At 68.4% G+C, this 57,164-nt stretch carries 53 protein-coding genes (2 of these 53 running past the window's edge); 21 read left to right on the top strand and 32 right to left on the bottom strand.

Annotated features, from left to right (window positions below):
* Positions 1-41: the final stretch of an ABC transporter ATP-binding protein gene (locus DAT37_RS23840; protein ID WP_109527032.1), read on the top strand. It extends 688 nt beyond the left edge of the window; only the last 41 of its 729 coding nucleotides appear in the window; its start codon lies off the left edge, out of view; it ends in the stop codon at positions 39-41.
* Here the strand turns inward: DAT37_RS23840 and DAT37_RS23835 are convergent.
* Positions 38-673: a TetR/AcrR family transcriptional regulator gene (locus tag DAT37_RS23835; protein ID WP_109527031.1), complete on the bottom strand. Its 636-nt coding sequence runs from the start codon at positions 671-673 to the stop codon at positions 38-40. The two genes, DAT37_RS23840 and DAT37_RS23835, sit on opposite strands and share 4 nt — an antisense overlap.
* A 122-nt stretch (positions 674-795) precedes the next feature.
* Here DAT37_RS23835 and DAT37_RS23830 point away from each other — a divergent pair, with 122 nt between their 5' ends.
* A complete protein-coding gene (locus DAT37_RS23830; RefSeq protein WP_109527030.1) occupies positions 796-1,557 on the top strand; it encodes an SDR family NAD(P)-dependent oxidoreductase in 762 nt (253 codons plus the stop codon).
* Between the two features lie 131 nt (positions 1,558-1,688).
* Positions 1,689-2,027 (top strand): STAS domain-containing protein, encoded by a 339-nt coding sequence (locus tag DAT37_RS23825; RefSeq protein ID WP_109527370.1) that lies wholly within the window; start codon positions 1,689-1,691, stop codon positions 2,025-2,027.
* A 63-nt stretch (positions 2,028-2,090) separates the two neighbouring features.
* On the opposite strand, the gene DAT37_RS23820 is transcribed toward DAT37_RS23825, so the two are convergent.
* Positions 2,091-3,128: an LLM class F420-dependent oxidoreductase gene (locus DAT37_RS23820; protein WP_109527369.1), complete on the bottom strand. Its 1,038-nt coding sequence runs from the start codon at positions 3,126-3,128 to the stop codon at positions 2,091-2,093.
* Between the two features lie 138 nt (positions 3,129-3,266).
* Here DAT37_RS23820 and DAT37_RS23815 point away from each other — a divergent pair, with 138 nt between their 5' ends.
* Complete coding sequence (locus DAT37_RS23815; protein WP_109527029.1) at positions 3,267-3,926, top strand: cyclodeaminase/cyclohydrolase family protein; 660 nt, start codon at positions 3,267-3,269, stop codon at positions 3,924-3,926.
* Between the two features lie 43 nt (positions 3,927-3,969).
* Here the strand turns inward: DAT37_RS23815 and DAT37_RS23810 are convergent, their stop codons facing one another.
* Positions 3,970-4,392, bottom strand: coding sequence for an ester cyclase (locus DAT37_RS23810; protein ID WP_157978635.1), 423 nt, complete (start codon positions 4,390-4,392; stop codon positions 3,970-3,972).
* A gap of 192 nt (positions 4,393-4,584) precedes the next feature.
* Between DAT37_RS23810 and DAT37_RS23805 the strand changes: the two genes are divergently transcribed.
* Entirely contained in the window at positions 4,585-5,337 is a 753-nt protein-coding gene (locus DAT37_RS23805) for a L,D-transpeptidase (protein WP_109527027.1), read from the top strand.
* Between the two features lie 70 nt (positions 5,338-5,407).
* Here DAT37_RS23805 and DAT37_RS23800 read toward each other — a convergent pair whose 3' ends face one another.
* A complete protein-coding gene (locus tag DAT37_RS23800; RefSeq protein WP_408637430.1) occupies positions 5,408-7,165 on the bottom strand; it encodes an ABC transporter ATP-binding protein in 1,758 nt (585 codons plus the stop codon).
* 82 nt (positions 7,166-7,247) lie between these two features.
* Here DAT37_RS23800 and DAT37_RS23795 point away from each other — a divergent pair, with 82 nt between their 5' ends.
* Complete coding sequence (locus DAT37_RS23795) at positions 7,248-7,676, top strand: MarR family winged helix-turn-helix transcriptional regulator (protein WP_109527025.1); 429 nt, start codon at positions 7,248-7,250, stop codon at positions 7,674-7,676.
* Positions 7,677-7,932: 256 nt separating this feature from the next.
* Positions 7,933-8,667 (top strand): hypothetical protein, encoded by a 735-nt coding sequence (locus DAT37_RS23785; protein WP_157978634.1) that lies wholly within the window; start codon positions 7,933-7,935, stop codon positions 8,665-8,667.
* 20 nt (positions 8,668-8,687) lie between these two features.
* On the opposite strand, the gene DAT37_RS23780 is transcribed toward DAT37_RS23785, so the two are convergent.
* A complete protein-coding gene (locus DAT37_RS23780; protein ID WP_109527368.1) occupies positions 8,688-9,542 on the bottom strand; it encodes a bifunctional 5,10-methylenetetrahydrofolate dehydrogenase/5,10-methenyltetrahydrofolate cyclohydrolase in 855 nt (284 codons plus the stop codon).
* A gap of 209 nt (positions 9,543-9,751) precedes the next feature.
* Here DAT37_RS23780 and DAT37_RS23775 point away from each other — a divergent pair, with 209 nt between their 5' ends.
* Positions 9,752-10,630: a YdcF family protein gene (locus DAT37_RS23775; protein WP_109527022.1), complete on the top strand. Its 879-nt coding sequence runs from the start codon at positions 9,752-9,754 to the stop codon at positions 10,628-10,630.
* Between the two features lie 213 nt (positions 10,631-10,843).
* The gene (locus DAT37_RS23770) at positions 10,844-11,683 is read left to right on the top strand and encodes a putative protein N(5)-glutamine methyltransferase (protein WP_109527021.1); all 840 of its coding nucleotides are present in this window, start codon (positions 10,844-10,846) and stop codon (positions 11,681-11,683) included.
* A 100-nt stretch (positions 11,684-11,783) separates the two neighbouring features.
* On the opposite strand, the gene DAT37_RS23765 is transcribed toward DAT37_RS23770, so the two are convergent.
* Genes DAT37_RS23765 through DAT37_RS23750 form a run of 4 tightly spaced genes read right to left on the bottom strand, consistent with a single transcriptional unit; the run spans position 11,784 to position 14,869 of the window.
* Entirely contained in the window at positions 11,784-12,104 is a 321-nt protein-coding gene (locus tag DAT37_RS23765) for a hypothetical protein (protein WP_109527020.1), read from the bottom strand.
* A complete protein-coding gene (locus DAT37_RS23760; protein ID WP_157978633.1) occupies positions 12,101-12,388 on the bottom strand; it encodes a hypothetical protein in 288 nt (95 codons plus the stop codon). The genes DAT37_RS23765 and DAT37_RS23760 overlap by 4 nt, the downstream gene beginning before the upstream one ends.
* 45 nt (positions 12,389-12,433) lie before the next feature.
* The gene (locus DAT37_RS23755) at positions 12,434-13,264 is read right to left on the bottom strand and encodes an SDR family NAD(P)-dependent oxidoreductase (protein ID WP_109527018.1); all 831 of its coding nucleotides are present in this window, start codon (positions 13,262-13,264) and stop codon (positions 12,434-12,436) included.
* Between the two features lie 30 nt (positions 13,265-13,294).
* The gene (locus DAT37_RS23750) at positions 13,295-14,869 is read right to left on the bottom strand and encodes a succinic semialdehyde dehydrogenase (RefSeq protein ID WP_109527017.1); all 1,575 of its coding nucleotides are present in this window, start codon (positions 14,867-14,869) and stop codon (positions 13,295-13,297) included.
* Positions 14,870-15,055: 186 nt separating this feature from the next.
* On the opposite strand from DAT37_RS23750, the gene DAT37_RS23745 reads away from it, so the two are divergent.
* Complete coding sequence (locus tag DAT37_RS23745; RefSeq protein ID WP_109527016.1) at positions 15,056-15,760, top strand: TetR/AcrR family transcriptional regulator; 705 nt, start codon at positions 15,056-15,058, stop codon at positions 15,758-15,760.
* A 63-nt stretch (positions 15,761-15,823) separates the two neighbouring features.
* Here DAT37_RS23745 and DAT37_RS23740 read toward each other — a convergent pair whose 3' ends face one another.
* From DAT37_RS23740 to DAT37_RS23720, 5 genes are read right to left on the bottom strand one after another with little or no spacing between them, the layout of a single operon-like run.
* Positions 15,824-16,237, bottom strand: coding sequence for a DUF7832 domain-containing protein (locus tag DAT37_RS23740; protein WP_109527015.1), 414 nt, complete (start codon positions 16,235-16,237; stop codon positions 15,824-15,826).
* Positions 16,238-16,295: 58 nt separating this feature from the next.
* Entirely contained in the window at positions 16,296-17,261 is a 966-nt protein-coding gene (locus DAT37_RS23735) for a short-chain dehydrogenase/reductase (RefSeq protein WP_109527014.1), read from the bottom strand.
* Entirely contained in the window at positions 17,258-18,742 is a 1,485-nt protein-coding gene (locus tag DAT37_RS23730; RefSeq protein WP_109527013.1) for a flavin-containing monooxygenase, read from the bottom strand. Before DAT37_RS23730 ends, DAT37_RS23735 begins: the two co-directional genes overlap by 4 nt.
* Positions 18,743-18,788: 46 nt before the next feature.
* The gene (locus tag DAT37_RS23725; protein WP_109527367.1) at positions 18,789-19,799 is read right to left on the bottom strand and encodes a PDR/VanB family oxidoreductase; all 1,011 of its coding nucleotides are present in this window, start codon (positions 19,797-19,799) and stop codon (positions 18,789-18,791) included.
* Positions 19,800-19,846: 47 nt separating this feature from the next.
* Positions 19,847-20,722, bottom strand: coding sequence for a metal-dependent hydrolase (locus tag DAT37_RS23720; protein WP_109527012.1), 876 nt, complete (start codon positions 20,720-20,722; stop codon positions 19,847-19,849).
* A 74-nt stretch (positions 20,723-20,796) separates the two neighbouring features.
* On the opposite strand from DAT37_RS23720, the gene DAT37_RS23715 reads away from it, so the two are divergent.
* The 3 genes from DAT37_RS23715 to DAT37_RS23705 all read left to right on the top strand — a co-directional run bounded on the left by DAT37_RS23715 (position 20,797) and on the right by DAT37_RS23705 (position 22,697).
* On the top strand, positions 20,797-21,534 hold the full coding sequence (locus DAT37_RS23715; RefSeq protein ID WP_232839946.1) for a TetR/AcrR family transcriptional regulator: 738 nt from the start codon (positions 20,797-20,799) through the stop codon (positions 21,532-21,534).
* Between the two features lie 204 nt (positions 21,535-21,738).
* Complete coding sequence (locus DAT37_RS23710) at positions 21,739-22,128, top strand: hypothetical protein (RefSeq protein ID WP_157978632.1); 390 nt, start codon at positions 21,739-21,741, stop codon at positions 22,126-22,128.
* A complete protein-coding gene (locus DAT37_RS23705; RefSeq protein ID WP_232839945.1) occupies positions 22,125-22,697 on the top strand; it encodes a DUF3558 domain-containing protein in 573 nt (190 codons plus the stop codon). Before DAT37_RS23710 ends, DAT37_RS23705 begins: the two co-directional genes overlap by 4 nt.
* 34 nt (positions 22,698-22,731) lie before the next feature.
* Here the strand turns inward: DAT37_RS23705 and DAT37_RS23700 are convergent, their stop codons facing one another.
* Positions 22,732-22,962, bottom strand: coding sequence for a TetR/AcrR family transcriptional regulator C-terminal domain-containing protein (locus tag DAT37_RS23700; RefSeq protein WP_109527009.1), 231 nt, complete (start codon positions 22,960-22,962; stop codon positions 22,732-22,734).
* Here DAT37_RS23700 and DAT37_RS23695 point away from each other — a divergent pair.
* Positions 22,961-23,794 (top strand): FAD-dependent monooxygenase, encoded by an 834-nt coding sequence (locus DAT37_RS23695; RefSeq protein WP_109527008.1) that lies wholly within the window; start codon positions 22,961-22,963, stop codon positions 23,792-23,794. The two genes, DAT37_RS23700 and DAT37_RS23695, sit on opposite strands and share 2 nt — an antisense overlap.
* A gap of 139 nt (positions 23,795-23,933) precedes the next feature.
* On the opposite strand, the gene meaB is transcribed toward DAT37_RS23695, so the two are convergent.
* The 3 genes from meaB to DAT37_RS23680 are packed head-to-tail and all read right to left on the bottom strand — an operon-like array spanning position 23,934 to position 29,094.
* Positions 23,934-24,977, bottom strand: a complete 1,044-nt coding sequence (gene meaB, locus DAT37_RS23690; RefSeq protein ID WP_109527007.1) for a methylmalonyl Co-A mutase-associated GTPase MeaB — start codon at positions 24,975-24,977, stop codon at positions 23,934-23,936.
* Positions 24,974-27,238 (bottom strand): methylmalonyl-CoA mutase, encoded by a 2,265-nt coding sequence (gene scpA, locus DAT37_RS23685; RefSeq protein ID WP_109527006.1) that lies wholly within the window; start codon positions 27,236-27,238, stop codon positions 24,974-24,976. Before scpA ends, meaB begins: the two co-directional genes overlap by 4 nt.
* Positions 27,238-29,094 carry a methylmalonyl-CoA mutase family protein gene (locus DAT37_RS23680; protein ID WP_198654394.1) on the bottom strand — a complete coding sequence of 619 codons (1,857 nt, stop codon included), beginning with the start codon at positions 29,092-29,094 and terminating at the stop codon, positions 27,238-27,240. The genes scpA and DAT37_RS23680 overlap by 1 nt, the downstream gene beginning before the upstream one ends.
* Positions 29,095-29,271: 177 nt before the next feature.
* Between DAT37_RS23680 and DAT37_RS23675 the strand changes: the two genes are divergently transcribed.
* Both DAT37_RS23675 and DAT37_RS23670 read left to right on the top strand, forming a co-directional pair.
* Positions 29,272-29,976: a TVP38/TMEM64 family protein gene (locus DAT37_RS23675; protein WP_198654393.1), complete on the top strand. Its 705-nt coding sequence runs from the start codon at positions 29,272-29,274 to the stop codon at positions 29,974-29,976.
* 446 nt (positions 29,977-30,422) lie between these two features.
* A complete protein-coding gene (locus tag DAT37_RS23670) occupies positions 30,423-32,417 on the top strand; it encodes a TerD family protein (protein WP_408637437.1) in 1,995 nt (664 codons plus the stop codon).
* Between the two features lie 24 nt (positions 32,418-32,441).
* Here the strand turns inward: DAT37_RS23670 and DAT37_RS23665 are convergent, their stop codons facing one another.
* On the bottom strand, positions 32,442-32,963 hold the full coding sequence (locus DAT37_RS23665; RefSeq protein ID WP_109527003.1) for a hypothetical protein: 522 nt from the start codon (positions 32,961-32,963) through the stop codon (positions 32,442-32,444).
* Between the two features lie 658 nt (positions 32,964-33,621).
* On the opposite strand from DAT37_RS23665, the gene DAT37_RS23660 reads away from it, so the two are divergent.
* Positions 33,622-34,143 (top strand): hypothetical protein, encoded by a 522-nt coding sequence (locus DAT37_RS23660; RefSeq protein ID WP_109527002.1) that lies wholly within the window; start codon positions 33,622-33,624, stop codon positions 34,141-34,143.
* Between the two features lie 92 nt (positions 34,144-34,235).
* Positions 34,236-34,478: a hypothetical protein gene (locus tag DAT37_RS46460; protein WP_408637429.1), complete on the top strand. Its 243-nt coding sequence runs from the start codon at positions 34,236-34,238 to the stop codon at positions 34,476-34,478.
* A gap of 139 nt (positions 34,479-34,617) precedes the next feature.
* Here DAT37_RS46460 and DAT37_RS23650 read toward each other — a convergent pair whose 3' ends face one another.
* The 9 genes from DAT37_RS23650 to DAT37_RS23610 all read right to left on the bottom strand — a co-directional run bounded on the left by DAT37_RS23650 (position 34,618) and on the right by DAT37_RS23610 (position 50,668).
* Positions 34,618-35,721, bottom strand: a complete 1,104-nt coding sequence (locus DAT37_RS23650) for a 4Fe-4S binding protein (RefSeq protein WP_109527001.1) — start codon at positions 35,719-35,721, stop codon at positions 34,618-34,620.
* A 104-nt stretch (positions 35,722-35,825) separates the two neighbouring features.
* A complete protein-coding gene (locus DAT37_RS23645; protein WP_232839984.1) occupies positions 35,826-36,722 on the bottom strand; it encodes a S1C family serine protease in 897 nt (298 codons plus the stop codon).
* Positions 36,723-36,864: 142 nt separating this feature from the next.
* The gene (locus tag DAT37_RS23640; RefSeq protein ID WP_109526999.1) at positions 36,865-38,256 is read right to left on the bottom strand and encodes a condensation domain-containing protein; all 1,392 of its coding nucleotides are present in this window, start codon (positions 38,254-38,256) and stop codon (positions 36,865-36,867) included.
* Positions 38,257-38,265: 9 nt separating this feature from the next.
* Positions 38,266-39,705, bottom strand: a complete 1,440-nt coding sequence (locus DAT37_RS23635) for an MFS transporter (protein WP_232839944.1) — start codon at positions 39,703-39,705, stop codon at positions 38,266-38,268.
* Entirely contained in the window at positions 39,702-46,103 is a 6,402-nt protein-coding gene (locus DAT37_RS23630) for a type I polyketide synthase (protein ID WP_109526998.1), read from the bottom strand. The genes DAT37_RS23635 and DAT37_RS23630 overlap by 4 nt, the downstream gene beginning before the upstream one ends.
* Positions 46,104-46,464: 361 nt before the next feature.
* Entirely contained in the window at positions 46,465-47,397 is a 933-nt protein-coding gene (locus DAT37_RS23625) for a CorA family divalent cation transporter (protein WP_157978631.1), read from the bottom strand.
* A gap of 276 nt (positions 47,398-47,673) precedes the next feature.
* Entirely contained in the window at positions 47,674-48,489 is an 816-nt protein-coding gene (locus DAT37_RS23620) for a hypothetical protein (RefSeq protein ID WP_109526996.1), read from the bottom strand.
* A gap of 67 nt (positions 48,490-48,556) precedes the next feature.
* Positions 48,557-49,399, bottom strand: a complete 843-nt coding sequence (locus DAT37_RS23615) for a DUF3097 domain-containing protein (protein ID WP_109526995.1) — start codon at positions 49,397-49,399, stop codon at positions 48,557-48,559.
* Between the two features lie 57 nt (positions 49,400-49,456).
* On the bottom strand, positions 49,457-50,668 hold the full coding sequence (locus tag DAT37_RS23610; RefSeq protein ID WP_109526994.1) for a DUF7373 family lipoprotein: 1,212 nt from the start codon (positions 50,666-50,668) through the stop codon (positions 49,457-49,459).
* Between the two features lie 198 nt (positions 50,669-50,866).
* Between DAT37_RS23610 and DAT37_RS23605 the strand changes: the two genes are divergently transcribed.
* The 3 genes from DAT37_RS23605 to DAT37_RS23595 are packed head-to-tail and all read left to right on the top strand — an operon-like array spanning position 50,867 to position 53,401.
* Positions 50,867-51,298, top strand: coding sequence for an NfeD family protein (locus tag DAT37_RS23605; RefSeq protein ID WP_109527362.1), 432 nt, complete (start codon positions 50,867-50,869; stop codon positions 51,296-51,298).
* Positions 51,298-52,605 carry an SPFH domain-containing protein gene (locus DAT37_RS23600; protein WP_109526993.1) on the top strand — a complete coding sequence of 436 codons (1,308 nt, stop codon included), beginning with the start codon at positions 51,298-51,300 and terminating at the stop codon, positions 52,603-52,605. Before DAT37_RS23605 ends, DAT37_RS23600 begins: the two co-directional genes overlap by 1 nt.
* Positions 52,606-52,654: 49 nt before the next feature.
* A complete protein-coding gene (locus DAT37_RS23595) occupies positions 52,655-53,401 on the top strand; it encodes a serine protease (RefSeq protein ID WP_109526992.1) in 747 nt (248 codons plus the stop codon).
* A gap of 59 nt (positions 53,402-53,460) precedes the next feature.
* On the opposite strand, the gene DAT37_RS23590 is transcribed toward DAT37_RS23595, so the two are convergent.
* From DAT37_RS23590 to fabG1, 4 genes are all read right to left on the bottom strand, one after another.
* Positions 53,461-54,558 carry a hypothetical protein gene (locus DAT37_RS23590; RefSeq protein WP_109526991.1) on the bottom strand — a complete coding sequence of 366 codons (1,098 nt, stop codon included), beginning with the start codon at positions 54,556-54,558 and terminating at the stop codon, positions 53,461-53,463.
* A 71-nt stretch (positions 54,559-54,629) separates the two neighbouring features.
* Positions 54,630-55,703: a ferrochelatase gene (locus DAT37_RS23585; protein WP_109527361.1), complete on the bottom strand. Its 1,074-nt coding sequence runs from the start codon at positions 55,701-55,703 to the stop codon at positions 54,630-54,632.
* Entirely contained in the window at positions 55,703-56,536 is an 834-nt protein-coding gene (inhA, locus tag DAT37_RS23580; protein WP_109526990.1) for an NADH-dependent enoyl-ACP reductase InhA, read from the bottom strand. Before inhA ends, DAT37_RS23585 begins: the two co-directional genes overlap by 1 nt.
* A 53-nt stretch (positions 56,537-56,589) precedes the next feature.
* A protein-coding gene (gene fabG1 / locus DAT37_RS23575; RefSeq protein ID WP_109526989.1) for a 3-oxoacyl-ACP reductase FabG1 crosses the window boundary here: on the bottom strand, positions 56,590-57,164 show its 3' portion. Its footprint extends 148 nt past the window's final position; the window shows 575 of its 723 coding nt (coding positions 149-723); its start codon lies beyond the right edge, outside the window — the gene reads right to left on this strand; it ends in the stop codon at positions 56,590-56,592.

Raw genomic sequence — 57,164 nt, 5'->3', positions numbered from 1 at the left:
GCACCCTGGACAGGCAGCCGGACCCGGTCGTTTCCAGCTAATCGGCGCGCTTCGGTGTGCCGTACCGCGCGAGCATGGTGAGCACCGCTTGATCCACGGCCTCGTCGATGTCGGCGGACGCGGGATTCCAGTCCACCAGCAGCATTCGCGGCCAGAACACGTAGTCGGAGATCATGCCGAGAAATTGGGCGGCGGCTGTCACACTGTCGTGCAGTTCGGCCGTTCCCGCGGCGTGCTCGGTTTCCAGGTAGCGACGCACGGAGTCGAAGTAGGGCATCTTGCCCGTCCGGAACAGGGTGTGGCCGAGTTCGGGGAATCGCGGCAGTTCGGCGATCACGATCCGGAACAGCGACGCCATACCCGGCCTGCCGAGCAGGGTCGCGTAACGCCGTCCGAGAGCGGTCAGGCCGGCGCGCAGATCACCCGGCCCCGGTTGCGCGTCCGCGCCGATATCGAGATTCCAGGATTCGGTGACGATCGCCTCGAACAAGGCCGCCTTGGTCGGAAACTGTTTGAACAACGTGGCTTTCGAGACCCCCGCCGCTTCGGCGATTCGCGACAGCGGGGTGCCGTCGTAGCCCGACTCGAGAAACAGGCGACTCGCCGCCTCGATGATGGCGGTGCGCTTCTCGGCGGCGACGCGCTGGTGATACGTCGAAGGCGCGGCAGTCATGACGACAGTATGCCCCAGGTCACGAGATGAGTCGCTTGACTCACCATTGACGTCTTCCTATCGTTGACGAGGTGAGCCACTCGACTCACCATCCACGTCGAATGCACCGAAGGAACCCCCACATGACATCGGAACAGATCGCGCTCGTCACCGGTGCGAGCCGCGGGCTCGGCCGAAGCGCGGCACTGGCGCTGGCTCGTCACGGCGTGCGGGTCGTCGTGACCTACCGAGAACACGCGTCCGGCGCTGCCGACACCGTGCGCGCGATTCGGGCAGCGGGCGGCGACGCGCTGGCGATGCCGCTCGACATCACCGATATCGAGACCTTCGCCGAGTTCGCCGACGAACTCGTCGGACAGCTCCGCGCCCGATGGCACACCGACAAGCTCGACATCCTGGTCAACAACGCGGGAACAGGACTCCTCGGCTCGTTGACCGACGTGACCGCGCGCGACTTCGACACCGTGGTGAACACCAACTTCCGCGGGACGTTCTTCCTCATCCAGGCACTGGTTCCCGTCATCCCCGCCGGTGGACGGGTCATCAACGTGTCCACCTCGCTGACCCGTCACGCCAGCCCGGGAACATCGGTCTACTCGGCGTCGAAAGCGGCCGTGGAAGTCCTGACCCGCAGCCTGGCGATCGAACTCGGAGCTCGTGGAATCCGGATCAACGCGATCGCTCCCGGCCCGAGCGCCACCGACTTCAACGGCGGCGCCATGCGCGACGACGCCGAACTCCGCGACACCCTCGCGGCGCGAACCGCGCTCGGGCGCGTCGGCAACCCCGACGAGATCGGCGACGCCATCGCCGCGCTCGCCTCCGCCGACATGCGGTGGGTGACCGCCGAGCGCGTCGAAGTGTCCGGCGGATCCCTCATCTGAGGGCGCTCCACCGACCGCACACCGCGCGCATACGCCGAGGCACACACACCGAAGTTGCGCATTCGCCGTGTTTTGTGTGTTGTTGGGGTGTGACCAACACTTCCGGAGACGCGTATCCCCTCGCGGACACGATGAATACCTCCGTCGCAACGCACGACGGTGCGACGGTGCTGACGGTGGCCGGCGAGGTCGACCTGGCGACGGCGCCCGCGCTGGAGACGGCGATCGAGGGTGTGCTCGCCGGCAAACCCGGCACCCTGATCATCGACCTGTCCGGGGTCAGTTTCCTGGCTTCGGCGGGGATGGCGGCGCTGGTCGCCGCGCATCAGCGGGCCGGGGAGGCCACGACCATCGCGGTCGTCGCCGAGGGGCCCGCCACCAGTCGCCAGCTCAAGATGACCAGCCTGGATCAGGTCTTCGCGCTGCATTCCACCTTGGAGGCGGCCCTGGAGAGCGTGCGGGGCGGCTGACCCACCGAAACGCGACGAGGCCGTCCCGGTCGAATCCGGGGCGGCCTCGTTTTCGCGTGCGGATCAGACGAGCGAGCGCAGCTCTTCGATCAGTTTCACCCGTTCGGCGGGAGTGGCGGCCATCGGCATCACGTTCAGCACGGTGACACCGGCCTCGCGGAACGCGGCGATTCGTTCCTTGACGTACCCGGCCGGGCCGACCAGCGAGATTTCGCGCACCAGTTGGTCGGGTACGACCTTGACGGCCTCTTCTTTCTTGCCCGCCAGGTAGAGCTCCTGGATGCGGTCGGCTTCGGCGCCGTATCCGTATCGGGTGGCCAGGTTGTGATAGAAGTTCTTGCCTTTCGCGCCCATCCCGCCGATGTAGAGCGCGAGGTGCGGTTTGACGAATTCCAGCAGCGGCGTCACGTTCTCGCCGATGGCCAGCGCCGGACCCGCGAAAACGTCCATGTCACCGAGGACCGGGTCGCGCTTGGCCTTGCCCGCGGCGAGGGCTTCGCCCCAGATCTCCCCGGCCTTCTCCGGCAGGAAGAAGATCGGCTGCCAGCCCTCGGCGATCTCGGCGGCCAATTCGACGTTCTTGGGGCCGAGAGCGGCGAGCAGCACCGGGACGCGCTCGCGGACCGGGCGGTTGATCAGTTTCAGCGGTTTGCCCAGGCCGGTGCCGCGCTCGGCGGGCAGCGGGATCTGGTAGTACTTGCCCTGGTATTCGAGTTTCTCCCGGCGCCACACCTTGCGGCAGATCTCGACCAGTTCCCTGGTCCGCCCGATCGGCGCGTCGTAGGCGACGCCGTGGAAACCCTCGATGACCTGCGGCCCGGAGGCGCCGAGGCCGAGCAGGAAACGGCCGTCGGACACGAAGTCCAGGCCCGCCGCCGTCATCGCGGTCAGGCTCGGCGTGCGGGTGTAGATCTGGAGGATGCCCGAGGCGAGTTGCAGACGCTCGGTCTTGGCGGCGAGGTATCCGAGCGCGCTGACGGCGTCGAAGGAGTAGGCCTCGGGAACGAACACGACGTCGAGTCCGGCGCGCTCCAAATCGGCCACCTCGGCCGCTGCCTCCTTGAAGCCCCCCGAGTAGTTGATGCTCAATCCGATCCGCATGGCATTGAACATAACCGCAGCTACGGGCAGAGCCCGCATCGGCACGGTCCGAACCCCCCGGCGCGGGCCGCTCGCGGCGCGCGACCCGGTAGGTTGAAGCGGTAGCGTCCGCGTCGCAGAACGAAAGGCAACAACCCCGTGTCGCAGCCAAGCACGTCGTACCAGGACACCGCGTCCTCCTTCGGCGGGGTCGCCCTCGCGCAGTACCTGTCCGAGCTGGCCGCCAAGGTTCCCGCGCCCGGTGGCGGCGCGGTCGCGGCGCTGCACGCGGCACAGGGCGCGGCGCTGGTCGCGATGGTCGCGCGCTACACGACCAGGGCCAAGGACGCCGAACATCGCCCCGTCGTGGACCGCCTCATCGACGCCGCCGACGCCGCCCGCGAACGCGCGCTCGCCTTGGCCGACGCCGACGCCGCCGCCTTCACCGCCGTCGGAAACGCCTACAAACTGCCGAAGACCACCGAGGCCGAGACCGCTGCCCGTACCGCGGCGATCACGGTGGCGCTGATCGAGGCCGCGCGGGTGCCCGCCGCCGTGGTCGACGAAGCCGACGAGGTGCTGTCACTGGCCGCGGAACTGCTGCCGATCGGCAATCCGAACGTGGTGACCGATATCGGCGCGGCGGCCGACGCCGCCCGCGCCGCCGCCACCAGTTCCCAGCTCAATATCGAGATCAACGTGGCCTCGCTGCCCGCCGAGCACGGTGACCGTTTCGCCCCGACTCTGCTGCGCATCGATGAGATCTGCGCCCGCGCCGACGCCCTGCACGCGGACGTGCTGCACGTGGTCCGGGGCTGAGCGGATCCGGCCGAATCACCGGGGCCGGACGACGGAATCCCGGTCAGCCCAGTCCGAGTTGCAGGAGCAGCGACGCTTGGTTCAGATATTGGCGATCGCGGGTGACCATGCCCCATTCGTCCAATTCGAGAACTTTCGCGTAGGACAATTCGAACGGATTTCCGGTGGCGGGTAACAGCACCTTGCCGTCGAGGACGAAGGCGCCGGTGGCGGTCGCGCGGCCGACCAGTTCGTAGACGACCGAGGATCGCGTGGCGTGCACGTGACCGACTTCTTCGGTGTAGTCGGGGAACGCGTAGAACCAGGCGCGGCTCCACCGCAGCGTCTCCTCCTGATTCATCCGGTAGCCGATGCCGGTGTCGAAGAGATAGTCCTGCGCGCAGGTGTCCGCCCAGTCATCCCATCGCTGTGTGCTCCACGCTTGCTGAACTCGACGCTGCACACCGGTCACCGCGTCCGGATCCACTTCCCACTCCCCTCGATACGAACGACCGTGTTTCATCCTTGTTCGGGCCGGGTGCACGGTCAAGTTCGCCGATCGACCCCTGGCGTTCGCAAATCTGAAACAGGACTGACACGTTCGGGTCGACGGTGTTGATCATGCTGACGTAGACTGAATTTCCGCCTACCACACCCGTCTCGAAAGGGGTGGATATCTATGAGGGGCGCATTACGACAAATGTTCCTCGCCTCGGTGGTCATCGTTCTGGCCACCTTCGGGTCCGGTGCGGCGGCAGCGACACTGATCGGAAAACCTCCGGTGGACACGGTTGCGGCGATATCGCCGGCGGTCGGTCAGACGGTAGGTATCGCGCATCCCGTGACCGTCCGTTTCGCCGCTCCCGTCGCCGACCGAGCCCGCGCCGAGAGCAAACTCGGAGTGAGTTCCACCCAACCGCTCGCCGGCACCTATTCGTGGGTCGGTGACACCGAACTGACGTGGACGCCGGACGAATTCCTGCCCGCGCGTTCGCCGATCACCGTGCGATTCGGCGATACGCGCAGCGAGTTCACCACCAACGCGGGCGTGGTGGCCGAGGGCGACATGTCCGCGCACACCTTCACCGTCAGCATCGGCGGCAAGGTGCAGTGGGTCATGCCCGCGTCGTTCGGCAAACCCGGATGGGAGACTCCGGTCGGCACCTATCCCGTGTTGGAGAAGTTCCGCTCCGTGGTCTTCGACTCCCGCACCATCGGCATTCCGCTGAATTCCGCGGAGGGCTATTACATCAACGGCGAGTACGCCGAAAGGCTCACCTGGGGTGGAGTATTCGTGCACTCCGCGCCTTGGTCGGTCGATTCGCAGGGCTATGCCAACGTCAGCCACGGATGCGTGAACCTGTCCGCGGAGGACGCGGCCTGGTACTACCAGAACGTCGGCGTCGGCGATCCGGTGACACTGCACTGGTGAGGACCCCCGACGAGGATCGGCGAACGCTCGCGTGCCGCCGATCCTCGTGGCGTGCGCGCTCTTTCGACGCTCAGGCGGCGGTGAGCGCCGTCCGGTCGCGGGTCACGAGTTCGGCGTAGCGTCCGCCCTTGCTCATCAGTTCCTCGTGGGTGCCGCGTTCGGCGACCCGGCCGTGGTCGAGGACCACGATCTGGTCCGCGCCGCGGATCGTCGACAACCGGTGGGCGATGGTGATGGTGGTTCGTCCCGTCGACAGCGCGTCGATGGCGGCCTGCACCTCGCGTTCGGTGTGGGTGTCCAGCGCGCTGGTCGCCTCGTCCAGGATCAGGATCGGCGGATCGCGCAGGATCGCCCGCGCCACCGCGAGACGTTGTTTCTCGCCGCCGGAGAAACGGTAGCCGCGTTCCCCCACCATGGTGTCGTAGCCCGCGGGCAGTGCGGCGATATGGTCGTGGATCTGCGCGGCGCGGGCCGCCGCGTGCAATTCCGCGTCGGTGGCGTCGGGTTTGGCGAACCGTAGGTTGTCGGCGACCGAGGCGTGGAACAGGTAGGTCTCCTGCGACACGACCCCGACGGCGGCCGCGAGATCGGCGAAGGACAGCTCGCGCACGTCGATGCCGTCGATCGTCACCCGCCCCGATGTCGCGTCGTACAACCGGGCGACCAGGTACCCCAGCGTCGTCTTGCCCGACCCCGTCTCGCCGACGACGGCCAGGCCCGATCCGGGCGCGACGGTGATATCGATATCGTCGAGCACCGTGCGCTCGCCCGGCGTGTAGGCGAAGTCGACGTTCTCGAAACGCACCTCGCCGCGCGGACGGGTCAGCGGCGTCGGCCGCGCGGGCTCCTCGATATCCGGTTCCAGATCGAGGTATTCGAAGATCCGTCCGAACAGGGCCAAGGAACTCTGCACTTCCACCCCGGTGTAGAGCAGTTGCACCATGGGCCTCAGCAGTCCCGCCTGGAGGGTGGTGAACGCGACCAGGGTACCGATCGAGACCAGCGGATGACCGGTGGCGACCGTCAGCCCGGCCACCCAGTAGATGATCGCGGGCATGGCGGCGAGCACGATCTGGATCGTCGACTGCCGCCAGCGGCCCGCCATGCTCGCGCGGATCTCCAGGTCGACCAGCCCGCGCGACTCCCGCGCGAAATCGTCGACGAGCGCCGGGGAGCGCCCCATCGTGCGGCCGAGCAGGATGCCGCTGACCGACAGCGATTCCTCCACGATCGCCGACATGGACGCGAGCTGACGCTGCTTCTGCCCGGTGATCCTGCGGCGTTCGTCGCCGACGCGGCGGCTGATCCACACGAACAGCGGCAACATCGTCAGCGAGACGAGGGTCAGTCGCCAGTCCAGCGCCACCATGGCGACGACCGATGCGAGGACGGTGGTGAAATTCGAGACCAGCGAGGTCGCCGTCGAGGTGACGGTGGACTGCATGCCGCCGATATCGTTGGCGATCCTGGACTGCACTTCCCCGGTGCGGGTCGAGGTGAAGAACGCCAGCGGCATCTGTTGCAGCCGGGCGTAGACCGTCGAGCGCAGGTCGTGCATGACGTCCTGGCCGACGGTGGTGGAGATGTAGGTTTGCAGGACACCGAACACGCTGGTCAGCGCGGCGACCGCGACCATGCCCGCGGCGAGCAGGGTCAGCAGGCCGGTACGGCCGTGCGGCAGGGCGTCGTCGAGCACCGCGCGCAACATGAACGGCGAGGCCAGCGCCACCACCGACGAGAGGCCGACGAGACCGGCGACCGACATCAGCCTGGCGCGATAGGGACCGAAGAGCCGGAGTATCCGGCGAAGTTGAGATGGGGGCTGCACAGGCGCCTCCTTCCGAGGATCAACTCATGAAACCGAGTATTACTCATAATTGTTCCAATGAACAATGAGTTAAGCTCAGTATATGGACAGCGGCCCCGAACCCGACCTCCCCGAGCTCTTCCTGCGCACCGCCAAACGCATCCGCCGCAATCAGATGACCCGCCTCGCGCCGCTGGGGCTCACCCCCGGACAGGCGCGGGCGCTGCGCTTCCTCGGTCACGCGCCCGAGCCGTTGCGCATGGCCGAACTCGCCGAGCGGCTCGGGATCGTCCCGCGCTCGGCCACCACCGTGGTGGACGCGCTCGAATCCGCGGGCCTGGCGGCCAGGACCCCGGATCCCGGCAACCGCCGATCCACCCTGGTCACCCCGACCGACGCCGGGACCGCCGTCCTCGAACGGATGGCACGGGCACGGCGCGAGGCGGCCGCCGAAGTGTTCGCCACCCTGAGTCCCGGTCAGCGCGACACCCTGCGCGAACTGCTCGCGGCACTGGACGCCGCGGGGGCCTGAGCCGCGACATCAGCGCGCCACCACCCCTTTACGGCCGGTGCTGGCTAGAATCGGCTGCGATAGAACGGTTTCGAAGAACCGATCAGCACTGGCACGACCGAGACCCGTCGAGGTCGGCGCGACGGCAGTATCGTTCCGGGGGCGGAATCGAACGCGGGAACGAACTCGACGGGTGTGACCTGATGGAGGCGGGGTAATGGATCGACCGGACATAGGTCTGCGACCGGGAGCATGGCGAAGGACCTCCGGCGTACCGGTGTCATCCGACCGGCAATTCGACGGCGACTGGTCGGACTGGATGGCGGACGCACCCACCATTCCGATGTACCTACCTCGTTTCGACGAGGAACCATCGCCTTTCGAACCGGGTCCGCAACGCGAGACGGTCCCCGCCGACGCCTTCGCCCGCCTCATCGATCGATCCACCCGCAGACGTCCCCAGCGCAAGCCCGCGATACCGAAATGGCTGATGCCGTTGGCCGGATCGGTCGCCGCGGCCGTGCTGCTCGGCGTCGCCTTCTTCCAACTGCGCGGCGCTCCGGCCGCGGAATCGGTCATGTCGAGTAGTTCGACCGAAATCGTCGTCGTCCCCGCCTCTTCCCGGGGCACGGCGGTGGCGCAGTGCCCCGCCGAACGTGTCGGCAATCGCATCCAGGGCAACGGCGCGGGCGGTTCGGATTCCGGCCCCGCCGCCATCTTCGCCTTCCAGCACGCCTACTACGTGGCCCGGTCCGCCACCGTGGCGCGCTCGATCGTCGCGCCGAACGCCTCGGTGTCCACCGAGGCCGCCATCCAGCAGGGCATCGATTCCATCCCGGTGGGCACCACCCACTGCGTGAGCATCGCCCCCGGCGCGTTCGCCGGGCAGTACCTGGTGACCGTCACCGAATATCGTCCGGGCGCGGCGGCGTTCACCTACAGCGCCCAGGCCGTCGCCACGGCGAAGGTCGACGGCAAGACGGTGATCACCGGAATCGCACCCGCGCCGTAGCCGACTCGGCTACTCGAATCTCACTGGGCGCGAGCCTTTTCCGCGGCGACCACCACGTGACGCATGAGCAGCGCGGTCGTGACCGGCCCGACGCCGCCGGGCACCGGGCTCAGGGCGGATGCCTTGCCGCGCACCGATTCCGCCTCGACATCGCCGACGATGCCGCCGTCCGCGGCCTCGTTGGTGCCGACATCGACGACGACCGCGCCCTCGGCCACGTGCTTACCGGTGACCAGCCCGATCCGGCCCGCCGCCGCGACGACGATATCGGCGGCCGAGGTCACGGCGGGCAGGTCGACGGTGCGGGAATGGGCGATGGTGACGGTCGCGTTCTCGGCGAGCAGGAGTTGTCCGAGCGGTTTGCCGACCACATTGGAGCGGCCGACGACGGCGACATGTCTGCCGGTGAGCGGAACGTCGTGATGCTTCAGTAGTTCCACCACCGCTTCGGAGGTGGCGGGCACGAAACCGTCGAGTCCGGCGGCGAGCAGGCCGAGCGAGAGCGGGCTGACGCCGTCGACGTCCTTGGTCGCGACGATGGACGAACTCACGTCGTCCAGGGTGACCCCCTCGGGCAGCGGAGTTTGCAGCATGATCGCGTCGACCGCGGTGTCGGCGCTGCGAGCCGCCAGTTCGGCGCGCAGGGCGTCGGCGCTCGCGTCGGCGCCGAGATCGATACGGTCGCAGTCGATTCCGAGGCGTTCTGCGGCTTTGCGCAGCGAGTTCACGTACCAGGCGCTGGCCGGGTCGTCGTTGGCGACGACGAGAGCCAGTCGCGGCGCGGTTCCCGCCTCGGTCAGCGTGGCGGCGCGCGCCTTGGTGTCGGCGTTGATGGCGGCGGCGAGTTCCTTGCCGGTCAGCGAAACGGTATCCACGGTGTTCCACCCTATCGGGGACGCCGCGAGAGCGGTCATGCCGGACCACCGGCGCGGCCTGTCGCGGCCGACACAGTTCACGCGACCCCCTTCGCAATTGCGCACCTATCGTGTTGACCAGCCGTATCGTATGGGCAGCTTGCCCCCGGCTAACTGCCAGCTGACGTGCCGACAACCCTCGTTTCACGCGTGGAAAGGTGTCAACTGTAGTGAGAATCTCGAGGCACAAGAAGACTCTTCGAACCCTGGTCGTGTCCACCTTCGCGGCCGTTTCTCTCATCGGTCTGGTCGGCGTCCCCGCGCACGCGGCCGATACCGACGCACTGTACAACTCAGCCCAGCGCAATTTCAGCAACGGCAACGACGACGCGGGCCGCGCCGATCTGCGGGCCCTGATCGGGGCCGATCCGGCCGACGCCGAAGCGTTGTCGCTCCAGGCCATCTGGTCGCAGTACGCGAATGATCTTCCCGCGCTGGCGGATTCGATGGCCAGGTTGAACGCGATCGATCCCGGCATGGCGGCGGGCACGACCAATGTGCTCAACGCCATCAACGCCGCGGTCGGCACGCTGCCGAATCCGCTGCCCGCCCTGGTCGGCCCGCAGACCGGCATCGTCGTGCTCGGTTACGGTCTGCTGCCCGGCGGGGTGTTGCGGCCGGAACTGGTGAACCGGCTCGCGGCCGCCTGGTTGCAGGCGATCGTGTCGCCGCTGTCCCCCGTCATCGTCACCGGCGGCGCTCCGGTGGACGGGATCACCGAGGCCGACGCCATGTTCCACTGGCTGGTCCGCCAGGGTCTGCCGCCCAGCCGCGTGTTCATCGAGAACCGCTCCGGGTCCACCGTGCAGAACGCGCTGTTCAGCACGCGAATGCTACGCGATCTCGGGGCGTCGAGCGCGGTGGTCGTCACCTCCCCCAACCACATCAGGCGCGCCGTCGCGGATTTCATCGTCGCGGGCACCCACGTCGTCGGAGCGACCACATCCATGGACGAACTCGTCTCGCAGTTGCCACCGCCGTCGCGCGCGAGCCAGCGCTACATCTATCTGGACGCGACTCGCACGTTCCAGCTCTCCACCGCGCGCTGACCGGTGTCGGTCGCCGTGTCCGCCCGGCGTGACGCGGGCGGACACGGCTTCGGCCGAATGTGGCGGTCGACATGCGTCGGCCTCGCGGGGACTACGAGCAGGAACACTCATGGCTCGACCTGTGCGCCCGACCTCGATGATCGCCGCGCACGTCGGTCGGTATGCGCCCCGCCGCACCGACGCGCGCCCGGAATACGCTGGCATCCTCCCGGTATGAGAGGGCAGTATGGCCCCGTGACATCGACGGACCGTATCGAGGTGGTGGCGAGACTGCGCGCGGCCGGATGCGTATTCGCCGAGGCCGAGGCGGCGCTGCTGACCGAGGCCGCCGCGGAGACAGGCGCGGATCTGGACGTGCTGGTCGCACGCCGGGTGTCGGGGACACCGGTGGAGCATCTGCTGGGGTGGGCCGAATTCCACGGGATCAGGGTCGGGGTGACGCCCGGGGTGTTCGTGCCGCGGCAGCGGACCGGATTCCTGGTCGACGAGGCGGTGACCGCGGTGCGGGCGGCGGGAATCGCTCGGCCCGTCGTCCTGGACCTGTGTTGCGGATCGGGCGCGCTCGCGATGGCCTTCGCCACGTCCCTGGCCGTCGATCGGATACCGGTGGACCTGGTGGCCGCCGATATCGAACCCGCCGCGATCGCCTGTGCCCGCCGGAATCTGGCCGCGTGGCACGCGCTGGTCTACGAAGGCGATCTGTTCGACCCGCTGCCGGTCGACCTGCGTGGACGCGTCGACATCCTGCTCTGCAATACGCCCTACGTCCCGACGGATATGATCGCGCGGATGCCACCGGAGGCCCGCGATCACGAACCGCGGCGGGCGCTCGACGGCGGCGTGGACGGTCTGGACATCCTGCGGCGCGTAGCCGAAGCGGCACCGACCTGGCTGGCTCCCGGGGGGCACCTGTTGGTCGAGGAAAGTGACGCACAAGCTCCCCTCGCCGCCGATATCCTGCGCGCGCACGGCTTGGAGGCGACGGTGCGGTCGAGCGAGGAGTACTACGCCACGGCGGTCATCGCACGCAGGCCCGTAGCGGCACAGCCCTGACCCGGGCGGTCCCCTGACGGATGCGGGCACGGCACAGGCACCGTCGGTAGCGCCATGCGAGTGAGGTCGGGACCGGCGTCACCCCCTGGACGAGGTTCCCCTACGCCGACGGCCGCAGGTTCGAGAGCACGCGGATGGCGTCGGAGAGCGGGATCATGCGTTCGGGCTGTTCGGCGGCCAGGCCCATCTCGATGTATTGGCGGATGAGCATGGACTGGGTGACGCAGTGGGCGGCGGCGGCTTCTTTGACGCGCCGGTCCATCTCCGGTGACATCTTGAGTGATCGAACCACCGACATGGCGTGTTCGATCTCGGTGGTCGTCGGCGGCAGCGGGGGCATCACCGCGGTATCCGCCGGGTTGTCGTAGGTCAGCGAGTCCAGGATCGTTTCCGGATCCTCGCCTGCGCGTAGATCTTTCACCGCTGGGCCTCCCATGCCTCGTACTCACGCATTTGGAGTGGTCGCATGGGGGCGGCCATCACGACCTCCCAGGTGCCCGGCGCGGAGGGCGGCTGCCGCAGCAGCACCACGATCGGGCGGCCCTCCTCGGTCCGGCCCCACACCGTGAGCACCGGCAGGTTCTCGGGCGTGCGCGCGGGCCTGGGCCAGCGCGTGGGCGAATAGAGGACTTCCATGACTTCCCAGGGTTCGACCCCGGCTCGTCGCAGATGATCCCGGGCTCCATACCACCACTCGTATTGCATTGTGGGTCGATAATACCAAGGTATTACCGCAGCTGGGAGTGCCGATTATCGGTCGCGGCCGGTGAACTTGTCCATGGAGTGGTAGACGCCGACGGTATTCAGGAACAGATCGCGCGCCTTGATGGGCAGCACGCCCGACAGCGCCTTGTTCAGGCGCGAGGTCCACGGCAGGACGACCAGCGGATTACCCGCCTTCATCTGCTTCCACGAGGTGTCGACGACCGCGTTCTGTCGCAGGATCGGGGTGAACCAGAAACCCTTCGCGCCGTCGAACATGCCGGTATCGATATAGGTCGGGCAGACCGTGGTCACCTTCACGTGGGCATGGCCCGCCTGTTCCAGTTCGATGCGCACCGAATCCGACCAACCGAGCGCGGCCCATTTGGACGCCGCGTAGACGCTCATGCGCGGATTGGACACCAGACCGGCGGACGAGGCGATGTTCAGCACCCGCGCCTCGCCCGTGCCACGCACCATGGCGGGCAGGAATTCCAGCGTGATGTACATCGGCGCCAGCGAATTGATCGCCATCGTCTTGTCGATATCGGCGCGATTCTCGGTTTCCCAGAAATACCTGTTGCCGCGCACGATGCCCGCGTTGTTGACCAGGATGTCGATATCGCCGACCTCGGTGCGCACGGCGGCCGCCGCCTCGGCGATGGCGTCGCGATCGGAGACGTCGACCACGTGGTGGTGCACCCGTCCGCCGCGTCCGGCCAATTCGGCGGCGGTCTCCTTCAGCGTGGTCTCGTTGATATCCCACAGCACCACCGCCGCCGCGCCCTCGCTGACCGCGCGCTCGGCGAACAGTTTGCCCAGGCCCATCGCGGCGCCCGTGACCAGGACCTTCTTACCGGCTACGGTGTCGAGCTTCATCGGTCTCCCATTCCTGAATCGTGGTGCGGGCTATTTCTGGCGCAGTGATTTCATGACCGAGAAATACAGCGTCATCGTCTTGGCCCACAGTTCCTCCGACATTCCCGGCAGCGGCGCGATCGGTAGCACGCGCTGCGTCGCGATCGTCTGGGTGTCGATGTACTTGAGCAGTCCTTCCGGACCGTGACGACGCCCGGTTCCGGAGATGCCGAGTCCGCCCGACGGCGCGTCGGCACTGCCCCAGGCCGCGATGAAACCCTCGTTCACGTTCACCGATCCGGCGTTGATGCGCGCCGCGACCGCGCGCCCGCGACTCGTATCCTTCGTCCACACGCTGGCGTTGAGTCCGTAGGCGGTGTCGTTGGCTGCCGTGATCGCCTCCTCGTCGCTGCCGACGCGGTAGATCGAGACGACGGGACCGAAGGTCTCCTCGCGGTACACCGTCATTCCGGGGCGCACATCGGCGAGCACGGTGGGTTCGTAGAAGTAGGGGCCGAGGTCGGGCCGGGCGCGGCCACCCGCGAGCACCGTCGCACCCTTGGCGACGGCGTCCTCGACGTGCGAACGGACCGTGTCGATCTGACGCCGGAAGGTCAGCGAACCCATGTCGCTGCTGAAATCGAGTGCGCCGCCGAGTTTTATCGCTTTCACGTGTTCGACGAACTCGGACACGAACCGGTCGTACACGCTGTCGTGCACGTAGATCCGCTCCATCGATTCGCACAGCTGCCCGGCGGAGGCGAAACAGGCGCGAATGGCGATTCGGGCGGCGCGCGAGATGTCGGCGTCGGCCAGGACGAGCAGCGGATTCTTCCCGCCCAGTTCCAGTGAGTAGCCGATGAGGCGTTCCCCGGCCTGCTGGGCGATGGTGCGGCCGGTGGCGCTCGACCCGGTGTAGTCGACGTAGTCGGCGCGGGCGATGACCTCTCCGCCGATCGCCGAACCGCGGCCGAGCACCGCCTGCCACAGTCCGGACGGGAGTCCGGCGCGCTCGGCGGCGGCGATGGCCCACAGCGCGGTCAGCGCGGTCTGGTTGTCCGGGCGCGAGACCACGGCATTGCCCGCGACCAAGGCGGGCAGCGCGTCCGACACCGCGAGCGCGAGGGGGTAGTTCCACGGCGAGATGACCGCGACGACGCCCTTGGGGCGGTGGCGCACCTCGACGCGCGTGAGTACCGGCAGCACACCGCGTGGTTTGCGGTCGGCCAGGAGTTTGTCCGCGACCGAGGCGTAATACCTGGCGTTGACCGCGACGTCGCCGACCTCGTCGAAGGCGTGGGCGCGCGATTTCCCGGTTTCGACCTGCACGATGTCGAGAATCGTCTGCTGCTCGTCCAGCACGATGTCGTGGAAGCGGCGCAGGATCGCGATCCGTTCGCGCACCGGACGCAGCGCCCAGGCGCGCTGAGCTTCCCGCGCGGTGGCGAAGGCGCGGTCGATATCGGCCGTGGACGACTGCGGCAGGTCGGCGATCTTGGCGCCGGTGGCGGGGGCGAAAACCTCCACGGCGGGCGCGCCACCGGCGACGGCGAGATCGAGCAGGGGCTGCACCAGGGTGGCGGGCAGCGCGGTGGGTTCTGCGGCGAGCCTGCGGGCGGTCGTCATCGGTCGGCCCCTCTCGTGGATCGGATACGGCTCGTGGGTCCGGCGAGCCCGTCGGCTATCTGCCGAGCAGTGCCCGTCAGCTATTTAATGAACACTAGTGTTAGATTAATCCCTGTGCCGTATCCCGTGTCAAGCTCTCCGGTGTGCACCACAGATCCGCAGGTCGGGCCGCTGTGAGGAGTCACCATGTCGATAGGTAGCTCCGACGCGGCCGAAACCTCCATCACACGGCGGGGCAGGCCGCCGCAGACGAGAGAGCAGGCCGACGAGGTCCGCGCCAGGATCGTGGTCGCCACGGCCGCCGTGTTCACCCGGACCGGGTCGCGAGGGCTCAACGTCGCGCAGATCATCGAGCAGGCGGGGCTGGCCCGTCCGACCTTCTACCGCTACTTCGGCAACGCGGTCGAACCGCTGCACGCGCTGCTGACCACGTCCAATGCCGGGCTGGTCGGCGGTATCCGCACCGCGCTGTCGGGCACCGACGAACCCGTCGAACTCGGCATCCGCCTCATCGACGCCTACTTGGATTGGGCGCGTGGCCACGGCGCGATGCTGCGCCCGCTCTTCGCCGAACTCCACGATCCGGCCTCACCGGTGTCGGAATACCGCGAACGCGCGTTCGACGACATCCGGGCCTCGGTGCGCGATACCTTCGCCGCGCTCGGCCGCCCCGCGCCCAGCCCCCTCGACCTCGACGCCGCGCTGCACGTCTGCGAATACGTGGTCTTCCGGATCTCCGCCGACGCCGGTCCCGGCGCGGAACCCGATCCCGAGGTGGTCGCCGAGGCCAGGTTGACGATGATCCGCGTCCTACTGACCACCCTCGGGACGAGGACCGATCTCGAATACGCCCTCGGGCTGCCCGGGCTGTTCCCCGAAGGCGCAGATTGACGGGACCGACACGCTAGCGATCCGGTCGGATGTCACCGGGGCCTACCCGAGCCCCCGGGGTCGTCACGAATATCCGCGACTGCGTCTCCACTCGCGGAAGAGTCCGTCGATCTCCCCCGCGATGGCGTCGTAGGTCTCCCACGAGGCCGGGGTCTCGTAGGTCGAGTCGAAGGCCGCGACGGGCGGGAAGTACTCGTACATGGCCAGATAGTGTTTGTAGGCCGCCGCCGTGAATTCCCGGCCGGTCTCGTTCAGCCATCCGGCGTTGATCTCACCGCAGCAACTGTCGAACAGGTACCGATCGGGTGTGATCGAGCGATCGCGTAGGCCCCGCGCGCTGGCGGCCGATTTTTCCGAGACCAGATCGTGCAGCGCCAGCCATGCCATGAACATGCTGATGTGCGTTCCCGCGGCTTCCTCCGGCAGACCGAGATCCTTGACCGAGTCGGTATGCCATCCGGCGTCGTCGTACGTCATCGTCTCCCCTACGAAGAAATCACGTGCGACGACAACGATAGACGTACGACGGTCCCGGCTACTCGACAGCCGGAGCAGACGCGGCGCGCTCCCTCGATCGGTCGTCGGCTGCGCGGCGGGCGATCACCCGCTGTTCCACGCGCCGGATCAGGTCCGCGACGCGCGCGTCGCGGGTGAGGCGGTCGTCCAGGACGACGTTGATCGCGCCGCGCAGCAGGGCGTAGGGCTCCCATTGGATGGGGGCCATGGTGCGAGGGGCGCGGCGGACGATGCCTGCGGCGACCGACGCGGCGGCCTCGCGGGCGGAGATGCGACGGCTCAGCGGCCAGGGCAGCAATTCGCCTACCGCGCGGCCCAATTCGTCGTCGTCGAGGGTGTCGTGGGTCATGGCGGTGTCGACGATGCCGAAGTAGGCGACACCCGCGGTCGCGCCCGCCGCCGCCAGTTCGACGCGCAGCGCGCGACCGAATTGTTCGACGGCGGCTTTGGTGGTCATATACGGCGAACCGGCCATGCCGGGGGCGAAGGCGGCGGCCGAGGACACCACGACCACGTGTCCGCCGACGTCGATGATGTGCGGTAGCGCCGGGTGCACGGTGTTGAAGACGCCGATCAGGTTGATGGCGACGACACGGTCGAAGACGGCCGGGTCCATGGTCGCGATCGTCGCGGGTTCCGGCACCACCCCGGCGTTGGCCACGACCACGTCGATGCGTCCGAAGGTCGCGTAGACCCGCTCGACGGCGGCGCGCATGGTCTCCCGGTCGGCGACATCGGCGGCGACGGCCAGGGCGCGCTCCCCCAGCTCCCGCGCGGCGGTCTCGGCCGCGCTCGCGTCGATATCGAGGATCGCGACGCGCGCGCCGCGTTCGTGCAGATCCTCGGCCAGCGCCCGCCCGATCCCGGTGGCCGCGCCGGTGATGAGCGCGACCTTGCCTCGGAGGTCGAGGGTGCCCGCGCTCTGCGACACCGACGGCACCGCCGCGAGCAGTTTGCGTACCGACAGCAGATCCGTCAGGCTCATCGGCCACTCAATTCGTAGGATTCGGCATCGAAACGCCTGGTGCGACGGCGGTATTCGAAACTCCAGTTCGGATACAGACCGGAATTGTGGCCGTCGGCGGTCTGGTAGTAGCTGCGGCAGCCGCCGGTGAGCCACGCGGTGTCGCGGCTGCGCTCGGCGACCTCGTCGAGGAAGGCGCTCTGCACGTCCTTCCTGACTTCGACGCGGCCGAATCCCCGCTCGCGCATGGTCCGCAGCGCGTCGACGATGTAGTGCAGTTGGGCTTCGATCATGTAGATGGCGGACTGGTTGCCCGCCGCCCCGAACGGGCCGAGTGTGCAGAAGAAATTCGGGAAACCGGCGATGGCGGCGCCGAGGTAGCTGCTGGGACGGCGATGGTAGTGGTCGGCGATGGACAGTCCGTCCGCGCCGTGGATCCGCTCGAAGACACCGGCGGGCATACCGAATCCGGTGCCCCAGATCAGGGTGTCGACCGGATGTTCGACACCATCGGCGGTGACGACGGAATGCGGTCGGATCTCGCGGATGCCCTCGGTGACCACCTCGACATTGGGCTGGGTCAGGGCCGGGAAATAGGCGTCGGAGAAGATCGCGCGCTTACAGCCGATGACATAGTCGGGAGTGAGTTTGCGGCGCAGTTCCGGGTCGCGGACCTGGCGCAGCAGTTGCAGTTTCGACAGCGTCTCGTAGGGATGCCGGAAACGCTTGTCGACGAAGCCGACGAGTCCGAAACCCTCGATCCCCGCGTAGAACGCGCCGCGAATCGCTTTGCCGAGCAGGGGCATCCGCCGCAGCGCCGCGCGTTCGACGCCGGTGGTGCTGCGGTCGAGACGGGAGACGATCCACGGCGCGGAACGCTGGAAGACCGTCAGCGAGCCGACCACCGGCTGGATCTCGGGGATGAACTGCACCGCGGACGCGCCGGTGCCGATGACGGCCACCCGCTCACCGGTCAGGTCGTGCTCGTGGTCCCAGTGCAGCGAGTGGAACTGCTTGCCCGCGAAGGTGTCCCGGCCCGGCATCGCGGGGATCTGCGCCTCGCTGAACGGTCCGACGGCCGAGATCAGGATATCGGCGGTGAGTTCACCCCGACCGGTGCGCAACCGCCACAGATTCTCCGGTTCGTCCCAGCGCGCCTGTTCGAGGTCCGCGCCGAAACGCATGTACCGCTGCACGTCGTGCTCGTCGGCGACACCGCGCAGGTAGGCGAGGATCTCCGGCTGCGTGCCGTAGGTGCGCGACCAGTCGGGGTTGGGCGCGAACGAGTACGAGTACAGGTGCGACGGAACATCGCAGGCGGCGCCGGGATAGGTGTTGGCCCGCCAGGTGCCGCCGAGATCGTCGGCGCGTTCGAAGACGAGGAAATCCTCGAATCCGGCCTCGCGCAATTTCACCGCGAGTCCGATGCCTGCGATACCCGCGCCGACGACGGCGATCGAGACGTGTTCTGGAATATCGTGTGCGCGAATATCTACGGCCATGCCAGCCGAGTCCTTTCCGACGCGGGCATCCTCGCCCGCGGAGTAGCTAGAGGTCGAGCGTGAGTTCGCCACCGCGCGAGCGTGATACGCAGGTCAGCATCGAATCGGGGCGCTCGGTGTCGGAGAGCAGCCGGTCGCGGTGCTCGACCGCGCCGTCGAGCACCCGGACCTTGCAGGTTCCGCAGAATCCCTGCTGACACGAGTAGGCGACGCCGGGCAGCGCCCGCCGGATAGCGGCGAGCGCCGATTCCTCCGCGCCGACGCGCACGGTGCGACCGGTCCTGGTGAGCGCGATATCGAAAGCGACGCCGTCACGCACCGGCGGCGCGGAGAAACGTTCGGTGTGCAGGGCGACCGACGGATCCAGGGAGGCCACCCGCGCGCAGGCCGCCTCCATCAGCGCGGGCGGACCGCAGACGTAGACGGTGGAATTCGGGGCCACCCGGTCGATGAGATCGGCGGGGCCCCCGATGCCGAATTCGTCGTCGGGTCGCACGATCAGCTCCCCGCCGCGCAGCCGCGACAGTTCGTCCAGGAACGGCATACTCGCGCGTGAGCGACCCGCGTACACCAGCCGCCACGGGATGCCCGCGCGGGCGGCCTGGGCGACCATCGGCAGGATCGGCGTGATACCGATACCACCGGCGACGAAGAGATAGGATTCAGCGGCGATGAAAGGGAAAGCGTTGCGGGGGCCACGGATTCGGAGTCGGTCACCGGGACGCAGCGTGTCGTGCACCTCGGCCGAACCGCCGCCGCCGTCGGCGATGCGACGTACCGTGATCCGGTAGCTCGCGCGATCGGCCGGGTCGCCGTCGAGCGAATACTGGCGTTGCCTGCCCGATGGCAGGAATACGTCCAGGTGCGCGCCCGGCGTCCATTCGGGGAGCAGCTCGCGTCGCGGATCGCGCAGCGTCAGGCTGACGACGTCGTCGGCTTCGACTCGGACGCGGTCGATCACCACGGTGCGGTCGTATCCGTCGCGGCGCACCGGACGCGGACGCGAGAGCACGCGCGCGGCAGCGGTTTCCACGAAAACCAGCTTGTAGGCGTCCATCGCCGAGACCAGCAGCCGCACCCCCGCGCCGGGACGGAACCCGTCGCTCACGACAGCCCGCCTCGCGCGGCGGGCGATTTCGCCAGGTAGCGCAGCGCGTTGTCCATCGGGCCCAGTTGCGAGGGATGGAATCCGGGACGCAGGTAGCGCGGGATCTCGGTGAAGAAGGTGGTGAAACTCGGGACCACGCCGCGCACCGAGGCGCTGGCCAGCTGCCACGGCCACCAGCGGCCCTTCGTCGGCTCGGGATCCCGGTGGAACAGGTAGCCGCCGGAGGCGGCGAACAGGGCGAGCAGTCCTACGCTCGCGATCACCGCCTGTCGCGCCTTCCTGGCGTAACTGCCGTCGACGTACATGTACGCGTCGTAGACGACGCTGCGGTGTTCCACCTCTTCGGCGCCGTGCCAGCGGATCAGGTCGAGCATCGCCGGATGCATCCCCGCGGCCTCGAGTTTGTCGTTGGTGAGCAGCCATTCGCCGATCACGGCGGTGTAGTGCTCCATCCCGGCGAACAGGGCGAGCCGTTCGCACAGCCACGCGTGTTTGGCGCGGCCGGTGAGGCCGTGATCGCCGAGCAGCCGATCGGTCAGCCACGACATCAGTTCGACCATCGGTCCGACCTCGAGACCGAGCTTTTCCAGCTGCCGACGCGCTTGTTCGTGCGAACCGGCGTGCATGGATTCCTGGCCGATGAATCCGCGGACTTCCTCGGCGAGGCGTTCGTCGGAGATCAGCGGGAGCGCCTCGGCCAGTGCCTGCGCCATGGCCCGCTCCCCCTCCGGGAGCACCAGGTGCATGACATTGATGATGTGCGTCGCCATGACCTCGCCGGGAATGTAGTGCATCGGCACCGAGGCGAAGTCGAAGCGGACATCGCGGGCGTGGATGGCGTGCGCCTGATCGGTATATGCAGCGGAACCCATGGTCCTCACGTCTCCTCGATGAAACCGGACATACGAAATGTATTTCTGAAATCATATGATGTCAACATCAGCTGATGTCTACTTCTGGATATGAGAAGATCGGCGTCATGGTCGCCGAATCGGACGCAACCCAGCCCGGCACCCGACGCTGGCGCGGGCTCGCCCCCGCCGAGCGGGTCACCGCGCGCCGCGAACAGCTGGTCGCGGCGGGAATCGAGCTGATGGGCACCGTCGGCGCGGGCGAGACGTCCATGCGCGGCATCTGCCGTCAGGCGGGGCTCACCGAGCGCTACTTCTACGAGAGTTTTCCCAACCTCGACGCCCTGATGACCACCGTGCTCGAAACCGTCGTGCTGGCGGCGCGCGACCATCTCCTGGACGCGCTGACCACCGCGCCGATCGATCGCGACGCCATGTTCCTGCACTGCGTCGCGGCGTTCACAGATTTCCTGACCGACGATCGCCGACGCGGGCGGATCATGTTCGTGGAATGTCAGGCCACCCCCGCGCTCACCGCGCGCGCCGACGAGCTCATCGAATTGTTCACCGCGCCCATCGCCCTGACGATCGGCGCGGGCGATTACCGCAATCCCGCCCCGGATCACACCGACAGCGTGCTCAACGCCAACGCGATCTTCGGATCACTGGCGTATCTGTACCGGCCGTGGCTGACCGGTTCGATCCCGGTGTCGCGGGAGCGGTTCGACGAACACGCCGCGCGACTGCTCACCGGTATCGCGCTGATCCGCTCCGGGCCGCCGGAGCCCGAATCCGTTGCTCGGGAACGCGGTTCGCGCGAATCGGAATTCTAAGGTCGCGGATACGCGGGAAGGCCGCGCCCGCGCCCCGGCGGCGGACTCCCGGTCCGCGATACCGATCCGATGATCGGCAGCCGATTCCGGGACGCTTCGGCCGCGAATGACACGGCGCGAACCACCTCCTCTGTGTTTCGATGGAACCGTTTTCCCGACGCGTGCGTCTCAATGGGTAACGGCGACTATCGGAAGGGGCGACGGATGTCCGTGGAGAGTCCGTTCGGAGGGTTCGTCGAGGACGCGAAATCCGGTGCGCTGACCGTGCGCATGGAACCGCAGACCTTCCTCGAACTCGACAGGGCCTGCGAGGAGCTGATTCTCGAACTGTCGCTGGCCCGCAACGACGCGCGGGCGCTCGGCGAGCGCACGAGCTGGGGACTCGGCGAGACGAACGCGCGTCTGTCCTCGGCGCGGGAACTGGTCACCCTGTTCAGAGAACAGGCGTTCGGCGGGCCGGACAGCGCGTACGACACCCTGGCCGAATACATCGACGTCGCCACCGAGATCCGGTCGCTGCTCACCACGATTCGCGAAACCTACGAGCGGACCGACGAGGACTTCGCGCGCAGGATCCGGGAAATACGGCAGTGACCCGCCGAAGACGCGGCGGGCGCGTCATCGGGGCCGGCGCGGCGGCCCTGTCGCTGGCCCTCACCGCGTGCGGCGCCGACGGTACCGCGATGCCGACCGCCGACACGTCGGTCACCACGGCGACACTCACCACCAGCGCCGATTCCGGATCCATCAATTTCGATCCGTGCGCGGCGTTGACGCCACCGTTCCTCGCGCAGCGCCGATGGGATGCTCGCCCGCCACAGCCACGGATCGACAATGTCGGCGGATCCCCCTGGAAGGGATGCGCCTATACCGCGTCGGGCGCGTACACCTTCCGCGTGCAGACCACCGACACGACGCTGATCGCCGTGCGGGAGAAATTCCCCGGCGCCATGGCGACGACCGTCGGCGGACGCCGAGCGATGCGGTACGAGGCTCGCCCCGATGTCCCGGGCGGGTGCGGCATCAATGTCGAGATGAAATCCGGTTCCCTGTACATCCTGGTGGACGATCCGCGCCGCGCCCATCCCCGCGGACTGTCACCCTGCGACAACGTCACCGAGATCGCCGAGGCGGTGGTTCCGCTACTGCCCGAGGGCAGTTGACGCCCGAACCGGCCGACGGCGACGCGGATCCGGCTCAGCCCTTCGATCCGGTCGCGACGATTCCCGCGAGAATCACGCGCAGGCCGTATTCGAACTCCGCGTCGGGATCGGCGGACGCGACCTCGGTCACCATCGCGGCGGTGCGGGGATAGCGCGCGGGATCGACGATCGAACCGATCCGTTCGGATCGATAGGGGTCCCCCTCGCCGTAATCCGCGCCCGCGCGGGCCTGCTCCTCGATGACATATCCGACGGTGTAGTTCATGCTCCAGCGCTACGACCGCGCCCTCGATCGCGGTGCCGCACCGGATTTCGAGGATTTCCGCGCGCGATTCGTCGAGATCGCGGACAGCGATCCCGGCATGCACAGCCCACGCTGGGTGACACAGTTCGGCGACGCCGCTCGGCACGCCGAGCGTTACCGTCACGGCCGCGTCTTCGTGGCGGGCGATGCCGCGCATATCCATTTCCCGGCGGGCGGGCAGGGTCTGAACCTGGGCGTGCAGGACGCGGTCAACCTGGGGTGGAAACTCGCCGCGGCCGTCCGAGGACGCGCACCGGAGGGCTTGTTGGACAGCTACGAGAGCGAGCGATATCCGGTCGCGGCGCGGGTGCTGCACAACACCCGCGCCCAGACCGCGCTGTCGCGGCCCGGGCCGCATACCGACGCGCTTCGCGACATGGTCGCCTCGTTCCTCGATACCGACGAGGTGCGGCGGCGACTCGCATCGATGATCACCGCACTCGATATCCGCTACGAGACCGGCGGCGCGCACCCGAGCACCGGATATCGGGTACCCGACGCCGATCTCCGCGTCGGCGACGCCGATACCCGGGTGCATGTCCTGCTCCGGACGGGCCGCTCGATTCTGCTCTGTCACAAGTGGATACCCGATATCGCCGGTTGGGAGGACCGGGTCGACGTCGTCGAGACACACGACCGGGCCGGAATCCGGTCGGCGACGGGATCGGGCGGAGTCAGCACTCCCGCCGCCGTGCTCGTCCGGCCGGACGGCTATGTCGCCTGGGCCGGGGACGGACCCGGCGACGGCGGGCTGACCGAGGCGCTGACGAGGTGGTTCGGCCCGGCCGCCTGATCGGGCGGATACCGGCGCCTTCCGCCTCGGCTATGCCACGCGACGCGGATCAGCGCGCCCGCTGACCGACGATGATCTCGTGCCGCGACACACCGGAGCACCGCTCGTCGCGACCGGTGCGGTCGCAACGAGCACGGGATCAGGATCCGTCGAAGGCGTCGAGTAACCGCTGAGCGGCGAGCGCCGCGGTGAGAGTGCCTTCGCGAACCTGCGATTCGACCTCGGCGCGAAGGGATTTCACCCTCGGATTGTCGGCGAGACGGCGCAACAGCTGATCGTGCACCATGGTCCAGGTCCAGTCGACCTGCTGACGTCGGCGCTTCTCGTCGAATTCGCCCGCGTCGGTGAGGACCCGACGGTGTTGCAGGACGGTGTCCCAGAACGTGTCCAGGCCGATGCCTTCCAGCCCGCTCATGGTGAGAACCGGTGGGCGCCACAGCGCGTCGTGCGGGTGGATCAGGCGCAGCGCGCCCTGGAGTTCGCGGGCGGCCGCCTTGGCCTCGATCTCGTGCCTGCCGTCGGCCTTGTTCACCGCGACCAGATCGGCGAGTTCGAGAACGCCTTTCTTGATGCCCTGCAACTGGTCTCCGGTGCGGGCCAGGGTCAGGAAGCAGAACACGTCGACCATATTGGCGACGGTGACCTCGGACTGGCCGACGCCGACGGTCTCGACCAGGATCACATCGTAACCCGCCGCCTCCAGCAGCACGATGGTCTCGCGGGTCGCCTTGGCGACACCGCCGAGCGTGCCCGCGGTCGGCGACGGCCGGATGAAGGCGTCACGTTCCACCGACAGCCGCGCCATCCGGGTCTTGTCGCCGAGGATGGAGCCGCCGGTGCGGGTGGAGGACGGATCGACGGCCAGGACCGCGACCCGATGCCCCTTCCCGATCAGCGACATGCCGAGCGAGTCGATGAACGTCGACTTACCGACGCCGGGAACACCGGTGATGCCGACCCGATTCGACACCACGGTGCTGTCGGATCCCTGGACCTCCGGTGTCAGCTTCAGCAGTAGCCGCTGGGCCAGATCCCGATGATCGGCCCTGGTCGATTCCACCAGGGTGATGGCCCGCGCCAAGGCGGCCCGCTCGTTGGCGCGGACCGCGTCGGCGAGTGCGTCGACATCGATGGCACGGCGCGTGGCCGCCCGCTGCGGGGCGGCCGAACCTGCTTCGCTCATTCGGTCGCGGTGGCGTCCGCGCCGTGACCGAGTTCGGCGCCGAGCTTCTTCAGCAGGTCGATCGCCGCCTCGGCGATGACCGTGCCGGGCGGGAAGATCGCCGCGGCGCCCGCCTCGTAGAGCTCGTCGAAGTCACCGGGCGGGATCACGCCGCCGACGATCACCATGATGTCGGGACGACCCGCGTCCGCCAGTGCCTGCCGCAGAGCGGGCACCAGCGTGAGGTGGCCCGCCGCGAGCGAGGACACACCGACGACGTGCACGTCGTTGTCGGCCGCCTGCTGCGCCACCTCTTCGGGGGTCTGGAACAGCGGGCCCACGTCGACGTCGAAGCCGATGTCTGCGAAGGCGGTGGCGATCACCTTCTGTCCTCGATCGTGTCCGTCCTGACCCATTTTCGCGACGAGGATACGCGGGCGACGGCCTTCGGCCTCCGCGAATTCCTCGACGAGTTCGACCGCGGTGGTGATGTTGGTGACCTTCCCTGCCTCGTCGCGGTACACGCCGGACAGAGTGCGGATCTCGGCCTGATGCCTGCCGTAGACCTTCTCCAGCGCGTCGGAGATCTCGCCGACGGTGGCCTTGGCGCGCGCGGCGTCGATGGCGAGGGCGAGCAGGTTGTTCTGCATGCCGCCCTCGGAAGAGGCCGCCGCACGGGTCAATTCGTTCAGCGCCCGCTCGACCGCGTCGGAATCCCGGTCGGCGCGCAGCCGCCGCAACTTCTCGATCTGCTCGGCGCGCACGCGGGAGTTCTCGACCTTGAGGACCTCGACCTGCTGATCCTCTTCGACCTGGTACTTGTTCACGCCGATCACCGGCTGCTGCCCGGTGTCGATGCGCGCCTGGGTGCGCGCGGCGGCTTCCTCGATGCGCAGCTTGGGGATGCCCTCGCCGATGGCCTGTGCCATACCGCCGTGCGCTTCCACCTCGGCGATATGGGCCCTGGCCCGGTTGGCCAGCTGGTGGGTGAGCCATTCGACGTAGTACGAGCCGCCCCACGGGTCGATCGGGCGGGTGGTGTTGGACTCCTGCTGGATCAGCAGCTGGGTGTTGCGGGCGATGCGGGCGGAGAAATCGGTCGGCAGTGCCAGCGCCTCGTCCAGGGCGTTGGTGTGCAGCGACTGGGTGTGGCCCTGGGTCGCGGCCATCGCCTCGATGCAGGTGCGCGCCACATTGTTGTAGGCGTCCTGGGCGGTCAGCGACCAGCCCGAGGTCTGCGAATGGGTGCGCAGCGACAGCGATTTCGCGCTCTTGGGGTTGAACTTCGCGACGAGCTCGCTCCAGAGCAGCCGTCCCGCACGGAGTTTGGCGACCTCCATGAAGAAGTTCATGCCGATGGCCCAGAAGAAGGACAGCCGCGGCGCGAACTTGTCCACCTCCATACCCGCCTCGATACCGGCCCGGATGTACTCCACGCCGTCGGCGAGGGTGTACGCCAGTTCCAGATCGGCGGTCGCTCCCGCTTCCTGGATGTGGTAGCCGGAGATGGAGATCGAGTTGAACTTCGGCATCTTCGAGCTGGTGTAGGCGAAGATGTCGGAGATGATCCGCATCGAGGGCTTGGGCGGATAGATGTAGGTGTTGCGGACCATGAACTCCTTCAGAATGTCGTTCTGAATGGTTCCGGCCAGCTGTTCGGGCGTGACGCCCTGTTCCTCGGCGGCAACGACGTAGAGGGCGAGAATCGGCAGCACCGCGCCGTTCATCGTCATCGACACCGAAACCTGGTCCAGCGGAATGTGATCGAAGAGCTGGCGCATGTCCAGGATCGAGTCGATCGCGACACCGGCCATGCCGACGTCACCCTGCACGCGCGGATGATCGGAGTCGTAGCCGCGGTGCGTGGCCAGGTCGAAGGCGACCGAGAGGCCCTTCTGTCCCGCCTGCAGATTGCGGCGGTAGAAGGCGTTGGAATCGGCGGCGGTGGAGAACCCCGCGTACTGGCGGATCGTCCACGGCTGATTCACGTACATGGTCGGGTACGGACCGCGCACGAACGGCGCGACACCGGGAACGCTGTCGAGCGGGAAGCCCTCGGCCACGATGGCGTCGCGATCGGCCTTGGTGAACACCGGCGGCACGTCGATGCCCTCGGGGGTCGCCCACACCAACTGATCGGGGGTGTAGTGATTCGCCTCGGCGGCCTCGGCGACGAATTCCCGCACCTGCGCGGCGTCGACCGCGGCGGGTTCGGGCGCGCGCTCGTGCAGCGGCACATCGGCGAAACTGCCGATCACATGTTCGACTTCGCGCGTAGTCATCAGGCTCCTACCTTCTCCAGCAGGCCGGACAGTGCCGCGACCGCGTCGATCTTCGCGGTGAGGTATCCGTCCGGTCGCTGTGTCTCACTCAGATCGGCGACCGCCTTCGCGGCACCGGCCAGCAGTACCGTGCCGACACCCGCCGCGCGCAGGGCTTCGACGGCCCCGCCCGCCTCGGTGCCGTAACGCTTGTCCGAACCGCACAGCACCGCGATCGCGGCGCCGGATTCGGTGGCGGCAGCGGCGATTCCGTCCACGTCCAGCGGTCCCGGGTTGACCGATTCGATACCGCCGGAGGCCAGCAGGTTCGCGATGAAGGTCACGCGCACATTGTGTTCGGCCACCGTGCCCAGCGGCACCAGCAGCGCCTTCGGCCGCGCGCCGTTGGCCGCCAGGTAGGCGTCGGACCGGTTGCGCAGTTCTTCGAAGGCCGCGCCGTATCGGGTGCTGAGACCGCTGTCGCGGGCCGCTTCCGACAGCGGTTTCTCGGCCAGGTTCGGGAATTCGTTCACACCCGTGACCGCGGTCTTGCGGTGGGCCACATCGGCGTCGCGGGCCGCGTGGGTCTCGGCGATCCGCTCGGCGAGCAGACCCGAGTCGAGCGCGGCGGTGTAGCCGCCCGCGGCCTCGAGTTCCCGCATGAACTCCCACGCCTTGTCCGCGAGGGCGGCGGTGAGATCCTCGACGTACCAGGAACCCGCGCCCGGGTCCTGGACGTGGCCGAGGCGCGATTCCTCGAGCAGCAGCAACTGGGTGTTGCGTGCCATGCGGTCGGAGAACAACTTCGAGACGCCGAGTTCGCCGACGGGCAGCGCGGAATCGAAGGGCAGCACCGTCACGGTGTCCGCGCCGCCGACGCCCGCGCCGAACGCGGCGAGGGTGGTGCGCAGCAGGTTCACCCACGGGTCGCGCTGGGTCATCATGGCCGCCGAGGTCACCGCGTGCTGGGGCGCGTCGCCGAAGGCGGGGGCACCGCACACGTGCGCCACCCGCGCCCACAGTTGACGCGCGGCGCGGAATTTGGCGATGGTGGCGAACTGGTCGTCGGTGGCGGCGTACCGGAATTCCAGCTGACCGAGCACATCGGCGATATCGCGGCCGGGGCTCAGCGCGCGCAGGTATTCCAGACCGGCTGCCACGGCGGCGCCGAGTTCCTGGGCGTCGGACGCGCCCGCGTCGTGGAATACGGTGCCGTCCACGGTGATCGCGCGGATCGTCTCCTCGCGTGCGATGGCCTGGTCGGCGAGGGTCAGCGTCTCCGGCAGACCCGCGTCGTCGACGCCGGCGAAACGGCTCGTCAGCGGAGCGGCGCCGAGGGCGACGGTGATCGCCGCCCGGTCCGGGGTCTTGTACTCGTCGAGCACCGCGAAGATCCGGGTGGCGGCGGCGCCGACCGCGGGGCCCGCGCTCACCGTGAGCGGCGCGAGTTCGAAGAGCAGTCCGGCGAGCGCGGTCGGCAACTGTTCGACCGGCACCCCGCGCTCGCCCGTGGCGATCCACGCGGCGCTGTGGCCGTTCTCCAGGCCGAACAGGATCTCCCGGTTGGCGGCGGCCGCGTCGGACGAGGTGACCGGTGCGGTCACGTACCAGCCGCGGTGGACGTCACGGGTCGCGTCGCGTCCGCGCACGAAGGGGAAGGCGCCGGGCAGCGGCTGCTCGGGCAGCTCGTCGCGACGGGTGTACAAAGGGGCGACGGTGAGTCCGTCGTAGGTGGTCTCCGCGAGCAGATGCTCGGGCTCCTCCGGCAATTCGGCGATCTCGACCCTGCGGGCCTTCGCCAGGACGCCGGCCACTCCCTTACGCCATGCGGCGTACTCCGGTACCGACTCGGCGGCCGGTTCTGAAGCAATCGGCACTGCTTTCCCTCTTCCACTCGAGATGGCGCACCCACTGTGCGCACCCATTACCTCCGCATTCGCCCAGGTCAGCGAGCACTTCGGTTAACGAGCATTCGTCCCGTTTCTTCTGATGCTAGCGGCAGTGCCCCCGAGGGTTGACCCTGGCCGCCACTACCAACCGGTAACCTGCCTCGCGTGACCTGGCTCATTCGCAACCGGCGTATCGTCGCGCTACTTCTCGGCGTCGGCATCCTGTTCGTCGGCGCGATGCTGATTCCGCTGCCGGGTCCGCAGCGGATGCAGGAGTGGGCCGATTCGGTCGGCCCCTGGTTCCCGCTGGTGTTCTTCGTCGTCTACGCCGTCGCGGCGACCGCGCCGATTCCGCGCACCGTGCTCACCGTGTCGTGCGGGGTCCTGTTCGGTCCGCTACTCGGTAGCGTCGTCGCCCTGTCCGCGACCACCGTCGCCGCCGCCCTCGCCCTGCTCCTGGTCCGCGCGCTCGACCGCGACCACGTCGCCGCCCGCCTGACCCATCCCGCCGTCCGCGCGATCGATCAACGCCTCGAACGACGCGGCTGGCTCGCGGTCGGCTCACTGCGCCTGGTCGCCTTCGCCCCGTTCTCGGTCGTGAACTACTGCTGCGCGCTGTCCTCGGTGCGTTTCTGGCCCTACCTCGCCGCATCCCTCATCGGCTCGGTCCCCGGCACCGTCGCCACCGTCATCCTCGCCGACGCCCTGACCGGAGGCACCCACCCCGCCATGCTCGCCGTCTCCGGTCTCTGCATAGCGATCGGGCTGATCGGCCTCGTCGTCGACAGCCGATGGAACCCCGACCCACTGGTGCCCGTCGAGGACCCCGACGAGATTGCGGCCCCCGCGACGGCGCTCCCCCCTCGGTAGCGAGAATCGCGCGATCGTCCGTGCGGTCGAACCACCACACACCACGCTGCCGAATCCTTCGATCGACAGTAGACGCGGCCTCGAATCAGTCCGTCCGCTTTTCTTCACTCGATGACAATGTCGGTCCGAGAATCGTGCGGTTCTCGACACGGCCCGAATAGGCACCGCGTATCGAACCTCGAATCACACTCGGGGACCGGATACCGAGGAATATCGGACCGAAAGGTTCGATATAGCAATCACTCTCGACATTTTGCCGTGGAATGTACAGCAGAATGATCGGGCAGCGAACTGTTGTAACGGGGCACGGCATCCAGCCGACTACCCCAGCGTCACCGCCCGATACGCGGTGCTGCCATAAGGGTCGGCATTCGAATGATTCGAACCCGAACCCTTCTGTAATCATGCGTGCCGAATCGTAGACGGGAATTGCCGTGTTGCCTCCGATGCTGTCCAAAGGCCAGAACATTCCGCTGCCGGATGATGTCGTCGGGATCGATGTGGTGACCGGATGGACGGAATCCGATATCGAGGTCGACGCGTCCGCCCTGCTGCTCGGCGCCGACGGAAAGGTCGGCTCCGACTCCGACTTCGTTTTCTACAATCAGCCCGAATCCTCGGACGGATCGGTACGTTTCCTCGGCACCAGCGCGACAGAGGAGGGTGCTCAGGCCAGGATCACGATCGACCTGTCGACGGTGCCCGCTCATGTGCACACGGTCGCGCTCGCGGGCAGTATCGGCACCGGCACCTTCGGCGAACTCGGCAAACTCACCTTCCACGTGGTGGACGGTGCGGGCCATTCCCTGGCCGAATACGTCACCGCCGACGTGAGCACCGAATCGGCCTTCGTCTTCGGCGAGATATATCGACGAGGCGAGGGCTGGAAAGTCCGCGCCGTCGGACAGGGCTGGGATTCCGGATTGGCCGGTCTCGCCGCGGATTACGGTGTCGCCGTCGATGACGAGCCGGACTCCGACGTCGACGTGCCGGTCGAATCCGCTCCCGAGCCTTCGGCCGTCCCCGATCTCGCGATCGTCGAGCAGGCGAAGAACGCCTCCCCGAGCCGGACCGCCGGTCGCGGCAGCGGCGTGCGCACCGCCAAACGGGTGGCGAAGAAGGCCAAGCCGATCGAATTCAAGCTCGCCGAACTCGACACCTGGCAGCCCGCGCGGCTGTTCTCGGTATTCGGTGTCGGCGCGGGCGAGGAACAGGAGAAACGTGCGACGTCGGCGCTGATCGCGACGATGCAGGCGGTACGGCCGCTCGCACGGGCACTCTGCGCTCGACTCGGAGCGCCCGCCGGAGCGTTCGAAGGTTATGTCGAAGTCCAGTACGAGCGCGGTGAGTCGAAGGTCATCCCCGACGCGGTGCTCAAGGTGGTGCGCGGTACGCGGGTGTGGACCGGATTGCTCGAGGTCAAGACAGGTTCCGGGAAGCTTCGCCGCGAGCAGCTCGAGAGTTACCTCGATGTGGCCAGGAAGAAGAAGTACGACGCGGTGATCAGCCTGTCCAACGATGTGCCGGCCGGTCCGGGAGAATTGCCCGTCGAGGTCGACCGCCGCAAATTGGCCAAGGTCGCGCTGCGGCATCTCTCCTGGGCCGAGGTTACCCACGAGGTGCGCATGCTGCTGTCGCACGGTGGCATCGAGGACGACCTCCAGGCGTGGATCGCGAGCGAATTCCTGCGCTACCTCGAACATCCTCGGTCGGGTGCGACCGAACTCGTGGACATGGGCAGGCACTGGGTCGCCGTGCGGGACGCGGTGACCGCCGGCACGCTGCGCTCGGGCGATCAGAAGGGGCTCACCGTCGCCGAGAAATGGGTGTCGCTGTCGCGGCACCTGGCGCTGCGGTTCACGGCGGAGCTCGGGGTGACGGTCAAACATGTGCTGCCGCGCAGGCACCAGTCGGATCCGACGGCGCGCAATGCCGCGGTCGCCGAACGCTTGGCGGCCGACGGCACGTTCGAGGCGGTGCTGCGGATTCCCGATGCCGCCGGTGACCTCGTCGTCGTCGCCGACGTACGGACCAACCGGATCCGATGCCGCACGGTCCTGGACGCGCCGAACGAGGGGACCTCGGCCCGCCGGGTGTCGTGGTTGCTCCGTCAACTCGGCGATGCTCCCGGCGAAGTCCAGGTGGAGGCGGTGTTCTCCGAGCGCGGCAACGAGACCTGTGAAATCCTCGGGAAAGTTCGCGCGAATCCGAAGGTGCTCACCGAGCAGCGCGGCGGCACCATCGTGTCGTTCTCGCTCGAGCAGACCTTTCCGCTGGGCAGCCGCCGGTCCGGTACGGCGGCGAGTTTCATCGCGAGTGTGGCCGCGGCCGCCGACGCGTTCTACGGCACGGTCGTACAGCCGTTGCGCGTATGGGTCCCCGCGGCGCCGAGACAGGCCGAACCGGCGGTGGTCGACGCGGCGGAGACCACACACTCCTGAGCCGAGGGGCTCAGGTTCTCCCGGCTAGCGGCGGGTGCGGGCGGTGAGGTCGTCGAGCAGGATCATGACCTCGCCCGCTCGTTTGATGACCTCGGCCAGGCGGATGCGTAGGCCGAGGATGGCCACGTCGGCGGCGGGGTCGGGTAGCTCGTGGCCCGCGCGTTGCCACTCGCCGTTGGCGGTGATGCGGCCGAGGGACAGTTCCTGTTCCTCGCCGCCGACGCCGACACGGGCGAAGACCCGGATCGAGGCGTGCGGTGAACGGACCCAGAGGTTCAGTTCCTCCAGCTGTCCCGGGACGGTGAACGCGGAGCCGGGTTTGGGGTTCAGTTCGATGTCCAGACCTTCCGCGGCGGCCTTGACCAGCAGGGCGACAGCCCGGTAGTCGGCGCCGGCCGCGCCGTTGGCGTACACGCCGGGTTCCTTGCTCGGCGCGCCCTCCGCGAAGGTGGTGATATGGGTCTGCCCGGCCCCCGGGCCACCGAGATCCCAGTTGTCCTTGTTCTCGAAGTCTTCCAGGAGAACTTCGACCGACGTATCCGCCATCAGGGCATCCCTTCATCCACACCAAGCCGATCGCTCCGGCTTTCCGAGCACCCTACAAGTCACCCGATCTGCCACGCCCGGATATCGATTCGTTCACCTGCGGGTCGGATCGGTTCGGTAAAAGCGGCGATCGGCTGCCGTCGCGGACGCCCGGGTGTGCCGGTTATCACACAGCGTGTGCGATCGCGGGTATCGAGGTCGGTGTCCGGCGGGTGCCGGGCGGCGGCGCGAACGGGTCGTCGTGCCCGAGACCGGGAACGGGCGATCGGGTCGCTAATCATCCCGGCGACAGGATGTTTCGAGTATCCGGTGCGGGACGCGCACGAGCGGGGATCGGGGTTCCGCCTGGGTGGTTCGCGGATTCGTCCCGGTGTGGGCGAGAGGATTTCGATCGGTGTGGAGCGCATCGACCGTAGAGCGACGGCCGCTCGGCATCGGGACCGCGAATACCGGGCGACGTGAAAAGCGTTCGCGGGCAAGCGCGGTGGACCTCGAGACAATCCGGCCGGGCTCCGCGAACACCGAGCGCCGAGGATCGGAGCGATGTGATCGAAACCTTCCGGCGCGGCGGTCGACTGGGTCAGAATGGGGTGGCCGAGATCCGGCCGTCAGGGGAAAGTGTCGGCGCACGATCGGCCGACGGAACATGGGGAAAGCAATGAGAGCCAACACGTTCGCCGCCACTGCTCTACTCGCCATCGGCGCCACCGGCATCACCGCCGGCGCCGCAGCGGCACAGCCCGTATCCGATACCGAAGCCGCGATCCACGGGGTCGAACACGGCATCGGCTACGTCGCGGCCGCCACCGCCGATCGCACCGGGGTCACCGCGACCGTGGACGCGGGTCGATTCACGCTCGCACCGGATGCCGCGTCGGTGGCGCTGACCGACAACGCGGGAAATATCGTCGCGAGCATTCCGCTCGCCGCCGCACAGAGCACCGCGCGGATCAGCGCCGAGGGCCGCACGCTCACCTTCACGCCGCAGTCGGCGAGCGCGCAGGCCATCGACGAGGCCGCCGACACACTGGCGCGCAAGCAGTACAACGCCGGAATCGGGGCGCTGGTCGGAGCCGGTATCGGCGCGGTACTCGGCTTCTTCCTCGGTGGCGTCGGCGCCCTGGTCACCGTCCCGATCGGGGCCGGTATCGGCGCGCTCGTCGGTTACTCGACGCCGTAGTCGCGGGTCCGCTGCCGCCGGTGCCGGGTCAGGCGCACCGGCGGCAGCGGCGCGGGCGGGGGGCTTCCATGCGTTCGGCCGGGCTGGATACGATGACCGAGCGCTCGTTCGTGCAAGCCCGCCCACCCGCGCCGCAGCACTGGTGGGCGCACGTCCGGGCAGGCCGTATCAAGGAAGAAGGACCGCGCATGAAGCGAAATCTGAACTGCCCCTGCGGCGAGACCATCGTCGGCACCGACGAGGACGACCTGGTCACCAAGACCAAGGCGCACCTCGCCGCGAACCACCCCGGGCACGACTACTCCCGCGAGGAAATCCTTTTCATCGCCTACTGACCCGCACCCGCGTCACGGCGTCAGCGCCGAGGCGCGGAGCGAGCGGTAGGAACTGCCGCGATCGGGGGCGGTCCGCGGTATCACCCGCCGCCCCCGGCGCGACTTCCGAACGGATCGACCGCCGAATCGTCGACACCGTTCATTCCGGATCCACCCGGGGTCGCGGCCTCGGCCCGATCTGGTCGAGCAGGGCGTTGACCTCGTCGGGAAAACCGTTCGTCACCGGTTTCGCCGTCTTGTGCGGGAAACGACGGGTGACGTGTTCCTCGGCCGCCGATCCCGACAGCACATAGACCGGTTCCTCGGTGTTCTGTAGCGGCCGCACCACCTCGTCGAGATGGGATTTCCGGTCGTCGAGATAGGCGCCGATCACGTCCTCCCCCGCCGGGCACACCGCCATGCAGTACCCGGCTTTGTAATTGGGTTTGAACGACAGGCTCTGCCACATCGAGAACGACTCCCCGGTGCTCACCCGCTCGCGGTAGTCCGCGCGGCTGTCACTGTCGGCGATGGTCTCCGCCCAGTCGGTGAACCCGCCCATGAATTCCCGGTAGTTGTGGGTGTAGCAGGCCTGGAAGTCGAAACCCGCGTCCTGGGCGATCGCACCGACCGGGCACGCGGAGACGCACAGTTTGCATTCCAGGCACGGATTGAAATCCAGCGGCGAACTCGGCTCGTCGACGACGGCGTCGGTGACGATCGTGCCGAGCAGGATGAAATTGCCGAATTTCGGGTGGATGACATTGCGGTGGATGCCCATCACCCCGAGCCCGGCGGCCTCGGCCACCACTTTGTGCGCGATGACCCAGATCCGGCCGGGAAATTTGTCCACCTCCATCGGATAACCGGGCGCCGGGTAGACCGCGCGGTAGCCCGCGTCCTGCAATGCCGTGGTGATTCGACGCGACACGGCGTTGGTCTCGTCGTCGGCGTGATTGAACTCGGTATTGGCGAGGCTGCGTTGCGGACTGCGCAGGTTGTCGCGGTTCATCCGCACGCAGAAGGCGACGAAGGTGCGTGCCGACGGCAGGATCGCGCGCGCGTGCTCGTACTCCGGCGCGACGCGCGGATCATCGATCGGAACGAAACCCACGTCCTCGGCGCCCGCCGCCAGGCACAGCTCCCGCAGCCGGGACGCCGTGAGCACCGGATCAGGTTTCGTCCGCTCCCGTTCGGCCATCCGCCGCACCGTCGGATGCTGCGCCAGGCGCCGTTGCGCCGATGATGCTGATGTCTGGTCCATGGTCGACCTCCCGAACTCGACGAGACCTCCGTGGCCTCATAAGGTCGGACCGCCCCGGCGACCGGAATTCATCGGTCGTCGGCCGGACGAATGACGACCGTTCGTCAACCGAGTTCCACCGGGATCGCGACGACGTCGACCATCGCGCCGCGACGCACCGCGCTGATCGGCACGGCCCGGCCGATGGCCTCGGCGAAGAGCGCGCGTTGAATCCCCTGCGCGTCACGCACTTCCACGTCATCGACGGAGAGAACCAGGTCGCCACGGAGCAGTCCGGCCCGGTCGGCCGGTCCGCCGCGCACGACGTCGACGACGCGCACCCCGACGGATTGTCCAGCGCGCCCGGCGATCTCGGCGGTGATCGGTGCGGGCGCGCCGACGATTCCGAGGTAGGCGCGGCGAATCCGACCTTCGGTGCGCAGTGTGTCGATGATGCGGCGGGTGGTGCCGTTGATCGGAACGGCGAGGCCGACGCCGACCACAGCCGCGGAGGTCACCACCCCGACCACTCGTCCGCGCGAATCCGCCAGCGCGCCACCGGCATTCCCCGGATTCAGCGCGGCATCGGTGTGGATGACGTCCTCGATGACCCGGCCCGCTCGACGGGAGGCGACCGGGGCCGCTCGACCGAGCGCCCCGACCACTCCCGCGGCGACCGAACCCGCCAACCCCAGCGGGCTCCCCACCGCGACGACCAGTTGACCGACGACGAGGGTGTCGGCGTCACCGAAGGTCACCGCACCGGGCGCGCCGTCACGCGCCCGCAGCACCGCCAGATCGGACAGCGGGTCGACACCCACCGCCTCGAAACGCGATTCCACACCGTCGGCGAAGACGATCTCGCCCTCGGTGGCCGCACCGAGCACCCGCGCGGCGGTGAGCAGGAAACCGTCATCGGCGCAGACCACGGCGGAACCGCCGCCGTGACGGGTCCGGATTCCGGCGATGTGGCCGGTCACCGCCGCCGCGACGGCGATCACCGTCCGGGAATACGCGTCCATCGCGGTGTCGTCCACATTGACCACCCATCCTGCCCACCCGCACCATCGGTCACCGCTTCCAGCATGCGCCTCGCCGGGCGCGGACATGCCGGGTTCGCTACAGCCGCAGATGAATTCGGGGTGAACGGGAACCCTCTCGAGGCTAGGGCGCGCCGTTCACCACCTCGAGGAAGACCGATCTCAGCGCGTTCACGTAGCGGTCGACGGAGTCGTGGGCGACCGGGGTATCGGGGTAGATCACGCTCAACGATGTCGCGGTGGGAAACCGGTTGATCCACATCAGCACCTCCTCGGCAGCCGCCCGGTTGGCGTAGACGCCGCCGCGCGCCACGTCGAAGAATTCGCTGCCCGCGAATTCACGGGCGTCCACGTAGGACAGCATCGGATTCGACCAGCCCGACCGGACCGAGATTCCGGCGTCGTCGGGCACAAGTTCCAGCACCCGATGGAAGGACACGGTCGTCAGTCGGAGTCCGCTTTCGTACGCGCGTTGCGCCGCGACCACCGCGCGAGCGAACGAGGTGTTCGCGCCGATCGGGAAGGCCACCGGGATCAGGGTCGCGTACCACCCGACCGAGCCGAGTTCGGCGAGTGTGCCCCTGGTGCTGATGGGGGTCATGGTGAAGTAGTAGTCGGCGTCGACGAGTTCGCGTTCGGCCAGCGCGGCGGCGGCGAAGATGCCGCCGGTGAATTCCGCGCCGTTGTCGCGACACACCTGTTCGAAGCGCGCCGCGCCCTCTTCGTCGAACAGCGGGACGGTCACGTGGGCGCTGCGGTGGTAGCCGCCGCGGCCGCCGAGTTCCAGGGGGAAGGACGGGAGTTCACCCTCGTTGCCGTGGACCAGCTCGAGCCATTTCCTGACCCCCGGCGAGGCGGGTGTCAGGAGCGCGGACTGCGCGCGTTCGCGCACGCAGTAGTCGAGATAACTGGCCGGGGCGGGGAGTTCGGCGCCGCCGTCCCACACCTGCGCGGCGTAGAGCTGGGCCAGGTCCACACACGAGAGGTACTGCGCGACACCGTCGGTGTGCAGGTGATCGACGGCGATGTAGACGGTGGTCGTCTCCTCGTGTTCGATGGCGCCGAAGGTGAAACAGTCCCATTGGAACGGTCCCGGCGTCTGCTTCTGGACGTGTTCGCGGATGGCCTCGGCATTGTCGATCTCGCCGTATCCGGTCGGCACGAAATCGATGACATCGAGGTCGACGAGATGGGTGCGCACCGCGCCGTCCTCGCCGATGTCGAACCAGGTGCGGAAGGTGTCGTGCCGCAGCAGGAACGCGTTGACCGCCCGCGTCATCGCGTCGAGATCCAGCGCGCCGGGCACCTGCGCGGTGACGACGCACAGTCCCGAATAGCGGAAGTCGGCGGTGGCATTGCGATGGGCCAGACGCAGATAGGACTCCTGCTGGTGCGAGGGCGGCGCCGGATGGACGGGCGCCGACGCGGCCCGCGCCACCGAATCCGGCGACGCGGACCAGCTCACGAGCCGGCCCGGGGCCGGATCCCATTCGTCGATCAGACCGAAACTGACCACGGGAAACCTCTATTCGATGCGTGCGAACGGCTGGGGCCGCGCCGGTGTGTCGGGCAGCGCGAGGGTCAGGACACCCATGCCGAGGGCGACGACCGCGATGGCCGACAGCATGGTGACGCTGCCACCGAGGGTGTGAGCGCGGAAGAAGACCGTGCTCAGCAGCGCCAGACCGACACCGTTGCCGATCTGCTCGATCGTGGGGAGCAGGCCCGACGCCGCGTCCATGCGGCGCTGATCCAGGCCCGCGAGCATCAGGGGTTGTAGTTGGACGCCGAACAGTCCGACGCCGAGTCCGGACAGGAATACCGGGCCCGCCGCCAGGGCCAGATTCACGACGCCACCGGTGATGTGGAGATAGGCGGCGCCGATCGCGATACAGACTCCGTAGGAGGCGATTCCGACCGCGAGCACCCGCACGCCCCACCGCCCGACCAGCAGCGGCGAGGCGAGCGCCCCCGCACCGGCGCCCAACGCGAAGGGTGTCATGGCGAGTCCGGTGCGCAACGGGGAGAAATCCAATTCGTCCTGCAGGGTGATCGAGATGGTGTACACGAACGCGGTGAACAGCCCGAAGAACAGGGTCACCAGAATCGAGCCGACGCGAAATCCGCGGTCGGCGAACAGATCGAGCCCTACCAGCGGCGTCCGGCCGCGCCGGTCGAGCAACCGCTGGTGGCCGACGAAGAGCGCGCCGAGCCCGAGCGCGCCGACGGCGACCGCGAAAGGTCCCGGCCGCCAGCCGTTCTGTTGTAGATCGGCCAGTGCCCCGAGCAGGGCGAACAGACTCACCGTCGACAGGATCGCCCCGACGGGGTCGAGCCTGCCGCGTTCGGCGGGTCTGCCCAGGCGCAGGTAGCGCAGCGCGAGCGCGAGCGCGAGCAGGCCGAGGGGCAGGTTGATCAGGAATATCGAATGCCAGCCGAACCCCCAGGGCGACAGGGTGATCAGCGTGCCACCGAGAATCGGTCCGAGCATTCCGGCGAATCCGGCCGTCGCGCCGTAGAGGGCGAAAACCTGCGGATGCCGTTCGCGCGGAAAGCTCGCGGTCAGGATGGCGATCGTTTGCGCCGCCATGCCCGCGCCCGAAATCCCCTGCGCCACCCTGGCGATGATCAGTTCGGTGGCGCTGGTGGACACGCCGCACCACACCGAGGTCGCGGTGAAGGCGACCACCGACACCAGGAACATCGCGCGACGGCCGGTCAGTTCACCGATCCGGGCCGCGACCAGCAGGGTGCAGGCGAAGGCCAGCGAGTAGCCGGAGATCACGAACAACTGCTCCGACCGCGAGGCGTGCAGATCCGAGGTGATGTCGGGGAGCGCGGTGTTCACGATCGTCACGTCGATCATCTGCATGAACACCGCGATCAGACATCCGGCGAAGGCCAGCCACGCGGCGCGCTCGCCGTCCGCCGTCTCGGCGGACGCGCGAGTGCCGATCTCGGTCACGCGCCCACGGGTACTGGTTGTTCCGCCGCCGGTTCTTCGACGGCGGCGGGTGCGCTCGGCGCTTCCGACGCCGCCAGCAGCGCCGCCGCCGAGGCGCCCGCGTCGGAGGCGAGGATGAGTTCGGCCACCTTGGGGCCGACCTGTTCGAGGCTGAACGAGCGTCCCATCTGCAACGACATCAGCTCGATCCCGAGCGATTTGCTCACGCGGGTACCGAATTCCACCGCCATCAGGGAGTCCAGACCGAGTTCGGGAACGGGCACGGTCAGGTCGATCGACTCGGGGGCCACACCCATGACCACCGCGAGTTGGTCGGCGAGCATCCTGGCGACCGCCTGGCCGCGTTTGCCCTCGTCGAGCGCGGCCAGTTCGGCCTTCATCTTCGCCGCCGCCGAATTGTCCTCCACCGAGGCCGCCGCCAGCGCGGCCAACCTGCCGGTGCGGCTCATCTGTGGGAACGCGGCGGTGAGTTTGGTCCAGTCGGTCGGGATGATCGCCGCACGGGTCTGTCCGAGCCGCAGTGTCTGCTCGAGATAGACGGTGCCGTCGGTCATGTCGATCGGGCCGAACCCGACCACCTCCAGATATTTGGCGACCTTGTCGTCGGAGGCCATACCGCCGGTGGCCCCGGACATATGGCCCCATCCGACGCAGGTCACGCGTTCGCCCGCACGCGCCCACTGCTCAGCCAGCGCCTCGACCGCGACATTGGCGGCGGTGTAGTTGTACTGCCCGAAGATGCCGAACATCGAGCCGCCCGAGGAGTACAGCACGAACATGTCCAGCGTGATGCCCGCCTCGGTGACGGCCTTGTGCAGGGCGCGCGCGCCGTGCACCTTGGGCCGGTACACCCTGGTGAGCTGGTCGAGATCCATCACCGCGATCCGGTTGTCGGCCACCGCGCCCGCCGCGTGGAAGATGCCGCGCAGCGGATGACCGCCACCGTGCGCCCGCTCGACGATGGCCGCGACGGCCTCGGTGTCGGCGATATCGGCGAGTTCTTCGACGATTTCGACTCCCCCGGCCCGCCAGGCGGCCAGTTGCTGACGTGCCGCGTCGTTGTTCGCGCCGCTCCGTCCGACCAGTACGAGTCTGCGCGCCCCCTTGCTCACCAGCCAGCGCCCGGTCGCCAGGCCGAAGCCGCCGAACCCACCGGTGATCAGATAGCTCGCGACACTGTCGATCTCGACCTCGGGTAGGGCGGGCCGCACCGGCGGCGCGACCTGATCCATGTCGATGGCGATCCTGCCGATCCGTGTCGAGCGGATGACCTCGTCGAATGCCCTCGACACGTCCTCGACGCCGAACAGTTCGTAGGGCAGCGGGCGGTAGACCCCGCTCTCGATCTTGTCGTAGACCCGGCGCAGCAGATCGGCCAGCTGGGCGGGGCGTACCGCGCACATGCGGTCCAGGTCGACCGAGAAGTAGGACAGATTCTTGTCGAAGTTGGCCAGTTCCAGCAGGCCGCCGGTGTACACGTCGGCCTTGCCTACTTCGACGATGCGCCCGAATTCGGTGACCGCCTTGAAGTTCTGGCGCAGGATCTCACCGGGCGCGGTGCTCAGCACCACGTCGACGCCGACGCCGTCGGTCAAGCCGAGCACGTCGTCGGCGAAATTCAGCGACCGCGAATTCAGCGCGTGATCGGCGCCGAGGTCCAGGATATGGGCGCGGCGCTCGTCGGTGCTCGCGGTGCCGATGATCCGCGCGCCCGCGGCTCGGGCCACCTGGATCGCCGCCGAACCGACGCCGCCCGCCGCGCCGTGGATCAGCACCGTCTCGCCCGGCTGGATGCGCGCCAGATCGAGCAGCGCGTACTCAGCGGTGCCGAATGCCGTGGTGCTGGTGCAGAATCCGGGTTCAGCGCCCTCCGGCAGCCGGATCACCGAATGCTGTCCGACGAGATGGAAGCGCCGCATCATGCCCTTGGCGGCGACGGCGACCACATCGCCTTCGGCGACGGTGTCGACGCCGGGACCGAGCCGCACCACGGTGCCGACACCCTCCATACCCGGCGAGGTCCCGAAGAAGGTTCCGGCGAGTTCGCGTTCACCCAGGATGCCCATCACCTTGAGCGGGTCCTTGTAGTTGAGCCCGACCACGCGCATCCGCACTTCGATCTCGCCCGGCCCGGGATCGCGGCGTCGGCACTGCCGCCACGCCAGCGCCGACAGCAGCCGCGACCGCGGCACCTCCAATTCGAAATCGGATTCGGGATCGTCGAGCGGGACCGCGGTTTCCAGGACGTCGATGCGGTCCGACAGCGGTTTGCGCACCACGGGAACCCAGCGCACACCCGCGCGCAGCAGCACCTCGTCGGAATTGTCGTAGCTGAACGCGCCGGGGACCAGCAGTTCCCGCACGAGATCCGCGACGGCGGTATCGGCGTCGACGTCGATCAGGCGCCAGCGCAGCCTGCTCTGCTCGTTCAGCAGGACGCGACGGGCGCCCGCCAGCGCGGCGTGCGCGGAATCGGGTGCGACCGCGCTGTCCGGCAGGGTGAACGCCCGTTCGGTCACCAGGGTGATGTGACAGGAACCGTCGCCGATTCCGGACAGCACCTCGGTGTCGGCGGCCTCGGCGACCGCGTCCACGGCGAGGGCGATCCGCTTCAAGGTCCACAGATCGGCGACATCGTCGTCGACCGAGCCCGCGACCACGCACACGTGCCGCCGTTGGACGCCGTCGACGGCGGCGGCCGCCAGCAGTTCGGTCACCCGGGTCTCCAGGTCCGGGTCGTCCCGCTCGACGAGGTGGAATCCGGAACCCGGCAGCGCGGCGGCCAGCAGTTCGGCGCGCTCGCTCGCACCGAGCGCTACCACGACGGTGGCGACACTCTCCGCGGCGGGCAATGCCGCCGGGTCGACCGGCTCGAGCTGTTCCATGGTGTCGGCGTAGAAGAAGTCGGCCATCCGATGCAGCGGGCTCATCCCCGGTGTCAGCGCGCCGACCCGCACGCCGATCAGTCGCAGGCACACATTGCGGTCCTCGTCGAGCAGATCGACGTCGGCGCACAGCCGCGCCGCCGGATCGCGGCGGGCGACCACGGTGACCTGCTCGGGCAGTGGGGCGAACATCCGTACCGCGTTCACCCCCACCGGCACCATCGCGCCCTCGCCCAGACTGTCGGCCGCGAACAGCAGCGCCACCGTCTGCATCGCGGCGTCCACGACGGCGGGGTGCGCCAGGTGACCGGAGTCGGCGGCGATGGTGGCGTCGACGGTCGCGACCACGGCATCGGTTCCGGCGCGCACCGAGGTCACCCGCCGGAAGGTGGGACCGTACTGCAGACCTCGCGCGGCAAGGGCGGCGTAGAACAGGTCGGGGGCGAAATCGACCGCGGAATCGTCCTCGGGGACAGTGCCTTTCGCGCCCTCGTAGCTGCCGGTCAGCAGTCGGCCGATCGCGTTGACCGTCCAGACCGTTCCGGTGGCGCTGCGCGATCTGATGAGGAAACGTCCGCTCGATTCCTCGATGGTGAATTCCAGCAGCGGCACATCGGGAGCGCTCATGATCAGCGGCGCGACGAACCGCACCTGTTCCAGCGCCACCCGTTTGTCGACCATTCGGCTCGAGGCCGCGCTCAGCGCCGCGTCGAGATAGGCCGCGCCGGGCAGGATCCGTGCGCCGCCGACCACGTGATCGACCAGCCACGGCAGTTTCTCGGTGCCGATCTGTAGTTGCCAGCCCGGCCTGCCCTCGAAATCGGGATCGCCGAGCATGGCGTAGCCGCCCGGGGTACCCAGACGCAACTGTTCGAAGACGGGCAGCGGCGCGTGCAGGCGGGTCTGCTGCCACGGGTAGCGCGGCAGCGGCAGGTGCGGGGTGACCGCGCCGTCGGCGGGGAAGAGGACGCCCGGATCGAGGACGCCCGCGCCGTAGAGGCCGATGATCGTCCGGCGGATGCTCTCGCTGTCGGTTTGTTTGCGGTCCAGGGTCGAGACGGTCGCGCCGGTTTCGCCCGCGCCGAGCAGGATCTCGCGAATATTGCCCGAGAGCACCGGGTGCGGACCGACCTCGACGAACACCCGGTGACCCGCGCCGATCGCCGCCGCGACGGCGTCGGTGAAGCGGACCGGCTGTCGCACGTTGGCGCACCAGTATTCGGCATCCCAGTCGCCCGCCGTGACGGGCGCGCCGGTGACCGTCGAGTACAGCGCGACGGTGGGCGGGCGCGGCGTGAGTTCAGCGAGCACGCTGCGCAGTTCGACCAGGATGGGATCCATCAGATTGCTGTGATAGGGCACCTCGACGCGCAGCCTGCGGGCGAAAGCGCCCTGTTCGGTGAGTGTTTCGGCGATCTCGTCCAAGCGGTCGGCGTTACCGGACAGGGTCAGCGCGCCGGGGCTGTTGACCGCGCCGATATCCACACCGGGGATGTCCGCGATGAGCCGCTCGGCCTGTTCCCGACCGAGACCGACCGCGAGCATCCCGCCCGAGCCCGCCGTCGTCGCCTGTAGTCGCGCGCGGTGGTAGGCGACCAGCACCGCGTCCCGCAGCGAGAGCAGGCCGGTGACGTAGGCCGCCGATACCTCGCCGACGCTGTGCCCGATCACGGCCGATGGGGTGATTCCGAATTGGGCGAGTTCGCTGACCAGCGAGACCTGGACCAGGAAGTTCGCCGGTTGTGCCACGTCGGTTTTCGCGACCCGTGATTCCTGTTCCGGTCGCAGCAGTTCCTCGATGATCGACCAGCCGGCGAGTTCGACGAAGACGTCGTCGATCTGCTCGGCGGTCTTCGCGAAGGCGCCGCCCGCGACCAGCAGTTCGCGTGCCATGGCCCACCACTGCGGTCCCATACCGGAGAAGACGAAGACCGGTTCGGCCGTGCGCCGGGAGACGGTGCGGGTGGCGTCGCGCCCCTCGCCCGCCGCGAACAGGCGCAGATCCCGGACGACGTCGGCGCTCTCGCCGACCAGGACGCCGCTTCGGAACTGATGGTGCGCCAGTCGCGTCCACGCCGCCTCCGCGAGGTGGTCCACGTCGGCTCCGTCGGCGAGCAGATCGGCGAACCGTCCCGCGATGGCACGCACGGCGGGCGCGCTGCGCGCCGACAGCGGCAGCACGCCGTAATGCCTCGCCGTGGCGGGCGCACCGGCCTGCTCGGCGTGGAACTCCTGGAGGATGGCGTGGGCGTTGGTGCCGCCGTAGCCGAAACCGTTGACGGCGATCGTCATCCGATCGACGTCCGGCGCGACCACTTCCGGCTCGGTCTGCACGTGCAATCCCAGCTCGGCGAAGGGAATGTCGGGATTGGGCTCGTCGAGCCAGCCCTGCGGCGGAATCGTGCGGTGCCGGATCGCCAGGGCGGATTTGATCACACTCGCGATCCCGGACGCGGCTTCGGTGTGCCCGAGGGTGGCCTTGAGCGAGCCGACCCCGAGGGAGGCGGGGCGGCCCGCGTCCGCGCCGTAGACCCGGCCGAGCGCTCGTAATTCGATGGGATCACCCACCGGTGTTCCGGTGCCGTGCGCCTCGACGTAGGTGATCCGGGCGGGCGAGAGTCCGGCGCGCTCGCAGACCGCCCGCGCCAGCGCCTCCTGGGAATCGGCGTTGGGCACCGTGATGGCGGTGGTCCGCCCGTCCTGGTTGGAGCCGGTCGCCTTGACCACGGCGTAGATCCGGTCGCCGTCGCGCACCGCGTCGTCGAGTTTCTTGAGCACGACGATCCCGCCGCCCTCACCGCGGCCGTACCCGTCGCCGGTGGCGTCGAAGGATTTGCAGCGGCCGTCCTCGGCGAGGAATCCGCCCTTGCACATCATGACGAAGGTCTCCGGCTGGAGCATGACGTTCACACCGCCCGCCAGCGCGACCTCGCAGTCACCGTTGTCCAGCGCCTGGCAGGCGAGATGGAACGCGACCAGCGACGACGAACAGGCCGTATCTATCGTCAGTGCCGGTCCGATCAGGTTGAGCGCGTACGCGATTCGGTTCGACAGCATCGTGTAGGAGGCGCTGGCGGCGGTGTGCATGTCCACGTGCGCCAGCGCGGGGCCGACCACCCCGACCACCGACTGGTCGACCACGAATCCGCCGACGTAGACGCCGACCGACTCGCCCGCCGCGCGCCCGGCGAATCCGGCGTCGTCCAACGCCTCCCAGGTGACTTCCAGCAGCAGCCGCTGCTGGGGATCGAGGCCCGTCGCCTCGCGCGGCGAGATACCGAAGAAATCGGGGTCGAATTCCCACGGGTCCGAGGTCAGGAACGCACCGCGTTTGGTGTAGCTGCGCCCGGGTGTGCGCCGGTCCGCGTCGTAGTAGCGGCGATAGTCCCAGCGATCCGCGGGGATCTCGACCACCGCGTCCCGCTTGTCGACCACGAAATCCCAGAAGCTCTCCGGTGAGTCGATTCCACCGCCGAATCGGCAGCCGATACCCACAATGGCAATATCCGACATCTTGGTCCTCCCGAACACGGGCAATCGAAGGACCCACGTCGCGCCCCGCGCACGAAATGGTCCTGTACCTGCCCCGGTGACCGCAGCGGCCGATGCACACCGGGACTTGATCGCTTGTCAGCAAATATCCTGCGCCACTGCTGGATTCGCTCGATCGTACCCACGGCCCCCGGCGGGACGGACACACCGGATCGGAGATTTCGTGAGTTCCACAACCCTCGGGAAGGGGGACTGTGAACCGCACCAAGGGCACGACGGCGACCGCCGTACCGCGCGTATCCTCTCGGCCGAACGCACAGATCCAGCGGGCACAATGTATTCGAGAAGATGGCGCGCCGAATATCGACTCGCGCCGCATATTTCAGCGCTCGCCGATCCTCCGGACGACGTAGACGAAGGGGATCACGGCCGAGGCGACGGTGATCGCCGTGGCGGCGAGGTAGCCGAACTCCCAATCCGGCATGCCGATGGCGTGCGCGAACGTGGAGATCAGGGTCGGCGGGAGACAGATCGCGGCCAGCAGAGTGAGGATCTCGACGAGCCGGTTGCGTTCGACGTCGAGCCGGGAACGCAGCGAGTGCTGGAGATAGCGCAGCGTGTCGTACTCGGCGGCCGCGTACTTCTCCACGCTGTCGATATCGTCCACGAGCGCGATCGTCCGCGCGTCGAGTTCGCTTGCGCACCAAGCGAGTTCACCCCGCATTCGGTGCGCGGCGCGCGCCAGGTGGCGTTGTGTCTCCCGCACCGGGGCGACGGCGCGCTCGACGGCGTCGAGGGCGGTGGGCACGCCGCGAAGTTCCCCCGTGACGGCACCGCGGTCGCGGCGACCGTCGGCGGTGCTCGCCGCGGCGAGTTCGGCGCGCACCGATGCCAGCGTCGCGTCGACCGAACGCAGGATGTCGCGCGATCCGTCGTTGAGCGCCCACAGCAGCGCGTACATCACACCGTAGGACGATCCGGTCAGCAGCGGGTCGCGGCTCATCTTCGCGATCGCCGCGTCGAAGGGCACGAACGGTTCCGTCGGCTGCCAGGTGACCAGGAATTCCTCGTTCACCGCGAAGACGATGGTGTCGCGCACCGGATCGCCGTCACCGCGCCGGTGATTCACCACCACCGGCACATAGAGGAAATCATCTGTCTCCCAGTCGCGTTCTCTCGCGGCGGGGAAATCGACGCCCAACCGTTCACGCAGAACCACGGCCGTCTCGGCATCGGTCATCGACAGCGGTATCCAATGTTTACCGAGTACTTCGGTGTCGAAGTGCTCGGCGGCGGGCGCGGTGGGGGTACGCACCGCTACCGCCCGCCGCCGCGGCGCGCCGGGCGCGTGAACAGTTCTGCCATGGCTGAACTCCAGATTCGGATTCGGTGTTGTTCGTGGCGCGGGCCGGTGTGGACCGCGCTCGCGCGCGGGCGAGGGCACAGGCCGCTCGTCCCGCTCGGATGGTGTCGATCGCGCACGAATCGTGCGCTCCAACATTAGAAACCGCCCCGTGTCCTCGTCAATCGACGAACAGGTTAAGCGGTGTAGACCACGTCGCGGCGGGGACCGGTCGGGTACGTGTCGGAACTAGCGACCGTCGCGCGCCGCCGCGTGCACGGCGACCAGTCTGGCCGCGCGGATCGCGTCCCACAGTGGACGCAACAGCGTCTCCTGCGCGCCGATGGCGCTGGCAGAGGTGGGCGAGGACGCCGGTTCACGCTGCGCCACCGTGAGAATCGCCGCGACGTGATCGGCGGTGTCGAGGATGCGCTTGGCGCGCAACGGAATCGACTCCGGGTAATCGTGACGTGAATAGTCGGCCAATTCCGCCTCGATCAATTCACGCGGATCGGATTCGACCGCGCCGACGGCGGTGGTGTGCAGTTGCATCAGCGCGTCGGCGGCATCGCGGACCGCCTCGCGCATCGTGTACTCGGCCTCGCCGAGACTCATATCCGACCCCGGCTCGGGGGGAATCGGGGTGCTGTAGATCGTCCACTGCAACGATCCGTCGTCGGCCCACAGCGGAATCAGGCCGGTGCCGTCCTGTCCGGGAACACCGATCAGCAGCCCTTCCTCGGCCTCGACGGCGTCGGCGGCGAAGATGGTCCCGACCGGAAGACCGCGCACGTCACCCGGCACCGGGAGCACCAGCCGCAGCCGCGCACCGGGCTGGGCCATGGTCTCCCGAATGACCTTGAACAGGGCCATCATCGCACTGCCCGCCAGATTGCCGCGCGAGGACCACGGCAGGTCGGAACGACCGCCGGTGGCCGGATCGCCCGCGGCGATGGTGTGCTTGGGCGCCCACTGCTGCAGGGCTTCCAGCACGTCGTCGGGCGCGCTGTTCCCGGCCAGCCAGGAGCCGGCCCACACCGTCAGCGTGGCACTAGGAGAGCACATAATCATCGAGCATAATATGACTGCCGCGATGAGGTGCGGCTGTCGCACAACCCTGGTGAGCTGCGTATTACGGCTCGGGCTCGCACGGCTCGGGTTCGGTCACGAAGTCGATCAGCCGTTCCACCGCGCCGATCAGCGGTGCTTCCAGGTCGCGGAAGGATCCGACCGCCTCGTAGACCCGGCGCCACCCCTGCTGCGGGGTGCCCCACCCCAGCCTGGCGCAGATGCCGGTCTTCCAGTCCTCACCGCGCGGCACCCGGGGCCACTGCTCGATGCCGACCGCGGCGGGCCGCACCGCCTGCCAGACATCGATGAACGGGTGCCCGGTCACCAGCACGTGCGGGCCGAGCCCGGTGGTGAGCTGAGTCTCCTTGGACCCGGTGACCAGATGGTCGACGAGCACCCCGACCCGGCAGCCCGGACCCGGCCCGAATTCGGTGAGGCGCTGCGCCAGATTGTCGAGCCCCTCCAGATGTTCGACCACGACGCCCTCCACGCGCAGGTCGTGTCCCCACACCCGCTCGACCAGCGCCGCGTCGTGCACGCCCTCCACCCAGATGCGGCTGGTCCTGGCCACGCGAGCCCGCAACCCCTCCACCCGTGTCGAACCCGACGCGGACCTGGTCGGCTGTTTAGGCGCCGCCGCGCGCGGACGCACCAGCGTGACCGGATTGCCGTCGATCAGGAACGCCGCCTCGCGCAACGCGAAAAGCCGCACCGCGCCGCGCGCGTCCTCCAGCTTCACGAACTCGCCGTCGTAGCTGCGGTCGAAACCGACTACCGCGCCGCAGAATCCGCTCGCGGCGTCCTCCACCACCAGGTCCCGCTCGGCGGTGACCGTCGGCACCACCCGCTTGTTCGCCCTCGGATGTCCCGAGAAGATATCGCCGTATCCGTCGCGCCCGCTCACCGCCCGAAACTAACACCGCCGCTACCGATCGAGGCGTAATCGGTAGCGGTGTGCCGGTCACAGACTGTTGGCGAGCAACGCGTATTGCGCGGCCACGCGCTGGCGCACATCGGCTTCGCTGTCTCCGGCGACGCCCGCGACGTAGCGCTTGTACGAGACGAAGCACACGTACCGGTAGTGCGTTTCGCTGTCGCCGCGATGGTTGAGGTGCTGGCAGGTCGCGCCCGGCACATCGTGCGGCGCGTCGACCGGATCGAAGGCGTCGCCCGAATTCGCCCGCAGGTACGCGATGAGCGCGGGAGCGCCGGAGGCGTCGCGCAACCGGTAGACGACGCTGTTGTCGATGCCGCCCGCCGCCTCGATACCGGTCTCCTCCAGCATGCGCCCCGCCACCGCCTGATTGGACGCGCCGTGCACGATCGCCGAGGGCGGGTGCACGCTGAAGGTCTCCGGATCGAGTTCGCGATCACGGTCCTCGACCACCACGCGGGCCAGCAGATCGTCCGGGTCGACCCGCAGGGTGTCCAGCTTGTCGATCGCGGTGGGCGCGAACGCCTTCGCCGTCGGGATCTCGGCGCGCAGGGTCGCACCGACCCAGCCGAGCAGGTTCTGCTCGTCGGCGTTCTGACGCTGGACGAAGACGAACAGGACGTACTCGCCGATGGCGACGAAGGTGCCCATATTGGGCACGCCGGGACGCCAATGGATCAGCGCGTCGGGGTAATCGGGATGCCGCACGCGCCGGTTCTGGTCCGGCGCGACCTGGAAATCGGTGTCCTCCAGATCGCGCGCGGCCTGTTGCGCGACAGCGGCGCTGCGGAAACGCATCAGCGACTGCAACACGACGGTGTCCGGCGTCGGCCCGGTCTGCTCCTGCGCGAACGGCTGGAACGGCCGATCCGCACCGATCGTGCGGTAGGCGACCACCATGTCGTAACGCTCCAGCACCGGTTTCGCGACATCGGCGAGGAATCCGTACACGGCGCTGTCGACGTCGGAGACGACATCGGAGTAGACCCCGGCGGTCAGCGACGAATCGATCCGGACCGAGGGAACGACCGCGTCGGCCATCCGGATACCTTCCAGCAGAGCGCCTCTGCCGTGCGAGTCCTGGTCGTACCGGTGCCGGTCGACGGGATACGGGCCGACCTCGAGGGTGCGCACATCGGGTTCGCCCGCGACGGGAGTGCCGGTGACACCGCAGCCGGTCAGCAGACTCGCCAGCGCCACCCCGGCGGCGAGCAACGTGATGCGTGATCGTCGAACCATCTCGGCATATCCCTCGTGTCGGTCGGTAACGGGGGCGACACGGCTCGCCTCCCTACACCGTCATCGCGGTACGCGTCGGCGGCGCAACCGCGTGCCCGTCCGCGCCCGGCATTCGTGACGCGGGTGTGATCGGAGCCGCGGCCGTCTCGGTTGGCGCTCTCGGCCCACGATCACCGCGATCGCACTACAGTGAAATTCGTGGCCGCAGTCGTGTGGCTCGTCGCGGGAGTACTGCTCGCGGCGGCCGAGATGCTCACCGGGGACCTCACATTGTTGATGTTGGGCGCCGCGGCACTCGGCACGGCCGGTGTCAGCGCCGCCGCCGACACCTCACTGGTCGTCGACGCGATCGTCTTCGGGGTGATCTCCGCGATCCTGTTCCTCGGGGTGCGTCCGATGCTGCGCAGGCGGTTCGGCACGCCGCCGCCCATTCCGACGAATGTCGATGCGCTGACGGGTAAGTCGGCACTGGTTCTGGAGGAGGTCGCCGCCCATTCCGGGCGCGTCAAACTGGGCGGCGAGGAGTGGACCGCCCGGCCCATGAACGCGGACGAGAGCTACGAGCCGGGCGCGACCGTGTACGTGATGAAAATCGACGGCGCGACCGCCGTCGTCTGGAAGGGACCGTAATGGCTGTACTGATCGTGGCCGCCGTCCTCGTCCTGCTGGTCGTGGTGGTGGTCTTCAAATCGATCGCCCTGGTGCCGCAGGCCGAGGCGGCGGTGATCGAACGGCTCGGGAGATATTCGCGCACCGTCTCCGGGCAGCTGACGTTCCTGGTGCCGTTCGCCGACCGTATCCGCGCCAAGGTCGACCTGCGTGAACGCGTGGTCTCCTTTCCGCCGCAGCCGGTGATCACCCAGGACAACCTGACCCTGCAAATCGATTCGGTGGTGTATTTCCAGGTCACCAGCCCGCAGTCGGCCGTCTACGAGATCAGCAACTACATCGCCGCGGTCGAACAGCTCACCGTGACCACGCTGCGCAACGTGGTGGGCGGGATGACGCTGGAGGAGACGCTGACCTCCAGGGACCAGATCAACAGCCAGTTGCGCGGCGTACTCGACGAGGCGACCGGCCGCTGGGGTCTGCGGGTGGCGCGCGTGGAACTGAAGGCCATCGATCCGCCGCCGTCGATCCAGGAATCGATGGAGAAGCAGATGAAGGCGGACCGCGAGAAGCGGGCCATGATCCTGACCGCGGAAGGTCAGCGCGAATCGCAGATCAAGACTGCCGAGGGCGCCAAACAGGCGCAGATCCTGTCCGCCGAAGGTTCCAAGCAGTCCTCGATCCTTTCCGCGGAAGGCGAGCGGCAGAGCCGCATCCTGCGCGCCCAGGGTGAGCGCGCGGCCTCGTACCTACAGGCCCAGGGACAGGCGAAGGCCATCGAAAAGGTTTTCGCGGCAATCAAATCCGGTAAGCCGACCCCCGAACTGCTCGCCTATCAGTACATGCAGACGCTGCCGCTCGTCGCGCGCGGCGACGCGAACAAGGTGTGGTTGGTGCCGAGCGATTTCGGCAAGGCGCTGGAGGGATTCGCCAAGAGTTTCGCCACCCAGGGCCAGGACGGCGTGTTCCGGTACGAGCCGCCCGCCGAGGAGCCCGCCGAGGCCAGGGCCGAGGACGATTCCGATGTCGCCGACTGGTTCGACACCGCGCCCGACCCGACCATCGAACGCGCGGTGCGCGCCGCCGAGGCGACCGCGCGTACCTCGGTCGAAGATCTCGGCGTCACGCCGGGGCATCCGCCGGTGCCCTCGCCGCATCAGCAGGTGATTCCGACGCGGGAAGAGCCACAGCAGTCACCCGCGTTGCAGAAGCCACCCGCGTCGCAGGAACCACAGCAGGCCCGGGAACCGCAGCAACCGCCCGCCGACCCACCGCCCGCCGACCCCTACGGTCGGCCGTGGCAACCGCCGGAGAGCTACCGCCAATAGTGTGCGGCGACCGATCGAACAGTCGACGCGCACGCACGGGAGGCCCGGTATGACACGCGCGCACCGCGCGGCCGTGCTCGCCACGGCCGCGCTCGTCGCCGTCGCCGTCCCGGGTACGGCCGGGGCGATCGTCGGCGGCGGCGAGGTCGACGCGGCGAGCTATCCGTGGCTGGCCGCCGTCGGCAGTCCGCTGTTCCTCACCCGCCCGTCGGGGCAGTTCTGCGGCGGTGCGCTCATCGCGCCCGACCGGGTGCTCACCTCGGCGCATTGCGTGCAGATCGCACAACCCGTCCCCCGCGCGCTGTCGGTGACGTTCGGCCGCACCGATCTGCGTTCGTCGGACGGCGAGACGGTGGGCGTCACCGATATCCGCCTGCATCCCGGATTCCGCGAGACCTCCTTCGGCGGCACAGCCGTGTACCACGACGATCTGGCGATCCTCACCCTTGCCGCGCCACGTCCCGGCCGCTTCGCCGAGATCGGCGCCGCCGACGCGACGACGGGTTCGATACTCGGCTGGGGCGCCACCTCGGAAACCGACATCTCCGGCACCCGATTGCGCGCGGCGAGCGTCCCGATGGTTTCCGACGCCGAATGCGCGGCGGTCTACGGCCCCGCCTTCGACCCGCGAGATATGCTCTGCGCGGGCTCGACCACGGCCGATACCGGCGAATACGACAGCGGCGGACCACTTCTCGTCGACGGATTCCTCGCCGGGATCACCTCGTGGGGTAACGGTGTCGCGCGCCCCGGCTTTCCCGGCGTCTACTCCCGACTTCCCGCCACGGACTTCTAGATCCCGCGGCATCCCCCTGTTTTTCTCGGTGTCGCCACCGTGATCGCGACGGGGTTCGATCAGGGATTGGCGTCGAATATCTCGGCTGCCACGGGGGCCAGTTGATCGGCTACCGCACAGGAGCCGGCGAACAGGCGGATGACCACCTGGCCGCGCGTCGCGGCGGAACTCGTGGTGCCGGTGGTCGTGCCGGAGGTTGTCGTAGATGGTTTGGGCGTGGCGACGGAGGCGAGGGGCGGGCCCGCGGTCATGCTGACGAAGCACGAGCCGGTCGCCGGGGATTCCTCGCGCAGGGCGGCGTGCCCGGCGACGTCGACCGCCAGCTGCCCCTCGGCGGGCTCCAGGGCCTCGGCGGCGGGACGGAGCAGGAAATCCACGGTGACCGTCGAGCCGTAGCGGCCCGCGGCGGATCCGTCGACGCGGAAACTACAGGTGTAGGGGCGGGTTTGGACGTCGAAGCGCGAGATCGTGTAGCCGGTGGGGACCGCGGGCATCAGTTCGCACGGGCTGCGATCGGCCAGCGTCGTCGTGACGGTGGCGTCCGCGCGGCGGGGGGCTCTGTTCTCGCGCAGCGCCGAGACCAGCGCGGTGGCGGCGTCGGTGGCGACCTGACAGTTGAGCTCGGAATCATCGAACCCGGCGCCCTCGACCCGCGCCCAGGGCGTCGCGGTGGCGGCTCCGTCGTGCGAGGACGGCTGCGAACCTGGCAGTCGCAGCGGCACCTTGAACGCGCAGTCGGTGTCCTCGGCGGCGGTCCGGGCGACGATCACCGTCTCGCCCGCGATCGGGCGGGTCTCGGTCTCGTCGGGCGCGGGGGCGTCACCGGCCAGCGCGATCGTGGCCAGGCCGGAGGCCCGGGTACGCCCGGCCGTGGTCACCCCGACCGCGCAGTCGTCCAGACCCCGCGCCGGTCCCGCCGAAGCCGCCCGGGTGTAGGCCGCGAACTCCTCGCCGTCGAAGAAACCGCACGGATCGAGCGCGCGCACCTGGTCGGCGATCTGCAATTTGTGCTGGTCGACGGCGGGCACCCGGACCCCGAACGTCGCCACCGCGGCCGACGGCGCGTCGGGCGCCTGTGCCTGCTGTTCGGTCGAACATCCGGCAAGGGTCGCCGAGACCAGGGACACCGCCAACAGCACACGATGTCTCGCACGCATGCACTTCCCCCTCGCAGACAGGACTGGGCCGGAGGGTACCAAACCGCGCGCGTCGCCGGGACCTCGACCGGCTACCCGCCTGCCCCGCCGGTTCCCGACGGCCGCGCGGGCCTGGTCACCGCACAGCAGCCGATCGCGCACGACTCCCCGTCCGCGGTGCCGCCGTATCCGGGGACCGCGCCCATCCGGCGCACCTGCCCGCCGGACACCCGCTCGCCGATCAGTTCGACGACCATACGGGCGAAACGCGGATCGGTGCCCGGCGTGGCCGCCCTGGCGAAGGCCATGCCCAATTCGGCGGCGCGCACCTTCGCCTCGTTGTCCAGATCCCAGATCACCTCGAGGTGGTCGGAGACGAAACCGACCGGGCACACCACGACGGCGTCGACGCCCTTGCCGGACAGATTCTCGAGGTGGTCGACGATATCGGGATCGAGCCACGGGACCTGCGGCGGACCGGAACGCGACTGCCATACCAGATCGAAGTCGGCGAATCCGGTTGCCGCCGCGCACAATCGGGCGGCCTCGGCCACCTGGCGACTGTAGAGCCTGCCGCCGTCGTCGGGCGGGCCCGCGGCGAGATCGGCCGACACCGGAATCGAATGCGCGGTGAAGACCAGGCGCGCGCGATCACGCCGCTCGGCCGGGATCTCGAGCACCGCCGCGCGGATGGCGTCGGCGAAGGCGTCGACGAACAGCGGATGGTCGAAATACTGGCGCAATTTCACCAGATGCGGCGCATCGGCGCCGAAAGCCGCGCGCGCCCTGGCGATATCCTCGTCGTATTGTCGGCAGCCCGAATAGCCGCCCCACGCGGAAGTCGGGAAGACCAGCGCCGAGGTGACACCGTCGGCGGCCATCCGCGCGACGGTGTCCTCGACCATGGGATGCCAGTTCCGATTGCCGAAATACACCGGCAATCGCGAACCCGCGCCGTCCAGTTCGGTCTCGATCGCGGCGATGATGTCGCGATTGAGCCGGTTGATCGGCGACACCCCGCCGAAATGCAGGTAGTGCCGCGCGACCTCTTCGAGTCGTTCGCGCGGCACTCCACGCCCCCTGGTGACGTTCTCCAGGAACGGCATGACGTCCTCGGCGCGTTCGGGGCCGCCGAAGGAGAGGACGAGCAGGGCCTGGTAGTCCATCAGGCGGTCGGCATATCCTCCGGCAGCCACGTGTTGTGGCTGGCGCCGCCGTCGACGTAGATGATGGAGCCGGTGGTTCCCGGCAGCCAGTCCGACAGCAGCGCGCAGATGGATTTGGCGACGACGGTCGGGTCGTCGACGTCCCAGCCGATCGGCGAAGCGCCGTCCCAGTAGGTGTTGAGCTGGTTCATCTTCGCCGCGTCGTCGGTGGCGGTGCCCGCGATGGCCTTGGCGGCCAGCGTCTTGATCGGGCCTGCGGCGACCAGGTTGGAGCGAATCCGCTTGGCCGCGCCCACCTCTCGCGCGACGTAACGGTTCACCGACTCGAGCGCGGCCTTGGCCACACCCATCCAGTTGTAGTACGGCATCGACGTGCGCGGATCGAAGTCCATGCCGACGATGGAGCCGCCCTCGTTCATCACGGGGAGCACGGCGCGGGCCAGCGAGGCGTAACTCCACGCCGAGATCTCGAACGCCTTGGCCGCGTCGGGGCCCGGTCCCTCGAGGAACGGTTTCGCGTCGGGGCCCATCAGGGTGCGCGGGGCGAACGCGATGGAATGCAGCACGCCGTCGATGCCCTCGGGCGCGACGGCGCGGATCCGATCGGCGAGGGTGCTCAGGTGCTCCTCGTTGGTGGCGTCGAGTTCGATGGCGGGCGGCACCTCCTTGGGCAGCCGCTGCGCGATCCGGTCGATCAGCCGGAGCCGGTCGAAACCGGTGATGATGACGCGCGCGCCCTGTTCCTGCGCCACCGCGGCGGCGTGGAACGCGATCGAGGCATCGGTGATGATGCCGGTGATCAGGATGGTCTTGCCCTCGAGCAGTCCGCCCATGAGTGTGTGGTTCTCCTGTGTCAGGTGTGTCGGGTCGGGAAAGGACAGGGGCGTCAGTGGCCCATGCCGAGACCGCCGTCGACCGGGATGACCGCGCCGCTGATGTAGGCGGCGTCGTCGGAGGCCAGGAAGCTGACCGCGGACGCGACTTCCTCGGGCTGGCCCATGCGCTGGGCCGGGATGCCGTATTTGAGGACTACCTCGCGCATTTCGTCGGTGACGTCGTTGCGCGTCATATCGGTATCGATGAAACCGGGGGCGACGACGTTGGCGGTGATGTTGCGCGAGCCGATCTCCATGGTGATCGAACGCGCCATACCGACCAGGCCCGCCTTGGAGGCGGCGTAGTTGACCTGACCCGGTCCGCCCTTGAGGCCGACCACCGAGCCGAGGAAGATGATCCGGCCGAATTTCGCGCGCAGCATGGCCCGGTTGGCGCGCTTGGCACAGCGGAAGGCGCCGGTGAGGTTCGCGTCGATGACGCGCTCGAACTGTTCCTCGCTCATCCGCATGAGCAGCGTGTTGTCGGTGATACCCGCGTTGGCGACGAGTACCTCGACCGCGCCCTGCTTCTGCTCGATCTCGGTGAACGCCTGATCGATCGATTCGGTGTCGGTCACATCGCATT

The organism is Nocardia aurea (assembly GCF_003123685.1).
Taxonomy (GTDB): domain Bacteria; phylum Actinomycetota; class Actinomycetes; order Mycobacteriales; family Mycobacteriaceae; genus Nocardia; species Nocardia aurea.
Note: the sequence above shows the minus strand (reverse complement) of the source record. Positions and strands in the feature narration are given on the sequence as shown.

What these genes read in the sequence shown, in the direction of transcription:
- DAT37_RS23835 (WP_109527031.1), bottom strand. Translation starts at nt 673, where the DNA reads ATGACTGCCGCGCCTTCGACGTATCACCAGCGCGTCGCCGCCGAGAAG.
- DAT37_RS23830 (WP_109527030.1), top strand. Translation starts at nt 796, where the DNA reads ATGACATCGGAACAGATCGCGCTCGTCACCGGTGCGAGCCGCGGGCTC.
- DAT37_RS23825 (WP_109527370.1), top strand. Translation starts at nt 1,689, where the DNA reads ATGAATACCTCCGTCGCAACGCACGACGGTGCGACGGTGCTGACGGTG.
- DAT37_RS23820 (WP_109527369.1), bottom strand. Translation starts at nt 3,128, where the DNA reads ATGCGGATCGGATTGAGCATCAACTACTCGGGGGGCTTCAAGGAGGCA.
- DAT37_RS23805 (WP_109527027.1), top strand. Translation starts at nt 4,585, where the DNA reads ATGAGGGGCGCATTACGACAAATGTTCCTCGCCTCGGTGGTCATCGTT.
- DAT37_RS23795 (WP_109527025.1), top strand. Translation starts at nt 7,248, where the DNA reads ATGGACAGCGGCCCCGAACCCGACCTCCCCGAGCTCTTCCTGCGCACC.
- DAT37_RS23770 (WP_109527021.1), top strand. Translation starts at nt 10,844, where the DNA reads ATGAGAGGGCAGTATGGCCCCGTGACATCGACGGACCGTATCGAGGTG.
- DAT37_RS23760 (WP_157978633.1), bottom strand. Translation starts at nt 12,388, where the DNA reads ATGCAATACGAGTGGTGGTATGGAGCCCGGGATCATCTGCGACGAGCC.
- DAT37_RS23755 (WP_109527018.1), bottom strand. Translation starts at nt 13,264, where the DNA reads ATGAAGCTCGACACCGTAGCCGGTAAGAAGGTCCTGGTCACGGGCGCC.
- DAT37_RS23750 (WP_109527017.1), bottom strand. Translation starts at nt 14,869, where the DNA reads ATGACGACCGCCCGCAGGCTCGCCGCAGAACCCACCGCGCTGCCCGCC.
- DAT37_RS23745 (WP_109527016.1), top strand. Translation starts at nt 15,056, where the DNA reads ATGTCGATAGGTAGCTCCGACGCGGCCGAAACCTCCATCACACGGCGG.
- DAT37_RS23740 (WP_109527015.1), bottom strand. Translation starts at nt 16,237, where the DNA reads ATGACGTACGACGACGCCGGATGGCATACCGACTCGGTCAAGGATCTC.
- DAT37_RS23735 (WP_109527014.1), bottom strand. Translation starts at nt 17,261, where the DNA reads ATGAGCCTGACGGATCTGCTGTCGGTACGCAAACTGCTCGCGGCGGTG.
- DAT37_RS23730 (WP_109527013.1), bottom strand. Translation starts at nt 18,742, where the DNA reads ATGGCCGTAGATATTCGCGCACACGATATTCCAGAACACGTCTCGATC.
- DAT37_RS23725 (WP_109527367.1), bottom strand. Translation starts at nt 19,799, where the DNA reads ATGGACGCCTACAAGCTGGTTTTCGTGGAAACCGCTGCCGCGCGCGTG.
- DAT37_RS23720 (WP_109527012.1), bottom strand. Translation starts at nt 20,722, where the DNA reads ATGGGTTCCGCTGCATATACCGATCAGGCGCACGCCATCCACGCCCGC.
- DAT37_RS23715 (WP_232839946.1), top strand. Translation starts at nt 20,797, where the DNA reads ATGTCTACTTCTGGATATGAGAAGATCGGCGTCATGGTCGCCGAATCG.
- DAT37_RS23710 (WP_157978632.1), top strand. Translation starts at nt 21,739, where the DNA reads ATGTCCGTGGAGAGTCCGTTCGGAGGGTTCGTCGAGGACGCGAAATCC.
- DAT37_RS23695 (WP_109527008.1), top strand. Translation starts at nt 22,961, where the DNA reads ATGCTCCAGCGCTACGACCGCGCCCTCGATCGCGGTGCCGCACCGGAT.
- DAT37_RS23700 (WP_109527009.1), bottom strand. Translation starts at nt 22,962, where the DNA reads ATGAACTACACCGTCGGATATGTCATCGAGGAGCAGGCCCGCGCGGGC.
- meaB (WP_109527007.1), bottom strand. Translation starts at nt 24,977, where the DNA reads ATGAGCGAAGCAGGTTCGGCCGCCCCGCAGCGGGCGGCCACGCGCCGT.
- scpA (WP_109527006.1), bottom strand. Translation starts at nt 27,238, where the DNA reads ATGACTACGCGCGAAGTCGAACATGTGATCGGCAGTTTCGCCGATGTG.
- DAT37_RS23670 (WP_408637437.1), top strand. Translation starts at nt 30,423, where the DNA reads ATGCTGTCCAAAGGCCAGAACATTCCGCTGCCGGATGATGTCGTCGGG.
- DAT37_RS23665 (WP_109527003.1), bottom strand. Translation starts at nt 32,963, where the DNA reads ATGGCGGATACGTCGGTCGAAGTTCTCCTGGAAGACTTCGAGAACAAG.
- DAT37_RS23660 (WP_109527002.1), top strand. Translation starts at nt 33,622, where the DNA reads ATGAGAGCCAACACGTTCGCCGCCACTGCTCTACTCGCCATCGGCGCC.
- DAT37_RS46460 (WP_408637429.1), top strand. Translation starts at nt 34,236, where the DNA reads ATGACCGAGCGCTCGTTCGTGCAAGCCCGCCCACCCGCGCCGCAGCAC.
- DAT37_RS23650 (WP_109527001.1), bottom strand. Translation starts at nt 35,721, where the DNA reads ATGGACCAGACATCAGCATCATCGGCGCAACGGCGCCTGGCGCAGCAT.
- DAT37_RS23645 (WP_232839984.1), bottom strand. Translation starts at nt 36,722, where the DNA reads ATGGACGCGTATTCCCGGACGGTGATCGCCGTCGCGGCGGCGGTGACC.
- DAT37_RS23630 (WP_109526998.1), bottom strand. Translation starts at nt 46,103, where the DNA reads ATGTCGGATATTGCCATTGTGGGTATCGGCTGCCGATTCGGCGGTGGA.
- DAT37_RS23620 (WP_109526996.1), bottom strand. Translation starts at nt 48,489, where the DNA reads ATGTGCTCTCCTAGTGCCACGCTGACGGTGTGGGCCGGCTCCTGGCTG.
- DAT37_RS23610 (WP_109526994.1), bottom strand. Translation starts at nt 50,668, where the DNA reads ATGGTTCGACGATCACGCATCACGTTGCTCGCCGCCGGGGTGGCGCTG.
- DAT37_RS23600 (WP_109526993.1), top strand. Translation starts at nt 51,298, where the DNA reads ATGGCTGTACTGATCGTGGCCGCCGTCCTCGTCCTGCTGGTCGTGGTG.
- DAT37_RS23595 (WP_109526992.1), top strand. Translation starts at nt 52,655, where the DNA reads ATGACACGCGCGCACCGCGCGGCCGTGCTCGCCACGGCCGCGCTCGTC.
- DAT37_RS23590 (WP_109526991.1), bottom strand. Translation starts at nt 54,558, where the DNA reads ATGCGTGCGAGACATCGTGTGCTGTTGGCGGTGTCCCTGGTCTCGGCG.
- DAT37_RS23585 (WP_109527361.1), bottom strand. Translation starts at nt 55,703, where the DNA reads ATGGACTACCAGGCCCTGCTCGTCCTCTCCTTCGGCGGCCCCGAACGC.
- inhA (WP_109526990.1), bottom strand. Translation starts at nt 56,536, where the DNA reads ATGGGCGGACTGCTCGAGGGCAAGACCATCCTGATCACCGGCATCATC.